This is a genomic window from Pseudomonas sp. GW821-FHT09C10, assembly GCF_059418085.1.
In genome coordinates, this window is record NZ_JBWKPE010000014.1 from 1 (window position 1) to 57671 (window position 57671).

A 57671-nucleotide genomic window follows, 5' to 3' on the forward strand; every position below is an offset into this window, starting at 1 on the left:
TGAGAGTAGGTCATCGTCAAGATTAAATTCCGAAACCCCATTTGCGAGAGCAGATGGGGTTTTGTTTTGGGCGGTCGAAAAGTGGGTACGCCTAGGCGGATGAGCTGTTGAGTATCGTCAAGGGCAGTTGCCGTATCGCCGTACCCATCGAGATGGAACTCACTTCAGAGTGCCGTTGGGGAATTCAATGCAAAGTGTTTCTGCATTTTTGGTATGGTGCAGCACATTTCCCAAGGACTGATCTTTCATCGCAGGATGCGGCGTCGACCTTCTTCAACGAGATGCTGTAGAAATGCCTGAACCGATACCGATTAAAGATCACGAAAAAGAAAACCGCCTGGTCAACAAGCGCCTGCTCGCTTGTGCGTTGTTGGTGATAGGCATTACGTGTGCCCTGGTGGGGCGTATGTATTTCCTTCAAGTCGTACAGTTCGACTACCACTCCACGATTTCTGAAAACAACCGCGTCCATGTGCTGCCCATCACTCCGACGCGCGGCCTTATCTATGACCGTAATGGCGTGGTGCTGGCTGATAATCGACCCAGCTACAACCTCACCATCACCCGCGAGCGCACCACTGACCTCAAGGGCGAGCTCGACGCCATCGTCAACTTGCTGCACCTGCCTGTCGAAGACCGAGCACTGTTCGACAAGGCTCTGAAGCAGGCACGCCACCCATTCGTTCCCGTGACATTGTTTTACGAGTTGACCGAAGAGCAAATTGCATTGCTGGCGGTGAATGAGTTCCGCCTGCCAGGAGTAGATGTGGAGCCGCAATTCGTCCGTCACTATCCGCTGGGTGCGCATTTTGCCCACTCCATCGGTTATGTGGGGCGGATCAATGAGAAAGAATCCAAAGCCCTCGACTCGGTGGAGTACCGTGGCACGCAGTCCATCGGCAAAACCGGTATCGAGCGTTTCTACGAGTCCGAACTGCATGGTCATGTCGGCTACGAAGAGGTCGAGACCAATGCCCAGGGCCGCGTACTCCGTGTGCTCAAGCACACCGACCCGATCCCTGGCAAAAATATCGTCCTGAGCCTCGATGTGAAGCTCCAGGAGGCTGCGGAAGAGGCCCTGGGTGATCGCCGTGGCTCGGTGGTTGCCCTTGATCCGCAAACCGGTGAAGTGCTGGCCATGGTCAGCAAGCCGAGTTTTGACCCGAACCTGTTCGTCACCGGCATCAGTTTCAAGGAATATGCCGCGCTGCACGACTCCATTGACCGGCCGCTCTTCAACCGCGTCCTCCGAGGGCTCTATGCGCCAGGTTCGACCATCAAGCCGGAAGTGGCCATCGCTGGTCTCGACAGCGGTGTTGTCACCCCACAGACCCGTGTATTTGACCCCGGTTACTACCAGCTCCCCGACTTTGACCACAAATACCGCAATTGGAACCACAGTGGTGACGGCTGGGTAGACATGGACGCTGCCATCATGCGTTCCAACGACACTTACTTTTACGACCTGGCTCACAAACTCGGCATTGACCGCCTGCATGACTACTTGGCCGAGTTCGGCCTGGGTCAGAAAGTCTCCCTGGACATGTTCGAAGAGTCCGCTGGCTTGATGCCATCCCAGGCATGGAAGCGCGCCACACGGCGCCAACCCTGGTTCCCAGGTGAAACCGTGATCCTCGGCATTGGCCAGGGTTACATGCAAGTCACTCCGCTGCAATTGGCCCAGGCCACGGCGTTGATCGCCAACAAAGGCGTGTGGAATCGGCCTCACCTGGCCAAGACGATCAATGGTGAGCCGCCGGTAGACCAGAATCCAATGCCCAACGTCGTCCTCAAAGATCCGCGTGATTGGGAGCAGGTCAACCACGGTATGCAACTGGTGATGCATGACCCACGAGGTATCGCCCGGGCCGCCGCACAAGGGGCGCAATATCGCATTGCCGGCAAGAGCGGTACCGCGCAAGTGGTTGCGATCAAGCAAGGCGAGCGTTACAACCGCGAGAAGACCCTGGAACGCCACCGTGACAACGCGTTGTTCGTTGGCTTCGCTCCGGCCGAACACCCGAAGATAGTGATTTCGGTGATGATCGAAAACGGTGAGGCCGGTGGTCGCGTCGCGGGTCCGGTGGTGCGGCAAATCATGGATGCCTGGCTACTCGACCAGGACGGTCACCTGAAGCCACAATATGCGACGCCGGCAAAAGCGCCAGGTGACCCCCACGTTTAAATCATGCCTTCCACTCGTCCCATTGCTCTATGCCTTCATGGGCAAGCCAGGGCACATCATGGGCCGTCCAGATGTGCGAGGTGGGCCTGACGCCCGGATCATCGTCCAGCGTCGCTACCCGCACGATCACATGGGGCTGATGCCCACGCTCTGCTATCAGATGGGAGCCGCAGCGCGAACAGAAATGCCTGAGCTTACCCGGCGAAGATTCAACGGACGCCAACAGTTCCTCTCCCTGCGTCCAGCGAAAATGTTCGCGCATTACGCCAGCGGTGGCGACAAACGGCGCCGCATGTATTTTGCGGCAGCTTGCGCAGTGGCAGTGGCTGATAGGCATGTCCAACTGGTCCACCTGATAGCGGACACCTTTGCAGAAGCAACTTCCATTCAATGGGTCAGTCATAAACGTATTGCCGGTTCAAGGACGGGGTCATCATGATTGCTTACAACCTGAGGTTGCGCATTATTTGGTGTCGCCTACTGTCAATGGAGGAGGTGACTTATGCACGTATTAGATCGCATTGAGCGAAAAGTTCTGCTGAACGCTTCACGTAAACAGGTCTGGGAAGCGCTCACCCATGCCGAGCAATTCGGTAATTGGTTTGGTATCGCTCTCAAGGGCAAAGCCTTTGTGGCAGGGGAAACCATAGAGGCGCCGATTACCTACCCAGGTTACGAACACGTGATCTGGAAAGCCAAAATCGAACGCATCCTGCCGCAAACATTGTTCTCTTTCTGGTGGCACCCCTTCGCAGTGGAAGAGGGCGTCGACTACGACAAGGAAACCCCGACACTGGTGGAATTCACCATTGAGGATCGGGCGCCGGGCATTTTGCTGCGGGTGGTTGAATCCGGTTTCAACGCGGTGCCGGAGGCTCGTCGGCAAAAGGCCTTCAAGATGAACTCCCGTGGCTGGGACGATCAGATGGGTAATATCGAAAACTATTTGAGCAAAGCACGTAGGGCGTGAGCCGCATAACGGGCATCATTAACGGATGCCCGTCTTTGTCGTTCCCAATGTTCACGGGGGAATGGCCTGACGGTTAGAAATCCACCGTCGCGGACAACTTGGCTACGCGAGGATCGCCCTGGCTCAGGAACCCGCCCTGAGCCGACTCCCAGTATTTTTCGTTAGCGACGTTTTCCACAGTAACCCCGAGAGTTACATCACGCTGGTCCAGCGTGAACGTATAGCGCGCGCCTATATCGAAGCGGTTCCAGACCGGCAGGCTCAAGTTGTTGGCTGCATCCGCGTACTGGCCACCGGTGCGCAGCATGCGCCCGTTGAGGGTCACGCCTTGCAGGGTGGGTACATCCCAGTCCACGCCCGCGTTGAGCTGGAAGGAAGGTACACCAATGGCGCGGTTGCCATCGTTGGCACCGTTCTGTGTGTCCTTGAGTTCGGTCTTCATCACGGTCACACCACCCAGCAAACGCAGGCCGCTGACCGGTTCGCCGAAGACATTCAATTCGACGCCTTTATTGATCTGCTGGCCTTCACGAACGTAGCGTGCGGTGGTTGCATCGACGACCTCCGAGTAACCTGCTCCAGGCTGCTCGATACGATAAACCCCTAAGGTAGCGCCATAGTTACCCATGTCCACTTTGACGCCCGCTTCGATCTGCTTGGAGCGAGCGGGCGCATAGGCCTGCCCGCCGCCAATCACAGTGCGGGTGCCTGCCACGAGCGGGGAAACCGGTCCTTGGGCCAAGCCTTCGATGCGGTTGGCGTACACCGACACGTGTTCCCATGGCTTGAACACAATGCCGTAGACCGGCGTGGTGATCGATTCGTCATAGTTGGCGGTGCGTGTACCGCTCATGTAGTTGTAACCCTGAACCACCATCTGCTGGCGACGTGCGCCGACGGTCACCAATAGGCGGTCATCGAAGAAGCCCACGGTGTCGGAGACGGCTACGCTGCGCACGAATGTCTTGGCGGTAATGGTCGGGTCGCTGAAATCGGTACCCGGAGTATTGCGCGGGTTGTTGAGGGTCGGTGGTGCGCCAGTCACAGGCGCGTAGATATTGGTCGCACTCGGTGAGCCGTTGAAGACATAGGCGTTACGTGCCTGAGTCCAAATGCCCGCGAGGCCGAAGTTGAGTCGATGGCTGACGGCGCCGGTCTGGAATTTGCCGTTCAGGCCGCTCATGAGACTGGAGTTCTCTTCTTCGTGCGCGATGGTCGAGCGGCTGGATGTGGCATTGCCGAGGTTATCGGTCAGGGTCACCGATGAATATTGGCCCATTTCACGGCTGTGTTTGGCACCGGCTGCGGCATAAGCCGTCCAGTTTTCGTTCAGGTCATACTCGGCGCGCAGCATCCCCAAGGTGTCTTCAAGGTTGGTACTGCTCCAGCTCGGCGCATAGTTCGTGTCTGCTGAAGGCGCATCCGGTACATGGGTGGCGGTACCCAGGAATACCGAATTGCGCCCGCCGTTGATGCGCTGCTTTTGATAGACAAAATCACTCGATACGCGCAAAGCATCGCCGCGGTAATCCAGGCCGAGGGCAAACAGTTTGGAACGCTGATTTTCATCGTCAATACCGGTATCCCCTTCGCGTTGCGACAGGTTTACCCGTGCACCAAAACGATTGTCTTCGCCGAACCGCTGGCCGATATCCACGTGTTCGCCTACACGGCCATCGCTGCTGATATCCGTGCTGAAGCGACGCAGCGGTACATCATCGGCGCGCTTGGGTTGCAGGTTCACGCCGCCGCCGATCCCCGAGCCGCCCGGTGTCACGCCGTTGATAAACGCGTTGGGCCCCTTGAACACTTCCACACGCTCCAGGGCGTCGGTAGAGATGATCTGACGTGGCAGGATGCCGTACAAACCATTGTAGGAAATGTCATCGCCGTTCAACGGCAGGCCACGGATCATGAAGGTCTGCGCCTGGTTCGCATACCCCGACGCCTGGCGCACCGACGAGTCATTGAGCAGCACATCGCCGACGGTCTCGGCCTGCTGATCACGAATCAATTTTTCGGTATAGGAGGCCATGCTGAAGGGGACGTCCATGATGTCTTGGTTGCCCAGCACTCCCAATTGACCACCGCGTGCCACCTGGCCGCCGCTGTACACGGGGGGAAGGGCACCCGGTGCGGGCCCGTCGGCGTTGATAGTGGTGGCACCCAATTCCAGTGTGCTGCCGTCCTGACGGTTGTTCGCATCCTGCGGGTTGACTGGGGTTGCAGCATGGGCGGCAAGGCTCAGGGAACAGCAAAGGGCGAGCAAGGTCGGGCGAAACGGCACAGCGAATGGGCTACGGGTGGGCATGGTCGATCCTGACGGCGAACCGTCAATGTGAGAAGAGGGGCAACAGGCGTTGCGCTTCCTCACTGCGCGAATACGACTCCGGCGCAGATGATAGTAATTATTATTAACGGCATGCAACAAATTTGTCAGATTGCAGTCTGCGTGCGCGTTTACCTGCTGCGTTTGCGCCGATGCCGCGTAGAATCAACGCCTGAAAGCTATTCCAGAGGTGCGGTACGGTGGATTTACAGCAGGGTTTTGTCCTGACCCGGCATTGGCGCGACACCCCGGCGGGCACGGAGGTCAGTTTCTGGCTGGCCACAGACCAGGGGCCACGGTTTATCCGCCTACCCGTGCAGACCTCGGTGATGTTTATTCCCGAGGCCCATCGCAAGCCGCTGGATTGGTTGCTCAAAGGTGAACGCGATATCGAATTGCGCCCGCTGCAACTCTGCGATTTCCATCACCGCCCGGTCCTGGGCCTTTACACGCGCCAGCACCGCCAGTTGATGGACGTGGAAAAGCGCCTGCGCGCCGCCGGTGTCGATGTCTACGAAGCCGATGTGCGCCCGCCGGAACGCTACATGATGGAGCGTTTCATCACCGCTCCGGTCTGGTTCGGGGGGACAGCGGATGCCGGTGGCACCCTGTGCGACGCGCAGATGAAGCCCGCGCCCGACTACCGCCCACCGCTCAAGCTGGTGTCCCTGGACATCGAGACCACCGCCCAGGGCGACCTCTACTCCATCGCCCTCGAAGGCTGCGGCGAACGCCAGGTGTACATGCTCGGCCCGCCGAACAAGACGGACGCGGTGGACTTCAAGCTCGACTACTGCGACACCCGCGCCCAACTGCTCGAATGCCTCAACCAATGGCTCGCCACCCATGACCCCGATGCAATCATCGGCTGGAATGTGGTGCAGTTCGACCTGCGCGTACTCCACGAACATGCCCAGCGCCTCAACGTGCCGTTGATGCTCGGTCGCGGCGATGAGCCCATGGCCTGGCGCGAGCACGGCAGCCGCAACCATTACTTCGCCGCAGCGGCGGGGCGCCTGATCATCGACGGTATCGAAGCCCTGCGTTCGGCCACCTGGAGCTTCGAATCCTTCAGCCTGGAAAACGTCGCGCAAACCCTGCTCGGCGAGGGCAAGGACATCTCCACACCGTATCAACGCATGGACGAAATCAACCGTATGTTCGCCGAGGACAAGCCCGCCCTGGCGCGTTACAACCTCAAGGACTGCGAGCTGGTCACGCGGATTTTCGAGAAGACCGAGCTGCTCAAGTTCCTGCTCGAGCGCGCCAGCGTCACCGGGTTGCCGGCCGACCGCAACGGCGGCTCGGTGGCGGCATTTACCCACCTGTACATGCCGCTGATGCACCGCCAGGGCTTCGTCGCGCCGAACCTGGGCGACAAACCGCCCCAGGCCAGCCCCGGCGGGTTTGTCATGGATTCGCGCCCCGGCCTCTACGAATCGGTGCTGGTGCTCGATTACAAAAGCCTCTACCCCTCGATCATCCGCAGCTTCCTGATCGACCCGGTGGGCCTGATCGAAGGCCTCAAGCACCCCGACGACAGCGACTCCGTCGAAGGCTTTCGCGGCGCACGCTTTTCTCGCACCCGGCACTGCCTGCCGGCCATCGTTGCGCGTGTCTCCGAAGGTCGCGAAGAGGCCAAGCGTGAGCACAACGCGCCGCTGTCCCAGGCGCTGAAAATCATCATGAATGCGTTCTACGGCGTACTCGGTTCCAGCGGTTGCCGCTTTTTCGATACACGGCTGGCTTCCTCGATCACGATGCGCGGCCACCAGATCATGCGCCAGACCCGCGAACTGGTTGAAGCCCAGGGGTATGAGGTGATCTACGGCGACACCGACTCCACCTTCGTGTGGCTCGGCAGCGCGCATTCCCAGGACGACGCCAGCCGTATCGGCCAGGCGCTGGTCAAGCACGTCAACACCTGGTGGCGTGAGCACCTGCACAGCGCGTTCGGCCTGCAAAGTGCCCTGGAGCTGCAATACGAAACCCACTTCAGCCGCTTCCTGATGCCGACCATTCGCGGCGCGGAGGAGGGCAGCAAGAAGCGCTACGCCGGCCTGGTGGTACATGCCGACGGCAGCGAAGAGATGATCTACAAAGGCCTGGAGACCGTACGCAGCGACTGGTCGCCCCTGGCCCGCCGGTTCCAGCAGGAACTCTACCAGCGCATCTTCCACCGCCAGCCCCATCAGGACTACATACGCGACTACGTGCGCCGCACCTTGAGCGGCGAGTTCGATGAACTGCTGATCTACCGCAAACGTCTGCGCCGTCAACTGGATGACTACGAGCGCAACGTGCCGCCCCATGTACGCGCGGCGCGCCTGGCCGATGAATACAACGACCGCCTGGGGCGCCCGCGCCAGTACCAGCGCGGCGGCTGGATCCGCTACGTGATCAGCGTCAACGGCCCCGAACCGCTGGAAGTACGCCAGGCGCCGATTGATTACGACCACTACGTCACCCGGCAATTGCAACCGGTCGCGGATGCGATACTGCCGTTCGTGAGTGACGATTTCAGCACCCTGGTCGGCGGGCAAATGGGCCTGTTCTAAAATCCTTGATTCATCCAATGGAGGAAAGGCTATGTACACACTCTATGGCATCGACGAATCCGGCTCCTGCATGATCGAAATCGCCCTGCAGCGGTGCGCGGTACCCTGGCGACGGGTGGACGCCGCCTCCTGGGCCGACGGCGAGGGCAGCGACGAGCTTGCCCGTATCAACCCGCTCAAACAGGTGCCCACCCTGGTCACCCCCGATGGGCAGGTGCTGACGGAAAGTGCCGCGATCCTGATCCACCTGGGCCTGGCGTTTCCCGATGCGCATCTGCTGGGCGGCGACCGTGACCAGATCATTCGCGGCCTGGTGTACATCGCGGCCAATTGTTATTCGGCGATCGGCATCATCGACTACCCGCAACGCTGGCTGGGCAACGTCGATGAAGCGGTGCAGACGCAATTGACCACCGGCACGCGCCGCTATCTGCATCAGGCCTGGGTGGTGTTTGCGGAACAGTTTGCCGGCCAGCTGTTCGCGCCCGACGGCGCACCGAATGCGTTGGGCATCATGGCGGCGGCGGTGTCGCGCTGGGATGAGGCGCGTGAGGCCTTGACTGCCTTGGCGCCAGGCTTTGCCCAGACCCTGGCGCAGGTGGATGCCGACCCGATCGTGGCACCTGTCTTTGCCCGCCATTGGCCGGGCTGGAAGGTCTCGTAATGTTTCCGCAATCAAAGGAAACAATGCGGCTTGTCGCCGCCAAGTCCTTGCGGAGCGGGCGTCCTGGCCTACGCTTTCTGAACGCGGTGTAGGAATCATCCTTGAATTTGACTGTCGCAGACATGAAACTCAAGAACCCTGCATGGAATTCAAAGGAGGTGCGCATGCTCATCCGGTCGCTGACCCTGGCTACCTTGATGGCTTTTACGGGGCCGCTGTTGGCTGCTGATGATATCAACCCGCTCAAGCAGGACCTGGGCAAAGCCCGGCCACTGGTGGTGGTGGAGCTTGATTCCGGCAACGACACACTGGCGACCCTCAAGAAACAACTGGACGAGCCTGCCACCAAGCAGTCCTTTGAAGAGCGCAGCATGGTGTTCTACACCGTTAAGTTCGGCAGCATCGGTGCCGAAGGGGAGAAGTTCGCCAAGGACCCCAAGGACAACAAGAAGCTCACGCCGCCCGAGACCAATGCGCTGATCCGCGCCCTCAAACTGGGCGCCGGCAGCGGCACCAAAGTGATCCTGGTGGGCAAGGATGGCGAGAAGAAAGTCGAGAAGACCGTGCCACCGGATACCCTCGACTTGAAAGAGTTTTTCAGCGCCATCGACCAGATGCCGATGGCCGAGAAAGAAACCGCCGCCGCCCCGGAACCCGAGCCCGTTGCACCGGCTCCGGCCAAGGGCGCCAAGCCGGCGAAACACGCCGGCAAGCCCGCCGCGCAACAACTGGATGACTGAACCTGATACTCGGTAGGAGCACGCTCGCTCCTACCGTTATCCGGCAGTCTTGCGCAGCGGAAATGGAAAGTAGAAAAACCGCAGGAACGCCACCCGCTTGATCACTTCCCCGATCAACAACGGCACCACCACCGCCACCACAAAGCCGATACAGGCCGCGACAAACGCGTGCAGCCCCAGACGCTCCATCAAGTCGAATGTCTTGTGCTGGATCTCCCCATGGAAGATCAGCAGGATCAGGGTCGACTGGCCGATGTAGGTCATGACCCGGGTGATCAGGGCCGACGCCATCAGCACCCGCGCCAACGCCCAGCACAGGTACACCCCAATCACCGCCAGCAGGCTGGTCCACAGCCAGTGGTCGTAGCGACGCTGCGCCAGGTCCATGGTGTCGCCCCGGTAGAGGAACACCACCGCGAACAGCGCCACCGACACCAGCAGGGTCAGCAGTGACCCCGCATGGGTACGCAGCCAGTCACGCAGCAGGTAGCCGTAGACGAAACACGCGCTGCTGATCAGGGTGATATCCAGGCTGAAGGGCAGGCCGGGCAGCACCCAGGTTTGCCCGCCGAGAGTCACCGGCAGTTGCCAGAACCACGGCAGCATCCAGATGCCGATCAGCAGCGGCACCAGCATCACTGCGCAACTCACCGCCAGCGGCAGGCGCTGGATCAGCCGCAGTACCGCCCAACTGAACAGGATCGCCACCCAGAAGTGCGGCAAAAACCACAGCGCCTGCCACGGGATGGTGTCCACCGAGGCGTACAGCACGCCGCCGATATCCGGCAGCAGCGGTTGGCCGCGCAGCACATCGCGCACGATCACATACACCAGCATGGTGAAGAAAAACGGCTTGAGCAGGCCGTCGGCCTTACGCACCGCCATCTCGACAAACGGCTGTTCAGGTTTGAAAAACACCCCCGACAGAAAGAAGAACAACGGCAGTACGAACGACGCCAGGATCGGGTACATCAAGTCCAGGGAGGTGGCGACAAACCAACTGTGGGCGTACACGATCACCAGGATGCCGATGCCCTTGGCGATATCCATTTGAATCCAGCGATTTTTCACCTGAGTGCTCCCGATCGATCATTCATGCCTTGCGCCACGGCTTGAGCCACAGCCCCATGCCGAGCAGCACCACGGCGCCCGCCAGGGTGCTCAGCCCCAGTTGCAACCACACGCCTTCAATACCAAACAGCATCAGCGCCGCCAGCCCCATCAGCAGTGCACTGAGCAGCCAGTGCCGGGCCCAGGGCAGGGCGTCGAGCAAGGCCTGGCGCTGCATCAGCAACAGTGCGGTGCAGATCACGCCGGCCAGTGCGGCCAAGGGGATACCGGCCAGGCCAAACACCCAGGGCAGCGCTCCCAGCAACAACACGTTGACCAGGCTGCCCAGCAACTCGCAGCGCAGTGGCTGGCGCGTATCGCCAGCGGCGTAGGCATAGCGCGCGAGCAAGGCGTTCCAGGCGCCGAACACCAACGGCACGGCAAACCAGGCCAGCAGCAGCGGCAACGGCGAATCCGCCGATTGCTTGGGCAGCAGCAATGCCACCAGGCTCGGGGCTGCCGCCACCAGGCCGACACCGGCAGGCAGGGTCAGCACGCTGGCGGTTTCCAGGCCGCGCTTGAGCAGGGCCAGGCGCTCATCGCCCTGACGGCGGCTCATCATGCCCAGCAGTACCTGGTTGAGACTCATCAGCGCAATCAGCGGCAGGTTCATCAGCTTGCGCGCCAGGTTGACCCAGGTCACCGCGCCTTCGCCCAGCAGCGATGCCACCAGCCGCTCGATCAGCGCCAACCCCTGGCTGGCGCCATTGCTCAGCAACAGCGGTCCGATGCGCTGGCCCAGCTCCCGCAAGGGTGCGACGCTCAGTTGCCAGCGCCATGGCCGCCAGCCTTGGCGCCACATCGACGGCAACAGCGCCAGCGGCATCAACAGGCTGCCGGCCAGGCAGGCCAGGGCCAGCGCGTGCGGTTGGCTGGTGGTGCCCGCGAGGGCGAGGTACGTCACTGGCGGCAGGTTGAACAGCAACGAGCCCAGCCCCGCGAGGACAAAACGTTCGCTGGCCTGCAAGGGAATGCTGAACAGCCCATGCAACATCAAGCCCGGCACACACCAGGCGACGATCTGCAGGTTGCTGCTGGCCAAAACTGTGGCGGTGTCGGCCAATCCCGGGCCGAGCACTTGCACCAGCCACGGCGCCAACAGCGTCAGCAGCAGGCTGATGACCAGCGCGATCAGCAGCAACGCCGGGAACAGCACCGCCAGCCACTCCAGGCGTTCGCCATGCTTGCGTTGCAGGTACAACGGCAGCGCAGCGGCGCTCAGCACACCGCCGGCCAACGACATGCGCAGCGCTTCCGGCAAAAACAGCGCGATCAGGAAGGCATCGCTGCGCTCTCCGGCGCCCCAGGCCGCCACCAGCAACCATTCACGGGCAAATCCCAGGCACAGGCCCACCAGGGTCGCCAGGGTCAGCCAGGCGGCGGAGCCGAGCATCAGGGCCGTGCCCCATCAGGCAGGTGTTTGCGGTAGGCCACGGTCTTCACCTGCGGCAGCCGCGCCGGAAACAACCGCCGCGCCTCCAGCACATTGATGCCCACCATCAGCCAGAACAACGCCACCATCACCACCGCAAAACTGAAGTAGTGGTCGAACAGGCCGCTGACCAGTGCCGACAGAATCCCGCCGGTGGTGCCCAGCCACAGGGCATTGTCCTTGGTCAGGCGGATCGGGCCTTTTTGCGGACGCGCCTCACGCCACCAGCGCACGGTCACCGCCACAAAGAACAGCATGCCGACGATGCCGGTCTTGTAGATGAAGTTCAGCCACAGGTTGGAGATCCCCAGCAGGTGGGTGCCCGGTACCGGCGGGTCAACCTTGAAGCCGATCCCGAACGGATAAGACACCACCGCCTGCGGGAACATGCGGTACTCGTCGAACCGCACTTCGGTACTGGCGTTGTCCGAGGAGAAAATCGTCGCCAGGCGTTCCTGCAACGGTGGGTAGGCCATTACCAGTGCCACGGTCAGTGCCGCGCCGATCATCAGCAGGCGCCCGGTGTAGGGCACGCGGCGCGTAGCCATCCACACCAGCACCAACGCCAGGCTGACCATCGCGCCGCGGCTGCTGGCCAACAGCAACGCGGCCGCGCCCAGGCAGGCGACGCCCAGGCCCAGCGCACGTTTCCAGCCCTGTTCGGTCACGCCGAAGCAGAAGGCCAGGGGCAGCAACAATGCCATGATCCCGCCGATGGCATTCGGGTGCATCCACGGCGAACCCATGCGCGAAGACATGGCCTCCAGACCGAATTTCAACATGTCGAAATTGCCGTAGTTGAACAACGCCAGAATCGGCGCAATGCCGGCCCCGGAGCGCGTGCGCACGAACACCGCAATCGACAGCACCAGCATCGCCAGGCTGCCCAGCAACAGGGCGATCACCAAGGATTCACGCTGCTTGCGGTCCACCAGCAATCTGGCGCAGAGGAACACCGCCGACAGGCTCAGTAACCAGCGCAGCCAGTTGGCCACGCCGCTGCTGTCGGCGTGGACGGTGACCTGGCCGACGATAAACGGGAACACGCTGAACAGCATCAGCCACAGCAGCATCTGGTCGGTGGGACGGCGGGTCAGGCTGGGCGTATCGGGCAGGCGGGCCAGGAAGTTGTGCCACAGCACCGCGCCCCAGGTCAGGGCCAGGATCGCTTCGCTGACGGTGCTGCGGATCCCCAGGTTGATAGTCGAGTACGGCATGAACGTGGCGATCATGGCGAACAGCAACAGCCCCCACAACGGAAAGCGCAGGATGGTCACTGCCCCCGCCAGGCCGACTACGGCCAGGAACGCCTTGGCCGGCGACAGCAGCAGGGCGAGGGCGCCAAACAGCAGGCCGAAGAGGATCGCGACGAGGCTTGCCAGGTTCACTCTCACTGAAGTTCCTCGATCAGTTCGGCCAGGCGCTGGCGATAAGCATGATGGTTGAAACGTTGCGCCCACAGGCGCCGTTGCTCGGCGCAGTCTTCATCCGGCCGCGCGCCCAGGCTGAGCATCAATTGCACCAGCGCCGGGCCATCGGTGGGCGAAAACCGCGGGGCCGACGGCGGGGTGATTTCATCCAGCGAAGTGCCGCTGGCCACCGCCACCGGGGTGCCGACGCTCAGGGCCTCGATCACCGGCAGGCCAAAGCCTTCGGCATAGGATGGCTGCCACAGGCGTGACGCCTGGCGGTACAGTCCCTGCAACTCGGCGTCCGACACGCCACTCAGGGCGCGAATCCCCGGCAATGTGCGCTGGGCTTCGGGCAAGTGTTCCAAACTGCCCACCAGCACCAACTCCGGCACCGAAGGGGATTGGCGTCGCGCCTGCTGCCAGGCGTCCACCAAAAACGGCACGTTCTTGCGCAACTCACGGGTGCCCACCAGCAGCCAGTAGCGCTCGGGCAATTGATGCCGGCTCAGGTCCGCCACCAGCCCGGCGAAGCCATCGACCTGATTGGGCAGCACACGAATCTTGCCCACCGCCTTGGGAAACAGCCGCGCGGTTTCATCGGCGCTGTATTGCGACGGCGTCCACACGCGGTCGGCGCTGTGCACCGCGTAGGCAATCGACAGGCGATCGCTGGTCTTGTAGATCAGCGCCTTCAAGCGGTTGGCGTGGTAGTTGTCCAGGGTGATCTGGAACAGGTCATGCAGCAGCACCACCGTGCGCAAACCCTTCGGCTTGGGCGGCAACGGCAGGCCCATGTTGAAGGTGCTGATGTACAGGTCGATACGCTCCTCGCGCAAGGCACGCGGCAGAAAACCGGCCTCAAAGCGCAGACGATTCTGCGGCTGGTGCATGGCGGTCTTGGCACAGCCCCACGCCGGGCAGTGGGCCTGCAGGCGCGTTTCATCGCCCAGTGGCGCCACGGTAAACCGTTCAAGCTCAATGCCCGGCAAGGTGTGCAGGGCGCTTTCCAGTGCATACACCTGGCGGCTGATGCCCGATTGCGGCGAAGTGCCGACGGTGCGGTAATCCAGGCCTATACGCATGCGTGCTCCCTCTGGCTCAGCGGCACGAGGGTGGCGTACACCTGCTCCAGTTGGCTGGCGGCGACGCTCCAGTCATGGGCGCGGCGTACGTAGGCGCGGCCCGCCTCACCCATGGGCGCGGCGGCTTCAGGGCATTGCAGCAGGCGCACCACGGCATCGGCCAGGTCGTCGGCGCTTTGCCCACCGAGGTAGTCCAGGCCTTCCACCAGGTCCAACCCCGACACGCCTTGTTCGGTGCTGGCCAGCGGCAGGCCGGCGGCCAGGGCTTCGAGCACCTTGAGCTTGGAGCCGCCGCCATGGCGCAACGGCGCCAGGAACACCGAACAGCTCGATTGCAGGTCGAGCAGGTCGGGCACGAAGCCTTGCCACTCGATACGCGGGTCTTTCCAGCGCTCGCGCCAGCTGCCGGGCATGCCGAAGCCGCACACGCTCATGCGCGCATCCGCACAGCGCGCCCAGACCTTGGGCAGGATTTCATCCAGGGCCCATTCGATGGCGTCCACGTTCGGCGCGTATTCATAGTTGCCGAGGAACAGCACGCGGCGTGTCGACGGGTCGGGATGGGCGGCGGCGAAGTGATCGCAGTCCACGCCATTGACCACCACCGGTACGGGTTTGCCGGCGATTTTTTCCAGGACGTGCGCATCGTTTTGAGTGACCGCCACCACCTGCGCGGCCTGGCGCATCACCCGGCGTTCCCAGCGGGCATAGCGCCATTGATCGTAGCGAATGAACGGCAGCGACCAACGCGGCAAACGGTCGTAGGTGGCCGCGCCCAGGGCCGATTCCACATTGTGTTCGGTCAGCACAAAGGGCTGTGATTCACGCGCCAGCGCATCTTCGTAAGGCTGGAAACTGTAGCTGTGTTCGATCTGCACCACGTCCCACTGTTCACCCAGCAACCAATTGAAGGTGTCCTGCAACTCGCCCGCCAGCCCATTCACGCTGGCCAGCAGCGGGTAGGGGGCAAACAGCCCCGCCACCAGGGTCTTGAGGCTGCGCAACGGCCGGCGCGGCAGGATGATCAACTGTTCGACAAACGCTTCCAGCACCTGGCGGTCGGCAGGGGACACCGGATGCTTGTCATGCAGCAGCAAGGTGATCCGATGCCCCCGCGCCGCCAGGCTGCGCAGCAGGTGGAACTGGCGGGTCTTGCCGCCGCTGGTGGCGGGCCAGGGCGAGTAGGGCAGGATCCATAAAATGCGCATGGCGGGCCTCACTCCCATAACAGAATTTGCAGGTTCGGCTTGACCATGACGGTCAGTCCATGGGTGCCGCTTACCGGGGTTTGCGTACCGCGCAGCGGGTCATACAGGGTGGCGCTGGTCAGGTTGGGCAGGTGTGCGTTGCCGCCCCCGGCCGCCCAGAAGAACCATAGCTTGCGCCCGTCGGCGCGGGTCCAGCCGATGCTGAACAGGCCGTCGGGCAACTGATCGGCGCTGGGCGGATCGCCGGGGGTGAGCGTCGGACCGCTGACGTCGAGGAAATTTTTCAGCGCGGTGTAGACCGGCTTGGGGTTGGCGTCGATGTCGAGCAAACCGTAAGACTGATCACGCACACTGGCGCGCTGGTCCAGATCACTGAGGGTAAACAGGAAGATCCGGTCGTAATCCAGCGCACTCATCAGCGCCAGGCGGCGCACCACGTAATCGGCCTGGGCCTGTGGGGTGATGATGTCCTGGGCGTCTTTGGGACCGGTGTAGGTCGACCAGCCCCATTCGGTGCTCCACAGGGTCTGCACGCCGCCGCTGCGCAGGGCCTGGTTGAGCGTGGTGGTCCTGGCGATAAAGTCCAGGTTGGCCGGGTCGTTGCCTTCGGGCAATTGGGTATAAGGGTGGTACGAGACGACGGTATTGAGGCTGGCGACGCCCAGGGCGCCGAGGGCATCGAACATGCTCTGGCCGTTGGGCATTTCGCTGAAGAATGCCATGCCGGCGGCCACCACCGGTTTGCTCGGGTTCATTGCGCGCAACGCGGCGGCGGTGGTGGTCAGCAGTGCGGCGTAGCCGGCCGGGTCGGCTGCCGGGCGCCAGAAGCCCAGCAGGTTCGGTTCGTTCCACACCTGCCAGGCGTCGACACTGGGGTAGCGTTGGGCCAACAGCGCCATGCGGTTGGCGAACACGTTGGGATCTTTTGGCGGGTACTGGTCCTGATACGGCGCACCCACCGGCGCAGTGGTGGCGAACGGCGCCGACCCGACCAGGTAGAACACCGACTTGAGCTGGTTGTCCTGCAGTTTGCCCACCAACTGATCCAGCGTCGCAACCTGGTACTGCCCTTCGACCGGCTCCAGCTGGTCCCAGTGCAAATCCAGGCGTACCCACTCCAGGCCCAGCGCCTTGAGACGGTCGATCTGCTTCTGATAGCGCTCAGGGGCGAACCACAGGAACTGCGCGTTCACCCCGAGGAAATCTTTCCACACCACGGTTTTGTTGCCCTTGAGCACATGGCTCTCGGCATCGGCCTGGCGCCCCCACAAAAACGCGGTGAGGCCCAGGGCGGCGACTACGACCAAGGTGGCGACGTAGGTGCGTTTACGCGCCATGGCGGCTGCCCTCGATGGCTTGCTCAAACAGAGCCTTGAACTTTTGCGCGGTCAACGGCCATAAGCGCTCGCGGCCGATTTCGCCGGCGCGTTCGGCCCACTCCCGGGCCAGCAGCGGCGTGCGCGCCAGGCGCAGCAGTTGCGCGCTGAGGGCATCCACATCGCCTTCGGGGTAGATGGCACCGTTGCCGCTGGCGACTTCCTCGGCAAACGCGCGAGCGTCGGAGGTAATCGCCCCACGCCCGCAGGCGGCAGCCCAGGACAGCGCGCCACTGGTCCCGCGTTGGCGCCCGAGCAGGCCGAGTTTTTTCGATTCGCGATAGGGCAGTACCATCACATGGTGGGCCTGGATGGTCTGGGCAATCTCGTCGGCCGGCAGGTTCAGCCGCCAGTCGATGGCATCCGCCAGGCCGAGTTCGGCGATCTGGCGGTTCAACTGCTCCAGGTAATTGCCGCCTGCGCCAAACGCCATTTCGGCGGCGGTGCCACCGGCCAGGGTCAGGCGCACACGCTCACGCAATTCGGGAGCCTGCTTGAATACGCCGGCCAGGGCCTCTAACAGGTCTTCGATGCCTTTACCCCGGTAGATAAACCCGAAGTACAGCAGGCGCAGCGTATCCAGGGGCGGCAACGGCGCCGATGCAATCGCCAGGTTGGCATGGTTGATCACCGCGACTTTCCCCGCCCGCAGTTGCATGCGTTGGCCCAGGCACTCGGCGCCCAGGCGGGTGAGGGTGATCAAGCGGGTCAAGCCGGCGGCGACCTGGCGCTCTTCACGCAAGGTCAGCGGATCGGCCAGCACCACTGCCGCCTGTGGCATCGGGCTGGGCAAGCGCTCCAGCAGGTTCAACGGGAATGGCAAGCGCTCGCGCCGCCAGACGATGCGTTCCGGATCATGCACCGTGGCGGTCAAGGGCAGTGCCGGGTAGGCCTTGCGCAATTCGCGCAGGGCCAGGAACTCCCCCAGCCGTCCGCCGCCCAGCTCGGCGTGGACCAGGTCCACGCTGTGCCAGTCGAAACCACCGATGGCCTGTTTGATCGCCTCGCTGTTGCCCGCCACCCCGGCCAACGGCGTCAGCACCGTCACCTCCAGTTGTTCCAGTGCCGTGCGGAAATGGTTCGCGTAGTCGGCGATGCCATTTTTCTCCGGCGGCAACGGGGCGAGCAGGGCGACGCGCATCAGAATGCCCCTCGGTACTTGGCGATGGTTTTCAGCACCTTGGCCGGCACTTCGAATTTGCGCCGGTTGATGATGATGCCGTCGACTTTGCCGAACGCGGTGTTGAGGATCGACAGCGCGTGCTCCACCACCGGCACCGTGCTCTTCTGCGCTTCCACCACCAGCGCAATCAGGTCGGCCCGACGCAGGTTGATAAACGCATCGCGGTTATCCAGCAGCGCCGAGGCGTCCAGCAGCACCACTTCACCTGGCGCCGCCGGTTCGGCGCCGCCCACACGCACGTTGATACCGTTTTCCTGCAGCAACTGACGCAGTTGTTCCACCACAAAGGTCACCCCTTCGCCGTGACGTGCCGAGGTCAGCCCCAGGGTCAGGCCCTGCTCGGCGATGCGCTCCAACTGCAGCAATCCGTACAGCCGGTAGATACTCGCATTGAACGCGTTGGTGCTTTGGGCGGTGCTGGTGTCCAGCTCGGGCAAGGTGGTCCACAGCGGCAGGCCGAACTTGCGTTCCGCCAGGCCGCCATCGTGGATGCGCTGGTCGAGCAGGTAGCACAGGTAGATCACCAGCAGGCCGACGACGAGGGCGAATGGGACCGCCAGCACCAGCATCACCAGGGTCTTGGGAAAGATACGGCCGGGGTTCAGGGTGGCCTCTTCGATCACCGCGATGTTGCTGATCTGGCTGTTATCCAGTTCACGGTCAATGCGTGATTTTTCCAGGTTGTCCACATACAACGCGTAGTTGCGTTCGGCGGCGCCCAGCTCCCGGGCGAGGCGTGTCAGTTCCGGTTCGATCTCCAGGGCTTGCTTGCGCTGGGCTTCGAGGTTGGCCAGTTGTTTCTGTTGTTGAGTCAGTTGGGTACGCAGCGCGAGGTTGTTGCTCGACTCATCCAGCAGTACTCGCTGCAAGTGGATTTCCAGGGTATTGGGCGCGCGGTTTTCCGAGCTTTGCACGGTGTTACTTTCACTCGCGACATGGGCCTGCATTGCGCGGATCGATGCATCCAGGGCTTTGACCGGCGGCGCGTTGTCCGTGTAGGTGCGCATCATGTCGGCCTTTTCCAGCAGCTTCTGGTTCAGCAGGCGACGCAAGTCCTGCTGCTGGGGGTTCAGTGCGATCTGGCGCACCGTGGTGACTTCCTTGGGCTGGCTCTTGAGCTGGGTGCGGGTGCTCTGGATGGCGCTGTCGGAGGAGGCGATCAGGCGCGTGGTGTTGAACGTTTCGCCCCGCAGTACGTTGATGCGCTCGGACAAGTCTTCCAGGCGATCAGTGATGCTCGCCGCGCCGATCTGGTTCAGATGCGTGAGGATCTGTTGCTTGTAGCTCTGGATCTCGGTGGCGCTGGTGGCTACCTGGCCTTCATAGAAGACGTACAGGCTCTTGCGCCCCAGGGCCTGGGTGCGTTCGTTGACATAGGTCTCGACCCAATCCTTGACCACCGCCTGGGCTATCTCCGGGTCGCCCCAGGTAAAGTTGATGTCCATGACCGTGGAGCCGGCCGCGTGGCTCACCTCGAAGTTCTTTTCCAGGCCCGCCGCCAGGCGTTCCACCGGCGTGGTTTTTTCCACCACGCCGACAGTTTCCAGTACCACGCGGATGCCATCGAACACCGCGCCTATGCCACTCTTGACGTAGTACTTGGTGCGCTTCCAGAAGCCTTCCGGTGGCGGTGCGTTACTGATCACTTCCAGGTAGTGCTCGGCCACCGCCCGCACAATCGGGCGCCCGGTGAGCAGGCGCTCCTCGTCGACAATCGGGTCGCGCTGGGTGCTGGGCATCACCAGCGCCTGGCGGTTACTGATCTCGATGGGCAAGGTCGAATCACGCCCTGGCTTGACCAGCAGGCGCGCCGTGGATTCGTACTTGGCCGGCAGCAGGAAAGCCCCCAGCAGAATGATCACCAGCGCCGCAATGGCGGCCAGTTTGAACTCGTGCCGGAAGATGAAGAACAGGCGTAGCAGATCACGAAAAGAACGGATCTCGATCATGGGATGTCGCTCCTTTAATTACTGCCGCCGCTGGTTCGCGTGTAGTTGTAGCCGACCCCGATGGACTTGGTGAACGGGATCAGTTGGTTCATGTAGGTGTCCACGCCCTGGATGCGCTCGCCGACGTTGGACTTGGGCACGAACACCACGTCGCCGCGTTGCAGGCGCACCGGCTTGCGTCCGTTGGCGCCGGTCTTGAGGAGCTGGCTGAAGTCCAGGAAGTAAGCACGATAGGCGCCCTGGGCATCTTCGCGCAGCAGCGCAACCATGCTCGCGTTGCCCGCCGGGCTGACTCCGCCGGCGCCGACAATCGCCTGTTCCAGGGTGTTGGCCGTGGCGATCTGCACCGCCGTGGGGTTATTCACCGCGCCGCCGACGATCACCGAGTTGCCCGGCGCCTGGTTGATGTTCACCGTCACCCGGGGTTCGCGGTAGGTCGCCGCGAGCTCGTGGGTCAGTTGGGTGGCCAGCTCCGATGGCTGGCGCCCGGCAACCTGGATCGGCCCCAGGAACGGGTAGTTGATCTTGCCGTCGGTCTGCACCGTGTACAGCGTCAGCTCGTAGATGGTGCTGACGTTGAACGCCGACAGCGTCGGCATCTCGCCAGCATCGCGGACGATGCGCAACTGGTCGCCGATACGGATGCGTTCCACGGCAGGAGGCAACTGGGCCAATTGGTCGAGGGCGCGCTTGCCGTCCTCGACGGTCTTGCTGTCCGGTGGTTCGATACGCGCAGGGGTGTTGCAGGCGGCCAGGGCCAGCATGGCCAGGGCGAGCACGCTTTGCTTCATCAAGGGGGACTTCCTGTGGGTCATGATGCTCACCTCCAATAACCGGGAAACATGCTGATGCGCCGCTTGAGGGCGAGCGGCAGGCGGCGTTCAAGATGGCCCAGGCGGTAACCGAGCAGTTTGAACGCACTGCGCACCAGCACCTCGGGCACGCGGTGCAAGGCGCCGGCTTTGCGCAGCGCCGCGAGTTCGGCCAGCACATAGCGTTTGCCCTCGCCACCCGCGTCCCCAAAGGCCTGCTTGATCCACGGCTCGCGGCCGTAGAACACGCCAATGTCGAAGTAGCGGTGAAACTCGTCCATGAGTTTGTAATCGTGGGAGTGATGCACCAGCGCGGTGGCGGCGTAGCGCACCTTGTAGCCGTCGAGCAGCATGCGTGCGGCCACAAAGGCGTCTTCGCTGCCGATCACGTCGGCAGGGAAGCCACCGACGGCCTGCAACACACTGCGCCGGTACACCGAAAACGAGTCGGAGCTGAAGCAGGTCTTGATCCCAAGCTCCGGAGCATCGGCCAGGCTTTTGCTGCGGCTGTGTTCCGGGTAGTTGAAGTGCCGCGATTGCGCGCCCAGTACGCCGGCATCGGGGTGGGGCAATTGCCGTCCGTAGGCGACGCCGTTGAGCGGGTCCTGCTGCAATTCATCGAGCAGGTTGGCAAAGGTCTCGGGCGTCGCGGGGATGGCGTCCTGGGTCATTACGATCAGCGCGTCGCCACCCACCTGTTCGCTGGCCCAGCGGCGGGTGCCGCCGTGGTTGAAGTCACGGGCGTCGATCACCTCGACCCGCGCGCCGAACGTGCGAAAGCGCGCCACGGTGTCATCGCTGGAGGCGCTGTCCACCACCAGCATCTCGTCAGGTTGCAGGGTTTGCATCTTCAGCGCAGGCAGCAGGCGTGCCAGGTGGCTGGAGGCGTTACGGGTGGGGATGATCAATGAAGTGCGCATGTCATTTTTTCACCTCGGCGGGCGCGCGGCCGTAGATGTCGTCGAAGCGCACGATGTCGTCTTCGCCCAGGTACTCGCCGCTCTGCACTTCGATCATCACCAGGTCGATGATGCCGGGGTTGGTCAGCCGGTGTTTGTGCCCGGCGGGAATGTAGGTGGACTCGTTGGCGTTGATCAGGAACTCGCGGTCGCCATTGGTGATCTGTGCCGCGCCGCTGACCACCACCCAGTGTTCGCTGCGGTGGTGGTGCATCTGCAACGACAGCGAGGCCAGGGGCTTGACCACGATGCGCTTGATCTTGAAGCGGCTGCTTTCCTCCAGCACGGTGTAGGTGCCCCACGGCCGGGTCACCGTGCGGTGCAGGCTGTACGCCGGATGGTTCTGGCGCTTGAGCTCGGCGACGATATAGCGCACATCCTGGCTGCGGTGGGCGTCGGCGATCAGCAGTGCGTCGGGGGTATCCACGATGATCAGGTCGCGCACCCCCACGGCGCCCAGCACGCGCTTGGGCGAGTCGATGTAGCAGTTGTGCACGTCATGCAAAATCGCCTCGCCATTGACCTGGTTGCCATGGGCATCGCTGGGGGTGAGCTGGCGCAGCGCTTCCCAGGACCCGATGTCGCTCCAGCCAATGTCACAGGGCACCACGGCCACTTGCCGGGACTTTTCCATCAAGGCCACGTCGATGGAAACATCCGGCGCACTGCCGAACGCATCCGCATCCAGTTCACGTTGGCGCGAGGTTGTGTTCTGCAGGCTCTGGCTGTGCTCCAGCGCGGCGCGTGCGGCCTCCAGCACGTCGGGTGCATGGGTGGCGAGCTCATCCACCAGGGTGCTGGCCTTGAAGCAGAACATGCCGGCGTTCCACAAGTGCTTGCCGCCGTCCAGGTAGGCCTGGGCGGTGGCCAGGTCGGGTTTCTCGACGAAGCGTTTGACCCGGTAGCCGTGGCTCAGCGCCTCGCCTTGCTCGATATAGCCAAAGCCGGTTTCGGGGTGGTCGGGCTGGATGCCGAACGTCACCAGGTAGCCGGCTTCGGCCAGGTCGCGGGCCTGGGTCACGGCCTCGGCGAACGCCACTTCATTGAGGATCAGATGGTCGGCGGGCATTACCAGTAACTGTGCGTCGCCGCCGAAATGCTCCTGCACATGCAGGGCCGCCACGGCGATGGCCGCCGCCGTGTTGCGACCGAACGGTTCCAGCAGCAGGTCCAGGGGCAGGCGGGCGTTGTTCACTCCGCGGTAGTCGTCGAGGGTGCGAAACAACAGGTCGCGGTTGGTCACCGTGAGCACGCTTTCCACACCGGGCAGTTTGGCCGCGCGCAGGAAGGTTTTTTGCAGCAGGCTCTGGCCATCGCGCATGCGCATGAACGGCTTGGGCATGTTCTGCCGCGACACCGGCCACAGTCGAGTGCCCGAACCACCGGAAACGATGCAGGGAATTAATCCGTTGAGGGTCTTCATCAATAGACTTCCTTGGTGGAAAGGACGGCCGGGACCGTCATGAAAACGATGTACAGGTCAAACCACACCGACCACTTGGAGATGTACTCCAGGTCGTACTCGACACGTTTCTGGATCTTGAACAGGGTGTCGGTCTCACCCCGGTAACCGTTGATCTGCGCCCAGCCCGTAATCCCCGGCTTCACGCGGTGGCGCGAGCTGTACTCGCTCACCGCCACTTCGAAGGGAATGCCGGCGGCTTTGGTCGCCGTGGCATGGGGGCGCGGGCCGACCATGGACATGTTGCCCAGCAGCACGTTGAACAACTGCGGCAGCTCGTCGATGCTGGTCTTGCGGATGATGCGTCCCACCCGGGTGATGCGCGGGTCCTGGCGGGTGGTCTGGCGTTCGGCGGTGAAGTCGCTCTGGTCGGTGTACATCGAGCGGAACTTGAACACGCGGATTTCGTTGTCGTTGTAGCCAAAGCGGTTCTGGCGAAACAGGATCGGCCCTTTGGAGTCGAGCTTTATCGCAATTGCCGTCGCGACCATCACAGGGGACAGTGTCACCAGCGCCAGGCTGGCCAGCAGCACATCCTCCAGGCGCTTGATCACCGGCGACCACCCACGCAACGGCAATTGCGAGGTGTTGAACATCAGGATCCCGCCCACATCGGTGATACGGCTATGGCCGTAGCGCAGGGCGGCCATGTCGGGCACCAGCATCACGTTCACCGACATCTGCCGCAGGCGATTGACCAGCCCGTGGATGCGCTGCTCGGCGGCCCAGGGCAGGCAGATCATCACTTGGTTGACCTGCTCGGCGCGGATGAGTTTCTCCAGGTCACGGGTGTTGCCCAGCAGGGGCAGGTTGCTCAATTCCTTGGGGATCCGCTCGGTGCGATCGTCGATAAAGCCGATCAGGCCGGAGCGGATATCACCGTTGCGTTGCAGGTGATCGGCGACGTGCATGGCGGTGTCGGTAAAGCCCAGGATCACCGTACGTTGCAGGTATTTGCCCTTGCGCATCAGGCTGCGGTACAGGCGCAGCATCAGCAGGCGCTCAAGGCAGAACAAGCCCAGGCTGGCGACGTACCAGGCCACCAGGTTACGCGGGGTCAATTGCGGGAAAAACTGCAGGATCTGGTACATGAACAACAGGATGCAAAACGCCGCCGACCAGGCCTTGACCTTGGTTTTCAGGCGCAGTCGGTTGCTGAACAGTTCTTCGGAATAGATGCCCAGGGCCTGGAACAGAATGATCGTCAGGACCGCGAAAAATACCAGCAGGCCGAGGAAGTGCCCGCGCAGTTCGGGGTCCATCGGGTCGATGAACATCACCAGGATCAGCGGGGGCAAAATGGCACTCAGGCCATGTATGAACTTGACGAAAACAACAAAGAACTCAACAAAACCGGCGCGCGTTAAAAACAGGCTGTCGACGGACGACTTCTCTCGCATAAAACATCCCTCATTGCACGCCAGAGCTATTGTTTGGATGTTTGTTCAATAAAGCAGCGAACTGCTTTAGAGGGCACTTCCAACTACGGCTACTCTGGGTAATACGCAACTATCAATTCAAATGCAGCTATCCATTTGAAGGGAATTTGCGGGGGTAGTGACTACAGGAGTGTTCCCTTAATCAATTTGTCAATGAATTGACGATGGTGCGGAGGTGGCAGGGAAGACAGGTTTATCAGTGTTTTGTTCGGCATTTTATTGACATTCCTTGTCCGGGTAAGCGGTGATTGGGTGTGTTTTTGAGTGTAGAAACAAATGCAGGATTTTTCCTGCATAAAGGAAAAACCTTTTTTCAAAGGCGGTAGGAAGGGGGGACAAAGAGGGGGTGGCAGGGCGCACGAAGTGCCCTGCCTGCGGGACTTTCGCCAGATCAGAAGTTGCCTTTCAAACTCACCGTAAAATTTCGCGGCTCGCCATAAAAGTTACCCCAGGAGGCTGTACCCACCGTGTTGTAGTAACTTTTATCGAACAGATTGTTGCCGTTGAGTGCGACGGTCCAAGTGTCGTCGATACGGTACGCCACACGGGCACTCCAGGTTGCGTAACCGGCCTGTTCGAGCTTAATGGTCTGCACGCGGTAATTGCTGCTCTGGGCGTTGACGCCGGTGCCCACGCTCCATTTCGACAGGGCGCCGTCGAGCTGGTAGTCGCCCCACATGCGCAGCATGTGTCGAGGTACGTAGGTGTTGGACGTACCGCCCTCCAGGGCGGTATCGATGTTCTTCAAGGACTTGGTCTGGGTGTAGGTGTAGCCGCCGGATACCTGCAGGCGCTCGAGCACTTCACCGCTGATTTCCGCCTCCACCCCTTGGGCGCGCACCTTGCCGCTGTCGGTGTAGCAATAGCCGTCGGCGGAGGTCGGGCACTGGGCGATGTAATCGGATTCGGCCGCGTTTTTCTCGACGGCGCGGAACAGCGCCAGGGAGCTGTTGAGGCGCCCGTCGAACCATTCGCCCTTGATACCCAGCTCGTAGTTGTCACCGATCTTCGGCTTGAGCGCGGCGCCATCGAGCGTGGCATAGGAACTTTGCGGCTGGAAGATATCCGCGTAGCTGGCGTACACCGACAGGTGCTCATTGAGGTCGTAGATCAGTGCGGCAAACGGCGTCACTTCACCGGTTTCCCGGGTGCGGGCATCCTGCAAGGCCCACTCGCCCCAGGCCAGGTTGTTGGACTGGCGACGGTTCTCGTACCAGCTCACGCGGCTGCCTACGATAAACATCAACGGCTCGGCCAGGCGCAGGCGCAAGGTGGTGTAGGCGCCGTACTGGGTGGCGGTTTCTTTCACCGTGCCGCCGCGATACATGTTCGGCCAGAAGGTGCTGTTGGCCGGCTCCGGGAAATGGTGGTCGGGTTGGTAGATGCTTTGGCGTCTGGGCAGGTTCTGGATCGCGTACACATCGTCCTGGGTACCACGGCTGCCATTGGCACCGAGGATCAGTTCGTGTTCCAGCCCGAAGGCTTCGAACTTGCCGTCCACATAGGCGTCGAGGCCGAAGTCCTTGTGGTCGTAGTCCATCAGCGCCGCATAGGAGTTGGCCGTAGGCGTCGGGTTGCCGTAGGCAATGGTGCCTTCGCTGGCGGCGTATTTGGTGTCTTGCAGGTTGCGGCTGTGCACGGCCGCAACCTTGAGTTTCCAGTCATCGTTGAAGTGATGGGTGAGGTCGGCGAAGAAGGTGGTGCGCCGGCTTTGCCAGTCGTTCCAGGATTGGCCCAGGCAGGTGGAGCGGCTGAGGTGGGCGCTTTTGCCGTCGGCATAGCGCGGCAGGCCGCCCCAGCACGGTGTGGCGTCGACGTCTTCATAGCTGGCGCCGAAGCCCAGGGTGGTGTCGGCGCTGAGATCGACATCCAGGGCGCCATAGAAAGCCTGGTCCTGGCGCTTGGAAATGTCCATGTAGGAACCGCGATTCTGTTGGCTGATCGCCGCGCGGCCGCGCACCGTACCGCTGTCATTCAGCGGGCCGCCGGTGTCGACGTCGGCGCGGTAGTTGTCCCAGGTGCCGGCGGACAGCGACAGGCTGGTGGTGGGCTTGGCCTGGGGCCGCTTGCGCACGAAGTTCACCGCGCCGCTGGCGGTGCCGGCACCCTTGAGCATGCCCGCCGCGCCCTTGAGCACTTCCACGCGGTCGTAGATCGCCATGTTCGCGCTGAAGCTGTCGGCCTGCACGTAGTCCTTGCCCATGTCCAGGGGCACGCCGTCGTACTGGTACTGGCCGAGCATCTTGAAACCACGGGAATAAAAATATTTGCCGCCCATGGGTGATTCGTAAGTGGTGATCCCGGGCGTGCGTTCCATCACGTCATCGATGGTGGTGAGGTTCTGGTCATCCATCAATTGGCGGGTCATCACACTCACCGATTGCGGCGTTTCCCGCAGGCTGTGCTCGCCCTTGCCGATCGTCACCGCACCCGTGGTGTAGGCACCGGTGCCATCGGTGGTGGCGCCCAACCGCTCACCGGTGACCGTGGTGGCGCCCAGGTTCAGCGCGCCGCCGTCGGCCACTTGCGGCAGCAGCAGCCAGGTACTGTTGCCCTGGCGCTGGGCTTGCAGGCCCTGGCCACGCAGCAACTGGCCGAGCGCCTGCTCGCGGTCCAGGCGAGCACTCAGGCCCTGGCTGGTCTTGCCGGCGACGCTGGTGGCGTCGTACGACAGGCTGATGCCGGCTTGGCGGGCGAACTGGTCCAGCGCGGTGGCCAGGGAACCGGCGGCGATGTTCCAGTCGCGGGCCTGGGTGTCGCTGGCCGGCGTTTCGGCCCATGCGAACGGCGGCGCGGTTGCGCAGCTCAGGCAGGCGCCGAGCAAGGCGGCGTGCACCGCGTGCTTGAGGGGTGAACGTGGGAAGGGGAACGCTTGCATGACCGCGGGATGCTCCTGAAGGAAGTGAACAGAACCGGCCTGTTGATCGGCCTTTCCTTACAGGTCGAGCGGCAATGAGAATTCACCTCATTTATTTTCGAATGTTAAACGCGGGCGGTGACGGTCACCCAGTAGCGGCTGCGGTAAGTGACATCGAGCTTGAGTGAGTGGGCTACCAGGCCCAGCACCTCATCGGTGTCGTCCAACTGATAAGTGCCCGACACCCGCAATCCGGCCACCGCTTCGCTGCAGCGCAGCAGGCCGTTGCGGTAGCGGCCCAGTTCGGCGAGGAAAGCATCCAGGCGCATGTCCCGGGCGCTGATCACGCCTTCGCTCCAGGCCCAAGGGTCCAGGCCATTGGCGACGAGAGGACGAATGCCACTGCGGTCGAACAGCACCTGTTCGCCGGAGTTGATCACTTGGCGCGCCCCGGCGGCGTGGTTGTCGGCAAACACCGCCACCGTGCCCTGCTGCACGGCGAGCATGGTGCCTTGGGGCTCTTCGCGCACCAGGAAGCGCATGCCGAGGGCGCGCAGGTAACCGTCACGGGTCTGTACCCAGAAGGGCCGCGTGTCGGCACCGGGATTGACCAGTATTTCACCCCGGCGCAATTGCACCAGGCGCCGTTCCTGAGTAAACGCCGTGTCGAATGCGCTGGCGCTGTTCAGTTGGATGCGGCTGCCGTCGTTCAACGCCACCCAACGCCGTTCGCCGGTGGCAGTGCGATAGTCGGCCATCAAGGCGGGCAGCGGGGTGTAGTCGCGGCCAAACCAGGTCAGGCCGGCCGCACCAGCCACCAGGCCGAGCAGCTTCAACCCTTCGCGACGGCTGATACGTCGACGTGCACCGTGCAGGGCGTGGCGGCCGACCTGCGCGGGCAACTGGCTGAACTCATCATTCATCGCCGCCACCCGCTGCCAGACCTGCTGGTGTTCGGCGCTGGTGTGCAGCCAGCGCTCGAACGCAGCGGTGCTGGCGTCGTCGGCGACGTTGAAGCGCAGCTTGATCATCCACTGGATGGCCTGGTCGAGCAGGCGCGGGTCAGAGGTCGGCATAGCGCAACCGATAGCAGGCATGCAGCGCCTTGGACAGGTCACGCTCCACCGTGGCCTTGGACACCCCGAGGCGCAGGGCGATCTGCGCGCAGGTCAGGCCGTCCAGTTGCGCCAGCAGGAACGCTTCACGCACCCGCGGCTTGAGCTGGTCGAGCAGGCGGTCGATACGTTCCAGGCTGTCGAGAATCAGCAGGCGGGTTTCTTCCGACGGCACGTCGGCCTGGGGAAAATGCGCAAGGCTTTCGAGGTAGGCGCGCTCCAATTCCCGGCGTCGGTACTGGTCGATCATCAAGCTGCGGGCGATGCTGCTCAGGTACGCGCGCGGCTGCAGCACGGCCTGCTGTTTGCGTGCGTTGAGCAGGCGCACAAAGGTTTCCTGCGCCAGGTCGGCGGCACGTTCACGGCAACCGGTGCGTCGGCTCAACCAGCCGCGCAGCCAGGAGTGATGGGTGTGATAAAGCTGGCCGATGGCGGCATGGTCCAGTGGGTGATCGCTCGACATGGGCATCCTGGCGCAGCCGTCTTAATTGATAATGTTTCGCATTCTAGACGCTGGTCGTGGCCATTCGCAATTGCCGATGAACAATGTATCCAGCACAATTTTTTGTTCGCCCCGGGCCCACGCACTAATGTGCAGGTTTTTCCCGGTGGAGGGCTTGAGCATGATCGACCTTGGGACTCTGGCGGTTTTTTCAGGTGCTGTGCTGTTGTTGCTCTTATCCCCGGGGCCGAACATGGCCTTTGTGATCAGCCATGGCGTCACCCACGGCTGGCGTGGGGGAGTGGCCTCGGCCCTGGGCATCGGTGTCGCCGACATACTGCTGAGCGCATTGACCGCCAGCGGTGTGACGGCGTTGGTCGCCAGTTGGCCGCCATCCTTTGACGTGATCCGCTATGCGGGTGTGGTCTACCTGCTGTGGCTGGTGTTCAAGACGCTGCAGAAAAAACCTGGGCCAGATACTGCCCACCTGCACCGTGTGCCCCTTGGCCGGGTTTTTCTGCAGGCCATGCTGAACAGCCTGCTCAACCCCAAAGCGTTGCTGTTTTTTGTGGTGTTTTTGCCGCAGTTCGTACGGCCCCAGGCCGGCTCCATCGCCGTGCAGTTGATGCTGTTGGGCGGCGTGCTCACCTTGATCGCTGGGGTGTTTCACCTGCTGCTGGGCATTTTCGGCGGGGCGCTGAGCCGCTTCTTCGCCAGGCGCCCAAAAGGCGCCTGGCTACAGAAATGGGGCTTGGCGACGGTGCTGAGCGTGCTGGCGGTGCGCCTGGCGGTGATGTCGCGCCCAACCTGACCCCATGGGGTGAAGGGATTGTGCGGCGAGCAAGCGGTCTGTGGCCAAACGAGCTTGTTGTGGTGATCGAGCTTGTTGTGGTGAGCGAGCTTGCTCGCGCTGGGGCGCAAAGCGGCCCCAAGCTTTGGAGGGGCTGCTGCGCAGCCCAGCGCGAGCAAGCTCGCTCACCACTGGTACAGGCTCAGCCCAGCCGTGCTGCTGCGCGCGCGACGATTTCACCGCGCACCCTGCGCGATTCGGCGGTGCGTTTGTTGGCTTCTTCCCGCACATGCGCAGGCGCTGTGTCCGGGCGACCCGAATCGAACGGCGGTGCCGGTGCGTATTCGATCTGCAACTGCACCAGTTGCGCCGCCGCTTCGCTGTACAGTTCCGCCGCCAGCACCAGGGCAAAGTCGATACCTGCGGTAATGCCACCGCCGGTGAACAGGTTGCCGTCACGCACCACGCGCTCCTGTACCGGGATGGCGCCGAGCGGGGCGAGCATGTCGTGGTAGGCCCAGTGCGTCGTCGCCTTGCGCCCGCGCAGCAACCCCGCCGCGCCGAGCACCAGCGAGCCGGTGCACACCGAGGTCACGTAGCGCGCGGTCTGCGCCTGGGCCTTGAGGAAGTCCAGGGTCTGCGGGTCTTCCATCAATGGGCCCACGCCGGAACCACCGGGCACGCAGATCACATCCAGCGTCGGGCAGTCGGCATAGGTCATGGTTGGCGTGAACACCAGGCCCGTGCTGGAGGTGACCGGCGCCAGGTCCTTCCATACCAGGTGCAGCTTTACATCCGGCAGCGAACCCAATACGTCATAGGGGCCGGTCAGGTCCAGTTGCTGAATGCCGGGGAACAACAGAAAGCCGATCTGCAAGGTCATGAATGAAGCTCCGAGAAAGGGGTAGACGACCTCACTCTAGCGGCCTAGGCTTTGGCGAATACGCCATTGAACCCACGAATCACGCCAACCATGCCCAGAATTGTCCACGTACTCGCTTTCGAGAATGCCCAGGTGCTCGACGTTACCGGGCCGCTGCAGGTGTTTGCGTCGGCCAATGACCTGGCGCGCCAGCGTGGCGTGCCGTTGCCTTATGCGGTCACGGTGATCGCCGACCAGGCCGGCCCGGTGATGACCTCCGCCGGCCTGGCGCTGGTGGCCGAGCCGTTGCCTGCGGTCGACCAGCCCTGCGACACCCTGGTGATCGCGGGTGGCTGGGGCGTGTACGGCGCCGCTGAAAAGCCTGCACTGGTGGATTGGGTGCGCGAAAAAGCCCGGTACACCCGGCGCATGGCCTCGGTGTGCACCGGTGCGTTTTTGCTGGCGGCCAGTGGCTTGCTCGATGGTTGCCGCGTCGCCACCCACTGGACCCGTTGCGAAGAACTGGCGCGCAAGTTTCCGGCGCTGACCGTGGAGCCCAACCCGATCTTTATCCAGCAGGGCGCGGTGTGGACCTCCGCCGGTGTGACCGCCGGCATCGACCTGTGCCTGGCCCTGGTCGAAGAAGACCTGGGCCGCGCCGTGGCCCTGGAAGTGGCACGGCACCTGGTGGTGTTCCTGAAGCGCCCCGGCGGCCAGTCGCAATTCAGCGTGACCCTGTCCCTGCAAAAGGGCGGCAGCCGTTTCACCGAGCTGCATGCCTGGATAGCCGAGCATCTGACCCTCGACCTGAGTATCCCGACCCTGGCCGCTCAGGCCGGGATGAGCGAGCGCAGCTTCGTGCGCCACTATCGCGCCGAAACCGGCCAGACGCCCGCGCGCGCGGTGGAGCTGATCCGTGTCGAAAGCGCGCGCCGGCAACTGGCCGACAGCACCACGTCGATCAAGCGCATCGCCGTGCAGTGTGGCTTCGGCTGCGAAGAAACCTTGCGCCGCAGCTTTATGCGGGCCTTGTCGGTGACGCCCCAGGCCTACCGCGAGCGGTTCTCGCCGGTGGCCTAGGCGAGCAATTCAAACAGGGCGTCGAGGGTAGCCTGCGGTGCTTCCTGGGGAATATTGTGGCCCACGCCCGGCAATACCTGGCGTCGGTAAAAAGCGCTGAAATGCTCCACGTCGTCATCCTCTTGCGACGGCGGGCCCACGCCGTCATCGGCGCCGCACAGCGAAATGCTCGGCACCGCAATCGCCGGTTGCCGCGCCAGGGCCTGCTCGATGGCTTCCAGCGCCGGATCGCCAGGCGCATACATGAAACGATGGCGATAGGAGTGAATCACCACCTCGACAAAGTCCGGGTTATCGAATGACGGCGCCGTCTGCCCATACAGCCCCGGCCCTTCGGCCCAGGACGGCGACCACAGCGACCACAGCAACTCACACAGTTCGCGGCGATTGGCCGTCAGCCCGTCCACACCGCGCTGGGTGTGGAAGTAGAACTGGTACCACAACCGATGTTCCGTCACCGGCGCCCGTGGCTGGCGCGACCTGGCAATGTCCTGGATGTTATAGCCATCGCCCGTTACCAGCCCGCGTACCCGTTCGGGCCACAGCGCCGCGACGATACACGCGGCGCGCCCGCCCCAGTCATACCCGGCCAGGGTGGCGCGCGGGATCGACAGCGCATCCATGAAATCCAGCAGATCCTTGCCCAGCGCTGCCTGTTGGCCGGAGCGCATCACCTGCGCGTTGATAAACCGCGTAGGGCCATAACCGCGCAGGTACGGCACCAGCACCCGGTAGCCGCGCTCGGCCAGCACCGGCGCAATCTCGTCATAGCCGCGCGGGTCGTAAGGGAAACCATGCAGCAGGATCACAGGCTCGCCGTCGATGGGACCGTGGGTTTCATACGCCACATCGAGCATGGAGGTGCGCACGTAGAGGAGGGGGGCGGTGATGGTCATGGTGGGCTCCTGTCAGGTGTTGAAACTCTAGTCGAAAGACATGACGGGATGCCCTGCCTGTAAAGGCAGGGCGCCTCAGGGCTGCCAGGTCGTCTTCTCGCCACTGAGCTTGCGGTCCAGGAACGTCGCCGCGCTGATCAACGCCAGATGGCTCAACGCCTGGGGCGTATTGCCCAGGTGGCGGGCCTGGCTGTCGAACTCTTCGGCATACAGGCCCAGCGGGTTGGCGTAGCGCAGCAGTTGTTCGAATTCCAGGTGGGCCTTCTCCAATTGCCCGGCGCGGGCCAGGCATTCGACGTACCAGAACGAGCAGGCGGCAAATGCGCCTTCGGTGCCTTGCAGGCCGTCGATCGCGTTGTCGTCGTTGCGGTAGCGGTAGACCATGCCGTCGCGCACCAGGCTTTTCTGGATCGCCTGCAACGTGCTCAGCCAGCGCGGGTCGGTGGCGGCGACAAAACGCACCAGCGGCATCAGCAGCATCGAGCCGTCCAGTGCGGTGCTGCCGATGTGCTGCACGAAATGCCCGCGTTCTTCGTTCCAGAAGTTGCTCCAGATATCGGCATAGATCGCCTGGCGGGTCTGGTCCCAACGTGCAAACGGCGCCGGCAACGAGCGCTTGGAGGCCAGGCGGATCGCACGGTCCAGGGCCACCCAGCACATCAGCCGCGAATGCAGGAAGTGATGCTGCTCGCCGCGCATTTCCCAGATGCCCACGTCTTTCTGGTTCCAGATTTCGCAAACCTGGTCAGCGACTTCCACCGTGTGTTTCCAGCCCTCGTGGGAGATGGCTTCGCCGTACTTGTTGACCAGGTACACCGCGTCCATCAACTCGCCATAGATATCCAGCTGGACCTGGTCGACCGCGCCATTGCCGATGCGCACCGGCTTGGCGCCGCCGTGGCCGCTGAGGTGCTCCAGCGTGGTTTCGGGCAGCTCCTGGCGGCCGTCGATGCCATAGAGGATATGGATCTTGGTCGGCTGGCCACAGCAGTCGCTGACCCGGCCCTTGAGCCAGCGCATATAGGCGTTGGCCTCGTCGACAAAACCCAGGCGCATAAACGCGTAGACGGTAAACGAGGCGTCGCGGATCCAGGTGTAGCGGTAGTCCCAGTTGCGTTCGCCCGCAGGCGTTTCCGGCAAACCGAAGGTGGCCGCGGCGATGATTGCGCCGTGTTTGCGCGAGGTCAGTAGCTTGAGGGCCAGGGCCGAGCGGTTGACCATTTCGCGCCAGCGCCCGCGGTAGTTCGACTGCGCGATCCAGCCGCGCCAGAACTTCAAGGTATGGGCCAGGGCCAGGTCGGTGCAGACACTGCCCACACGCTCATCGTCCTGGCCGCCGAGTACAAACTCGGCGCCTTCTTCCTGATCCAGGGTGAAGCGGGCCACGGCGGCGTTATCTTCGATCTGCAACGGATGGCTGCCGCACAGGCGCATGCCCGGCTGGCCATCGGCGTTGAAACAGACGCTGGCGTTATCCAGGCTCGCCTCGGTGGCGGCGCGCGCATAGTCATGGCGCACGGCGCAGCGCAGATGGAGGGTGGCCGTGCCGCTGACCACGCGTACGCGGCGAATCAGCAGGGGCAAGTCGTCGATTTCTTCGCTGATGACCAGCAGGTCGGTGATTTCCACCACGGCGTCATCGCTGAGCCAGCGGGTTTGCAGCACATTGGTGTCGGGCAGGTAGATCTGTTCGCGGCGGGCGTTGGGCAGGTCCGGGGTGAGTTGAAACGTGCCGGCATCGGGGGTGTCGAGCAGTGAGCAGAAGATCGACGGGCTGTCGAACTCCGGCCAACAGAAGAAATCGATGCTGCCTTTATCGTTCACCAGCGCCGCGCTGCGCATGTCGCCGATGATGCCGTGGGCATCGATGGCGCTTTGTGGTTCGTTTTTCAAATCAACCATTGTCACGAAACTCCGGGTAAAGGCTCATGCCGCCATCAATGAACAGGGTGCTGCCGACCACGTAATCCGAGGCGTCACTGGCCAGCCATACCACGGCGTTGGCCACGTCCTCCACATCGCCGACCCGGCCATAGGGGATCAACTTGAGCAGCGCCTGTTCCGCCGCACCTTCGGTGGCGGCACGGTTGATCGCCGTACGAATCGCCCCCGGCGCAATGCCATTGATGCGAATGCGCTGTTCACTCACTTCCTGGGCGAGGGTGCGCATCAGCATCTCAACGCCGCCCTTGGACGCCGCGTAATTCACATGCCCGGCCCAAGGGATCAACTGGTGCACCGAGCTCATGTGGATGATTTTGCCGGCGGCGCGGGATACGCCTTCACGGATACCCTGGCGCTTGAAGAGGCGCACGGCCGCACGGGCACAGAGGAACTGGCCGGTGAGGTTGACGCCGATCACGGCGTTCCAGTCGTCGAGGGTCATGTCGACGACGGCGGCGTCCTTCTGCATGCCGGAGTTGGCCACCAGGATGTCCAGATGGCCGAACGCTTCGAGGGTCTTTGCGAACAGGCGTTCCACATCGGCTTCTTTCGACACGTCGGCGCCGATGGCAATCGCCCGGCCGCCCTCGGCGTTGATCTGCTCTGCCAAGGCCTCGGCGGGCGCGGCCTGGCTGTTGTAATTGAGCACCACCGCAGCGCCGGCTTGCGCCAGGGCCCTGGCCGCACCGGCGCCGATACCGGAACTGGCGCCCGTTACCAGCGCCACTTGTTGCTCCAACGAGATATGCATTGCCCACCCGACCTTGAATTCGTGAGTTCAAGTAGCTGACTGGCGGCGCGCAACGGAAGTTCAGCCGTGTGAAATTAGCGACTACAACCATGGTGAAAAATGGAATAACAGAAGAATAAAAAATAACCATAAGATACTAAAAAACCGCTAAAAAGCGTTTGACAGGGTTTTTTGCCCCGTGTCTTATAAGCACACCTCAACCCGTTCCGCTGGTAGTTCGGAAGTCATGCGGAGTCACCTATAAGAGATGCCTATGTATTTATCGGCAGCTATAGGGGAACTACCAGAGCAGGGAGCTACGACGTTGCCTAAGTTAGTTATTTTCGATTGCGACGGTGTACTCGTCCAAAGCGAAGAGATCACCTTGTCTGTATTGATCGGCATGCTTAATGCTCACGTACAGGACGGCAAGACACTGGATAGTGTGTATTTCATTGAGCACTTTCGTGGAAGAAAGATTGCCGATTGCCTGAGCGAAGTAGAAAAGTTATTGGGTATTTGTTTGCCCCCTCGGTTTGAAGAGGACTTCCGAGTTCGAGCGCTGGAAGCATTGACGCTTAATGTGAAAGCGACTGATGGGATACTTGACGTATTGGAAGTGCTGGACATTCCCTATTGCGTAGCCTCGAGTGTGCCGCGCAATAAGATAGAACAGTGTTTACGCCTTGTGGGGTTGTTGCCTTATTTCGAGGGAAGAATATTCAGTTGTTATGAATTGGGGCGTTGGAAGCCTGATCCGCTGGTGTTTTTAACGGCGTGTGAAACTTACAACGTCGAACCCTGTGATGCGCTGGTGATTGAAGACAGTGTCACAGGGATTCAAGCCGCCGTGGCAGCCAGTATAAAAGTCCTGGGTTTTGGTCCGTTGTCTCGACATCGAATATTGGCCGAAGCCGGTGCGTTACCTTTTGCCGATATGCGTGAGTTACCGACCCTCATTGATCACGTTACTCAAGGAGCAAGTGTTGTGGGCACACTGGGTTATATAGAGCGACTTAAACGTAATGATCCCTGTTCGGAAGTGTGGTGGGATTCGTCGCCCGTGGTGTACGCACCGTATAAACAGCATTTGTTGGACAAGTACCCGGCAGCCGCCGCCCATATCGAACAGTTGATGCCGCAGGATCTCTCCCAGCCCTGGGGCTTCAGCAGTGTGACCACCAACCCCCGGCTGGTGACGGCGGCGATCCTCGACAAGAAAGAGTATTGGTCGTCGCGTTTTAATCTGGCCAGCCTGTCTCCCGGGGAATTGCGCAAGCAGTTGTACAACGAAGTGATTGCAGAAGGCGCCTCGATGCTCAAGCCGCTGTGGGTGCAATCGGCTCAGGCCGATGGTTGGCTATGCGCCCAGGTCGACCCGTCGGACGTGCGGTGCAGCGAACGCATGACCACGCGGGGCCTGGAGCTGCATCGCCTGGCCGCGAATGTGATGGTGAAAGTGCCGGGCAGCCTGGAGGGTTTCGCGACGATCGAACACCTGGTGGCCCAAGGCGTTTCGGTCAACATCACGTTCTGCTTCACCGTTTCGCAGTTCCAGGCCGGTATCCAGGCGATAGAGCGAGGCATCGCCTGCGCCCTCTGCAATGGCGTCGACACCGGCCGTTGCAAGTATGTGATCACCTTTATGATCGGGCGCTTTTCCTGCCAGCCCGAGTTCGCCTTGCAGGCCGCCGAGCGTGGCCTGACGCTGGGCCCGGAGGACATGCGCTGGGCCGAGCTGATGATTTACCAGCAGATCCAGGCGCTGGTCGCGGCCTCGAAGGTGCCGGTCAAGACCCTGCTGTCCAGTATCAAGGTCGACGTTGACGAGCGTGGCCACAAGCACTGCTGGCACCTGGAAAAGACCGGGCTGACCACCACGTGCTACACGCTGACGCCGGATGTGGTGGAGTTTCTGATCGAGCGTGAAAGCCACGGTAAACCGGTGGCACCCGCCCGTGAACCCCAGCAGGCGCCGGCTGAGACGTTCGCCCGGCTCATCCGCATTCCGTACTTCTGCGAAGCCTATTTCATCGACAGCATCGAGCCCTACGACTTTGGCAATCATGAGGCGTTTATCAACGCCTGCAACGAAGCCAACAGTGCGCATCGGCGCCTGACCGACTACTGCGTGCGCCTGTGTCCGGTGACGAAGCCTTTCGCACGCTCGCTCAACGCCATCCTGGCCGCTGAGTACGGGGTGCTGGCATGAACAAGATGGTCGGGTTGTGGGCGCACCCGCGTTCCCGTTCCACCGTGTTGGAGCGGGTGTTTATCGAACGGGGGGATTTTGAGGTTTTCCACGAGCCGTTTGCCCATATGGCGTTTTCCGCAGATTCAGTGATTCCTTCGGATGAATGGGACCACAGTTTGCCCACCACCTATCAAGGCATCAAAGAGCAACTTCTCAAGGCCCGGGAAGGTGCCAACGTGTTTCACAAAGACATGTGTTACCACTGCCTGGATGACTTGAAAGTTGACCGGGACTTCCTGGCGCAACAACACAATATTTTTATTATTCGCGAACCTGCCAGCAGCATTATTTCCCATCACCGGGTACACCCCGATATGCCCATGGAGGCCATCGGGCATAAAGCCTTGTACGAGATTTTTTGTGTGGTCACCAAACTCATCGGAAAAGTGCCTTATGTGATTAATGCCGATGACCTTGCCGCCGAGCCGGAGCGTGTCATTCGTAAACTGTGTGACTACTTGCAGATTGAATTTTTGCCCCATGCCATGACATGGAAACGCGAATGTCCGCGACAGTGGAAAACCTGGAGAAGTTGGCATGTGGCGGCGGAGAACAGTGAACGCATTGCTCTGCCGGATAAACCTGCTATCGATATGGACGCTTTCGATCGGTCGCCAAAATTAAAAGCCTTTTACGAATACCACCGACCCTTTTACGCACGCATGAATGAATTTTGCCAATAAGGATTGTTGTATGAAAAAGTTGATTGTCACCGGTGCGGCCAACGGGATTGGCCGGGCTACAGTGGAAAGGGCTATCCAGGCAGGTTATTTCGTTATAGGTGCCGACAAGGATGCCGAAGGACTGCGTGCGTTACAGCGCACTTATACGGCAGATGTATTGGAAACCCATGTCGCGGACTTTTCGGATAATGCGCTGATCAAGGGGTTTATCCCTGAGCTGTACGAGCGCCACACAACTATTCATGCATTAATCAATAACGCCGGTATTTACCACGGCAAAAGTATCTACGCCTATTCCGATGCCGAAGTGGACGAAATCCTGACTGTGAACCTCAAGGCCTTGGTCTATCTCTCCAAAGACTTCGCCGAACGGGAGATGAAACACGAGGCGCCGCGCAGCATCGTCAATATCGCCTCGGTGGCCGGCGAAGTGGGCAGTTGCGATGCCTTGTACGGCGCCACCAAGGCGGCGGTGATCGGCCTGACCAAAGCCAATGCCTGGAATTTTGCGCCGTTCGTGCGGGTTAACGCAGTGTCGCCGGCGCTGATCCATGACACCGCCATCTACGACACCATCCCTGAATACCGCCGCGCCGAGTACGCGCGCCAGGAAATCCTCAAGGAACCGATCCTGCCCGGCGGTGTTGCCGAGGTCATTTTGCTGGTGATCAGCGATGCCATGCGGCATGTCACCGGCAAGGTCATTCCGGTAGACAACGGAGCCTACCCACGATGAGCCCGTCAGCCCCCAAGAAGAAACTGCTGCTGGTGGGCGCAGGCAACCTGTGCCTGCAGATCCTGAAGATTCTCGGGCCGAGAAATGCCTTTGAGTTCGTGGTGCTGGGGCGCAATGAAGACGCGACCGTGCGGCTGTGCAACCTGGTGGCCCTGTCGTGTGCGCAGTTGGGGCAAGACATCACGATCAAGCCGGTGATCGCCGACCTCACCGATATCGACCGGGTCACCCAGGTGCTGCGTGCAGAGGCGCCGGACCTGGTGGTGAACTGCGCGTCGTTGCAGTCGTGGCGGGTGATCACCGGGTTGCCCAGGCTCTCGTTCGAGCAACTCGACCAGGCGCAGTTCGGCCCCTGGCTGCCCATGCACCTGACGCTGATGCATCACTTGATGCAGGCGGTGAAAGCCTCTGGTATCGCGGCCAGGACGGTCAACGCGGCCTTTCCCGATGCGGTCAACCCGATCCTGGCCAGGGTCGGGCTGGCGCCGGATATTGGCGTGGGCAATGTGGCCAACCTGGTCCCGGCGCTGCGATTTTCCATCGCGCGGCTGCTGGAGTGTGCGCCCGCCGATGTGCAGGTGCATCTGTATGCCCAGCACTATTTCAGCCACTACGTGCCGCGCGGCGGCTTGCCCCCGCGTGCCAGTTACCGCTTGTTGTATGAGGTGCGCGACCGCCCGGCTGCGGCCCACCTGCCGGTCGAAGCGATTTTTTCCACGGTTAAATCCGAGTTCCGCCGCCTGGGCGGTATCGATGGGCAGTTCCTCACGGCGTGCTCGGCCGTCACCGTGATCGAAGGGTTGTTTTCGTCCACGCCGGTGTTGGTGCACGCGCCCGGCCCGCTGGGGTTGCCGGGCGGCTATCCGGTGTGGCTGCAGGAGGGGCAGATCAAGGTGCAGTTCAGCGCCGACTGCCCCCAGGACGAAGCGGTGCGCATCAATACCATCTGCCAGAGCCAGGATGGCATCGATGAAATTCATTGCGATGGCTCGGTCACCTATAACCCGCAATGCATGGCCGTGATGCAGGCGATGCTGGGGTACTCGAAGAAAACCATGTCCATCGAACAGTCCGCCGAATTTGCCCGCGAGCTGTCGAGCAAATACCTGTCTTTCAAACATTCAACCTGGTAGGTGTGTGATGAATCGGATGTCGGTGCACAAGCGCGGCGAAGTCGCCAGTTACGCCACGCAATACTCGAAAAAATTCGTCGAGCGCTGGGATGAATTGATCGATTGGGACAAAAGAAAGGCGGGGGAGAACGGGTTCTTTGAAAACCTGCTGAAGCAGCACGGCGTGAAGTCGGTGATCGACGTCTCCACGGGCAGTGGTTTTCATGCGGTCCAGCTTAAGCAGGCGGGGTTCGATGTCGTCGCCACGGACGGCAGCAGCACGATGTTGACCAAGGCCCGGGAGAATTTTCGGCAACGTGGGTTGGCGATCGAATCGCACTACCGGGATTGGCAGGCCCTCGATCCCGCCGAGCTGGGGCGCTTCGATGCCGTAGTGTGCCTGGGCAGTTCGTTGTGCCATGTGTTTGCCGCCCATGAACGGCTGGAGGTGCTGGAGAGATTCAGGGCATTGCTCAATCCGGGCGGCTTGCTGATTGTGGATCAACGTAACTTCTTTGCCATTCGCGCAGGCAAGTTCAAGTCCAGCGGTAATTACTATTACTGCGGCACGCAGGCATCCGTCGGCCTGGGGCAGGTGGATGAGCACGTGTGTGAGTTCATCTACTCCTTTGATGACGCCGAGCAGTACCGGTTGCAGGTCTATCCGCTGTTGCCGGGTGAGTTGAAGGGGGAGGTGCTCAAGTCCGGATTTTGCGCCCATGAGAGTTACGGGGATTTCCAGCGTGACTACGACATGATGAATTGTGATTTTGTCATCCACACCGCACGCGCCGTTTAAGGAGTACCTGATGAGCACACTGGTACACAGTAGCGCGCGCCCGTTGGACAGCGTCGTGCTGGCGGTGGTGTTGACCGGGTTCGTGGCCAGTACCTACGGGTTTGGCGTTTACCTGTTCGCCAACCTGGTGGTGGACATGCGCCGCGACATCGGATTCGACTACACCACGGTGGGCCTGATCACCGGCGGTGCGCAGATCGGCTTCCTGCTGTTTTCATCGGTCACCAGTTACATCAGTCGTTTTTTCGAAGGCTGGAAAATCAGCCTGGTGTCGACGCTGATGACCTCCCTGGCGCTGTTGGGGCTGAGTGTCAGCAACAGTATCTGGCTGTCCGGGGCGTTGTTGATTTTGCTCGGCGGCTGCTCGGCCTCGGTGTACATCCCGTTGGCGGAGATTGTCACCAAGGGCTTCAGCCCGGGGAATCGCTCGCGGGTCATGGGGCTGATTTCCAGCGGCACCAGCTACGGCGTGTTCATCAATGGCTTGCTGGTGTCGTTCCTCACCCTGCAGGGTGGCTGGCGCTCGATCTGGCTCACCGCGGGCCTGATCTCGGTGGCCCTGTGCGTGGTGGCCTGGTTTCTGCTGCGCAACCTGGTGGCGGACAAGGACGCCGGTTTTTCCGGGCAGCGTTCGACGGTCTTCGACAGCCACGCACCTTGGTTGAGTCGCTCGCTGTACCTGACCTGGGCTATTGCCTTTTTGAACGGGATGGCGCTGTTGCCGTTCCAGACTTACCTGGCTCCGTTCCTGCGGGATGAGTTGGGGGTGTCGGTGCAGGACGCCGGGTTTGTCTGGACCACCATCGGTGCGGTGGGCATGGCCTCGGGCTTTCTGGTGGGGTGGATCGCCGACAAGGTGGGCGTCAGGGCGTCGCTGGCCATGTGCTTTTTGAGTGCGGGGCTGGCCGCCACCCTGGTGTTCAGTTTCAACAGCCTCCCGCTGTTCTACCTCGCCGCGTTTTTGTTTGCGCTGGCGTTCTACCCCATCTTCGGGCTTGTCCCCAGCTACATCGGGCAAATCGTGCCGGTCAGCCGACTGACCCAGGCATTCGGCATTGCCAATGTGCTGATCGGCCTGGGCGGTGTGTGCGGCAACTTCCTGGGCGGTTTCTCCAAGGACCTGACCGGCTCGTTCGCGACCGTCTACTGGGTGGTTGCGCTGTTGCTGTTCGTGCAATGCGTGATGGTGTTCCTGTTGGGTAAACCGCCGGTGACAGAGGGTGAGCGGCCATGAGTCAGTTTGCGGAACGTCCAGAGCGGAACCTGCATGCGTTTGCGTTCAGCCATCACGGCGCGGAACGCTCGCGTATGGGGCAGAAGCCCTTGGTCATCTGGATGACGGGCCTCTCGGCGGCCGGCAAGTCGACGATTGCCGATGCGCTGGACAGCGCCTTGCAGGCACAGGGGCGCTTGACCTGCATCATTGACGGCGACTCGGTGCGCGGCGGCCTGTGCCGCGACCTGGGTTTTACCGACAGCGACCGCGACGAGAATATCCGGCGGGTCGCCGAAGTGGCGCGCTTGATGCTGGACGCGGGGCTGGTGGTGATCGTGGCGCTGATCTCGCCGTCGGCGGCCAGCCGGCATTACGCGCGCGCCATTGTCGGCAATGAGCATTTTGTCGAGGTGCATGTGGACGCGCCGCTGGAAACGGCGGAACAACGTGACCCTAAAGGCTTGTATAAAAAAGCCCGCCTGGGGCTGATCCAACATTTCACCGGGATTGATTCGAACTACGACGTGCCGATCTTTCCGGAAGTGCACCTGGACACCCAGGCGCTGTCGGTCGAACAGTCTGTCGCGACTATTCTCGATTGGATGGCCCGCAACGACGGGCGCACATAGCCGCTGGTCTTTGCGCCGCGGTGGCGGTGCCTGCACCTTCAGAAAACAAGGTAATCTGCGCCATCGCAGGCATACCGCGTTTTTTCAGGAGCAGGCATGACGCATTTCACCGGCACTGCAAAATCCATCCGCCTGATCGGCGGGGCCCAGGTGTTGGACTTCATCAATACCACCAACGGCCGCCGCCCTGGTTCCCCACTCAAGGTCATGGAAGAGCGGCTCACCAGTTTTCAGTTTTTCTTTGAATGGGCGCTGCACGCCTCGCTGATCTCTGCCCAGGAGTTCGCTGAATACAAGGCCATGGTGTTTGAGTCGCCTATTTCCTACCAGCCGGATCTGGACGCCGTCATTGCGTTCCGCGAATGCCTGTATGCCGTGTTTTATCCATTGTCCTTGCGCCAGGCTGCGGCCGATGACGCCTTGCAGCAGATCAACCTGAATTTCCAGCAAGGCACCGCCTGGCGGGTGCTGCGCACGGTTGACGGGACGCCGGCCTGGGCGTGGAAAACCTGCACCTCTGCCCAGGAACTGAGTGCAATGTTGATCGGGCGCCTGGCGATCGAGGCCACGCAATTGCTGGTGTCCGGTGATCTTCGCGCGCTGAAGTGCTGCACGGCCACCGACTGCGATTGGCTATTCCTGGATATCTCCAAGAACAAACTGCGCAAATGGTGCCAGATGAGCGTGTGCGGCAGCCGGGAGAAATTGAGCCGCCTTAAACAGGCGCTTTAGTTGCCAGGCAATGTCGCGGTCGACGGGTAGCAATTGCTCCGCTTAATAGGAAGCATTACTATTCACGCCCCGCCTCCCCAGTGCCCCCGCGATGATCCCTCAGCCGCCCCGCAGAACAGGCTTTTTCGAGCACTACGAAGAGTTGATCGGCACCTGGACACGCCGCCTGAGAAACCGTCAGCAGGCCGAGGACCTGGCCCATGACACCTTTGTGAGAGTGCTGGAGACCACCGCCTCCCAGGTAGAGCAACCGCGCGCTTATCTGCATCAAACTGCGCGAAATATCGCCGTGGACGCCTACCGACGCGAAGACCGGCGGGAAGCCATGGCGTTGGAAGCCTTTGATCAGAGCCAGCCCCACGGCGGTGACCCGGAGCATTTCATGCACGCGATCCAACTGGCGGACTCCATCGAGCGGGCATTGGCCGAGTTGCCGCTCAACTGCCGCAGGATCTTTATCTGGCAGAAGATCGAGGGCCTGACCCAGCAGGAGATCGCCGAGCGCCTGGGCTTGTCCAAGAACATGGTGGAAAAGTATATGATCCGCACCCTGCGGCATTTGCGTGACCGCCTGGACGCGATGGCCCCATGACACACGCTCGCTCTGAAACAGGACCTTCCATGATGGATAACCGTGCCCGCGACGAAGCCGCGCAATGGTTTGTACGCCTGCAAGACGCTGGGTTGGACGCCACCGAGCGCGAGCGTTTCGATGCGTGGCGCAGTGAAAAGCCCGAACACCAATATGAATTCGATGTGTTGCAAGGCCTGTGGAGCGCCGCCGACCTGGTGCCCAAGGCCCGCTTGCAGGCGTTGGGCGAGGCGCCGGCCGAGCGTCCAAAACGTCGTGGCGTGTTGCGTTATGCCGTCGCGGCCAGTGTGGTCGCCGTGGCCTTGGGGCTCGGCTTGTTCAGCGGCCTTGATCATCCGAAGCCCTACCGGGCCGATTTCAGCACGCGCCTGGGTGAGCATCGCCAGGTGGCATTGCCCGACGGCTCGACGATGGATTTGAACAGCCGCAGTGTTGTCTCGGTGCACTACGAAAAAGGCCGCCGCAGTGTTGAACTCAAGCAGGGCGAGGCCATGTTCAGTGTCGAGCATGACACCCGCCGTCCCTTCGTGGTCGCCGCCGGTGCAGGGCAGGTGACGGTCACCGGCACGCGCTTTGATGTGCGTCGCGATGACGACCAGACCCGTGTGGTGGTCGAGGCCGGTACGGTGAAGGTGCAAGGGCGCTCACCGAACGAGGGGGTGACGTTGACGGCGGGGCTGGGGACCCATATCAATGACCAAGGCCTGGTGGCAGCGTCCTACGCAGTGAATGCCGAGGAACTGACGGCCTGGCGCAGCGGCAAACTGGTGTTCAACAACGCATCCCTGGGTGAAGTCGCCCGTGAGGTGTCGCGTTATCGCGAGCGCCCGTTGCGCGTCAGCACACCTGCCGTTGGCAACCTGCGACTGACCAGTGTGTTCAAGGCCAATGACACCGATGCCTTGCTCAAGGCCTTGCCCCATATCCTGCCCGTGGCCCTACGCACCTTGCCGGACGGCAGCCAGGAAATTATTTCACGCTGAGATTCAGGTTTTTTCCGAGTTCTTCGTCTTCTCCTGCAACTGCAACTGGTTTGTATTAACAGCCGTGCACTCTTGCGATCACAGGACTAGGTTCGACGTGAAAAAACTTGCCGCCCATCACAATAAAATCTTCCACTGGGTGCCTCTGGCGCTGGTGCTCGCTGTCAGCGTCTCCCTGCCTCTGGCCTACGCTGCCGAGGGTATTCATATCCAGGCCCAACCCTTGGGCGCGGCGCTGAGCCAGTTGGGCCAGCAGACGTCCCTGCAAGTGTTCTTCAGCCCCGAGTTGGTCGCCGGCAAGCAGGCGCCGGCGGTAGACGGCAACCTTTCCCCAGAACAGGCCCTGCGCCAGCTCTTGCAAGGTAGCGGCTTGGACTACCAGATCGATGCGGGCTCCGTGACCCTGCGCCCGCAGGGCAACGGCACCGGCGATGCCGGCGCGCCTCTGGAACTGGGCACCACCGATATCAAGGTGGTCGGTGACTGGCTCGGCGATGCCGACGCCGAAGTGGTGCAGAACCACCCCGGCGCGCGCACGGTGATCCGCCGCGAAGCCATGGTAGAGCAGGGCGCAATGAACGTCGGCGACGTACTGCGCCGCGTGCCCGGCGTGCAGGTGCAGGAAGCCAACGGCACTGGCGGCAGTGATATTTCCCTCAACGTAGGCGTACGCGGCCTGACGTCGCGCCTGTCGCCACGCTCCACTGTGCTGATCGACGGTGTACCGGCGGCGTTCGCCCCGTATGGCCAGCCACAATTGTCGATGGCGCCGATTTCCGCCGGTAACCTGGACAGCATCGACGTGGTACGCGGCGCCGGCTCCGTGCGTTATGGGCCACAGAACGTCGGTGGCGTGATCAACTTTGTGACCCGTGCGATCCCCGAGAAATTCTCCGGCGAAGTCGGCAGCACCCTGCAAACCTCGGCCCACGGCGGCTGGAAGCACATCGACAACGCTTTTCTCGGCGGCACGGCCGATAACGGCATCGGCGCGGCCTTGCTGTACTCCGGGGTCAATGGCAACGGCTATCGCAACAGCAACAACGGCAACGATATCGACGACGTGATCTTCAAGACCCACTGGGCGCCGACCGACCAGGACGACTTCTCGCTGAACTTCCACTATTACGACGCCAGCGCCGACATGCCTGGTGGCCTGACCCAGAAGCAGTTCGACGCCAACCCCTACCAATCGGTGCGTGACTGGGACAATTTCAGCGGCCGCCGCAAGGACGTGTCCTTCAAGTACATCCGGCAGATCGACGACCGTACCCAGGCTGAAGTGCTGACCTACTATTCCGACAGTTTCCGTGGCAGCAACATCGCCAACCGCGACCTGAAAACCCTCGGCTCCTACCCGCGTACCTACTACACCTTCGGCATCGAACCACGGGTGTCCCATGTGTTCGACGTGGGCCCCAGCACCCAGGAAGTCAGCGTCGGTTATCGCTACCTCAAGGAGGGCATGCACGAGCAGGCCACCAGCCTCAACCTGGTTAATAACGTACCGACACCGGGCGGGCAGAGTGATGGTCATGTCTACCAGGACCGCACCGGTGGCACCGAGGCCAACGCCTTTTATATCGATAACAAAGTCGATATCGGCAAGTGGACCATCACCCCGGGTATTCGCTTCGAAGACATCCGCACCGAATGGCACGACCGGCCGGTGGTTGCGTTGAACGGCACTCGCACTCAGGAAAAACGCCGCGAGATCCACAACAATGAACCGTTGCCGGCACTGAGCGTGATGTACCACGTGTCCGATGCCTGGAAACTGTTCGCCAACTACGAGACCTCGTTTGGCAGCCTGCAATACTTCCAGCTCGGGCAGGGCGGCACCGGCGACCAGACCGCCAACGGCCTGAACCCGGAAAAAGCCAAGACCTACGAGGTGGGGACACGCTACAACGACAGCGTGTGGGGCGGCGAGCTGACCTTCTTCTACATCGACTTCTCGGATGAGCTGCAATACGTCAGCAACGATGTGGGCTGGACCAACCTCGGCGCTACCCAACACACGGGTATCGAAGCCTCGGCCCACTACGACCTATCGAACCTGGACCCGCGCCTCGACGGCCTTACGGCGAATGCCGGCTTCACCTACACCAAAGCCACCTCCGAAGGCGATGTACCCTTCAAGGGGCGTGACCTGCCGCTGTACTCCCGTGAGGTGGCCACCCTGGGCCTGCGCTACGACATCAATCACTGGACCCACAACCTGGATGTGTACGCCCAGTCCGGCCAACGCGCACCGGGTACCACCAGCACTTACGTCACCCAAGGCTCGGCGGACGGGCAGTTCGGCGATATTCCAGGTTATGTTTCGGTCAATGTGCGCAGCGGTTATGACTTCGGCGAACAGTTGTCGAACCTGAAGGTGGGCGTCGGCGTGAAAAACATCTTCGACCAGCAGCACTACACCCGTTCCAGTGATAACAATGCCGGCTTGTACCTGGGCGAGCCGCGGACGTTCTTCGTTCAGGCCAGCGTCGGGTTCTGATCCGTCCCGGTTTGAAAATATCGCAGTCCTTGGTCGGGCTGCGATTCTTCTGCCCATTTCCTACACTGTTTCGGCGCATCTTGCTGCTTGATCAGGAACCAATTCCGACAAAAAACCACACATGGGCTAGCTGACAAGCTTCGACGTCATGGTTGGAGCGCCAGGCTGAAGTTTGCGCCCACTGTAATGGAGAAACGTATGTCGGAATCGATTCGCAGTGCATCCACCCCGATGCCATCAAACCCTGATCCTTCGCAGGCCAAAGCCAGCCCTGCGGCAAACAACAGTCGCCCCGTCCTGGCCGCACCCTCCTTCAGCGGTCAAAACGCTGCAAACGTCAGCTTCCAGTCCCGGGAAAGCGTGGCCGGGCCAGTGTTCGGCAGTCAATCGCCGGCGACAGCACGCAATAGTGTTGCAGATCCGGTGGCCCATCAGAAAACCGCTCCTGCGCAGTCGGGCTTACTGGATCAGGTCAGGCATTGGGTGAACCCATGGTTGGGTTGGGGGCGACCACCGCACCATCCAGGTTGGAGCAATCCTCCACCCCGCCCCCTGCCTGTCATCAGCAACCCTCCGCCGCGCCCTTTCCCTACCGTGCCAGGCAGGCCTGATCCGCATTATTCCCTCAAGAACAATGAACAATTGGCCGTGCAGTTGCGTGACAACTTCAATGCCTTCAGGGACCCCAGGAACCCTGGGTATATCAGCACCGACAGCATTCGAGCGATGGCGAATAAAGGGTGGTCTCCGTTTCCCAGCGTCAACGAGAACATTCGCCTGGCCAAAGAACTGCTGCGACGTCCGGAACTGATGAGCGCGCTTGACCGGCACACCTCGACCGGTGCACTCGATGGTCTGATCGACCGGAATAATGTGAACGCGGTTATCTACGGACAAAACTACTTCAAATACAAGACTGACAAGGAATTGGCCGGTGAAATGCTCAAGTATTTCGAGAAGTTGAAAGGCCCCTACTCGAACCGAGAACTGCACGTCAACGACTTGAAAAACCTGGCTGACGAAAACCTGACGGGCGACTCTGACAGGGATTACCTGATCCAGTTGTCCAAGGAAATTGTAAAACGCAGTGATGTACTGAGGCAGATGGATGACCTGCTCAGCAGGCCGGGTGACGATAGGATCAGTTGGGCTGGGCTTTACTTTCTGTTCCGCTGAGCGACACCCAGGCGCCGCGAATCGGATGCGGCGCCTGCATCCATCCTTTCAGGAACTGTTTACGCCAATTCACCACATAGATTTTATCCACCGGAATCAATCAACTCCGGCGGTTTTCAGATTCTGAGTGAGGGCTAACCAATGACTTCAACCTCGTTTCGTTCATCCCAGCCCAGCTGCCAAGAGCTTTTTCGCAACCCCCCTGCAGAGGACACCACGGTGTTGGAGAGGGACGCCGCATCGCGCGATCCCTTTGCCCCTTCGAATGTGCATGCGGCCGAAGCCCAGCGGATGAAGGCTTTTGTCGGCCAGCACAAATTCCAGGCGCCCGTAGCGGGTGACTTTTTCCGCGGCCTGCCGGTGGAGGAAAAGAGCTCCCATGACAATACGACTGCACTGAAAAACGCCGGCCTGCTCAATGGCCTGACCGCTTGGTGGCGAAAGCAGAAACTAGGTTGATGCTGCCGTGCGGTTACAAACACTCAAATTTTACTGGAGTCCATTTAGCCTCTCTCCGGAACCACTGTTTTCCGAGAACCACTTAATCGCTGGCTGTTGCTTTCGAGGCGTTTTCGACGATTGAGCAACCAGGGTCCGGTCCACGGAATCTAACTATACTGGAGATGAATTATGGATTTGACTAACGTGCCAGGGATCATTCCGCATGGGAGCAATATGCCGACGGGGGCGGGCGGGGGCCATCAGCGGCAGGCGGTAGATCCCGGGCCGCTGGGCACACCGCTCCCCACGGCGCAGCCTTTTTTTCACGATAGACAGTTCGCCAACAATGGCGTTAAGCAGTATGACGCCCAAAACGCATTAGGGAACATGCCGGACTCGGACGTAGGGAACCCCTTTATCACTGTCTCCGACCAACTGGTAGCGACCCAACTGATCAACGACTATCCGATGCTGGGTGACTTCAGGAAAGATGGTCGCTTGACCCTGAGTTCATTGAAGGACATAGCCAAAGAGGACGTCAAGAGCAGCAAGCTCGACCCACGTACAATCAAGGCGGCCAAGGAGATACTCAATCGCCCGCGAGTGAGCTACTTGATTGTCATGAACGGTGAAATCACCTTGGACAGCCTCGAAAAGGCCCGTAAGCTGACTGGCAATACCAACCCCAACACCTTTAGCGCCGACCCCTTCCATGCGAAAACCGACGCACAGGTTGTAGAAGCGTTCAGGGACAAATTTGATCAACTGCGGGACAAATCGGAAGACCGCACCTTCTTTTTCGAGAAGCATCGCTATGTGAAGACCGATACGATCATCGAGATGAGCAAGGACCCTTACGAAACAAAAGAGGGTAAGGTCGTTCTGGATATGGCTACCGGGGTTCCCACCAGGAAATACAGCGTGGACGATGTGTACCTGGCCAAGAATCTGGTCGAACGAGGGCTGTTGGCCTCGCTGGATAGTACAAAGGCTAACGGAACCAACATTTTCGGCAGCCACAACGATGATGGTTGGTTAAAGAACTACAGCATTGATCGCTGGTTGAAAAACGACAAGGAAGAGAGGGGGAGATAAATCACCCAGGCGTGAATGAGCTTCTTGAACGATTCAAGAGGCTCATGTTGTTCTTCGTTCATACCCGCAGTATTTTCCCGCTGACCGCCACCGCTACCAGCAGAACTCCGATCAACAGGAAGGCGGTTGCCAGGCTGCTGCCATGGGCAATGAACCCGATTACGGCAGGCCCGGTCAGAATGCCGGCATACCCCAGGGTGGTAATGGCCGGTACGGCAATGTGTTCCGGCATGACGTTTTGCTTGCCGACGGCGGTGTAAAGCACCGGAACAATATTCGAGCAGCCGGCCCCTACGAGGGCGTAACCCAACAGCGCCATTTCCCAGGCGGGTGATAGCGTGGCGAGGAAGATACCGGCCGCAGCCAGCGCGCCACCGGCCACGATGACCCAGGTAGCGCCCAGGCGCCGTACGATGGCATCACCCGTCAATCGCCCTGCCGTCATGGTCAAGGCGAACGCCGCGTAGCCCAGCCCGGCGTAGGCTTCATCCAGGTCGCGCTCGGCGCTGAGGAACACCGCGCTCCAATCGAGCACCGCGCCTTCAGCCAAAAACACAATAAAACACAGGCAGCCGATAAACAGCACCACGCCATGGGGAACCGCAAAGGCTGGCCCTGAGCTTTCACTGCCATAAGGCAACAGGTGGGGGCCGGCCTTGAGCAGCGCCACCACCATGACAGCGATCACCACCAAGGTCGCCTGCAGTGGCGACAGGCCCAGCCCCAGAAGCCCGGCAACACCCGCCGCGCCGACAATCCCCCCCAGGCTGAACAACCCGTGAAATCCCGACATCATGGTTTTTCCGCTGGCTCGTTCGACAATCACCGCCTGCAAGTTGACCGTGGAATCCACTGTGCCCAGGCCGGCACCGAACAGGAACAAACCGGCCATCAGCAGCGGAATCGAACTGACCGTGGCCAACATCGGCAAGGCCAGGCAGATCATGATCGTGCCGGCGGTCAGCACCCGCCGGCAGCCAAAGCGCGACGCCAATGCGCCCGCCGCCGGCATGGCGATGATCGAACCCACCCCCAGGCACAACAGCAACAGGCCCAGCGTGCCCTCACTCAGGTCTGCGCGCGCCTTGGCATAGGGCACCAAGGGCGCCCAGGCGGCGATACCGAAGCCGGCGATGAAGAAAGCGATGCGGGTCGACATTTGCTCCAGGCGCCCGGGAACCACGGGCGCAGAGGTGGGGATGGCAGTCATGAAAAATCCTTGGTTTAGCGTTCAACGAACGATGTCCGGCGCGACATCCTTGCACATCAGGCCTTGAGGGGCGAGCCGGGTTCCCCTCAAGATAAGCGGCGCTGAATTTTTTTTACAAATTCGGGAACGCTATAGGCGTGGGTAACCACACATGGGTTGTCGCGGGAGGCGTTCTGGAAGGTGTGTAACTGCCGTGGGAACTGGTGAACCCCGGGTTTCTCATGGTGGATACCACCTTCCAGACCGCCTCCCACACACCCTGCATGGTGTAATACGCCGCTGGTCCAATCCTGTAGTCAACCGAGCGGACGCACCGATGAAGAGAGCGAGGCAAGTGGCGCCATGACCCAGTTCTATGACGCACGGGGCAACATTTACGGGGTCGCCAGCCCGTTTTTTTGCGGCAGCAGGGTATCGAGGTGCCCAACAGCGCGGCGCAGGCCGCGAGGACTCGCGAGGCGTGGGCTGCATCCGCCATAAGGTCCGAATGCGAGTGGGGCTCGACGCTGCGCCTGGCCAATGCCAAGGCCCACCGCTGTGATGGCTTGCTGGTGGGCCCGTTCCAGGCCGAGCCGCCGTTTGACCTGTTGATCGTGAACACCGACGGCTCCCTGGCCGAGCGCAGTGGCAATGGGTTGACGATTTTTGCCCAGGCGCTTACTGACCAGGGCTTGATGACCGAGGCCTGTGATTTGCGCGTGCATCATGACCAGCCTGACGGGGTGTCGCCGGTGCTGACTCGGGTCGAGCCTGCTGTCTATGGGCACCGCTCCGGATTCTGGCTGGCATTGGGTTTGCCCGGGTTCGGGCCGTCGGCCGTGGGGGCGCAGGGGGTTGAGCAGGTGTTCCAGGACGGCATTGAACTGAGCCATGTGAAGGCGTTGGCGGCAATCAACCCACAGTGGGCGCACAGTCAGTTTGTGCGTGTGGGCAATCCTCATTGTGTGACCCTGGTCGAACACCTGTCAGCCTTGCCGGACAATCTGCAGATGCAACAGCCAGCGCTGTTCGAACCGTTGCAGGCGATTGCCTTCGCCCCCCCGGCAGGAAGCGGCGAGCCATGCTTGGCCGGCGTCAATTTGCAATGGGTCGCCAGGCAATCCGGCAACCGGGTGGTTGCCCGGGTGTTCGAGCGGGGAGAGGGCCCCACGGCATCCTCCGGCACCAGCGCCAGTGCCGTGGCCTGTGCGGCGTGGCGAGCGGGTTGGGTTGAGGGGGGTGAAGTTGCGGTGGTGATGCCGGGTGGCACTGCGCCGGTACGTTTGCATACCCAGGTCGATACGCTGCTGAGCGTCAGTCTGTTCGGGACTGCACGGCCTCAGACATGAAGTCTTTTGAACAGTTGGCGCCCTGAGTGGGTGTCAGCTGTTTCGCTATTAATTAATTGATCAGATAAAAGTTGGTGTAGGGCATTTCTTATGTTTAAGAAGTGGCTCATTGACTCGATTTATTATTTTGTAAAAGACACTTCAATCTCAGTCGTACGAAACTTCTTTTTTATTTTTTTTGGGGTCGATTTTTTCCTGAAATCGCTAAGCTTCAAGGCGTTCAGGCGCTTTTTCTCGGCAACTTATTTGATGTTTGACGGGGGAAGTATCTCAGTCCGGTAATAACTATCGATATTGGCGGGTAACAACGGATGGTTAACGCGTTTGTTTCGTCACGTTTCAAATTAATCCTTCCAGGCATAAAGACTGACTTTCAAGTATTGGCGTTCAACGGTCAGGAGGTGCTTGATCAGCCGTTTTTCATCCAGGTGCAGGTGGTCAGCGAAAACCCTTCACTGGACCTCGAGTCACTGCTCCACCAGCCCGCCTACCTGGCGTTTGGCGACGCCGACGAAGGCCTGCACGGGCAGGTTTACGCGATTGGTCGCGATGATCCCGGGCGGCGGCTCACCCGTTATCACCTGACGTTGGCGCCGCATCTCGCCTACCTTGCCCATCGACGCGACCAGCGGATTTTCCAGCAGCGCAGCGTTCCGCAGATCATCGCGGCAGTCCTCGAACACCACGGCATCCTGGCCGACCGCTATGCCTTTGAATTGGGGCCGGTGGTCTACCCGCCGCGTACGTTCTGCGTGCAATACGCGGAAACCGACCTGCATTTCATCCAGCGGCTGTGTGAAGAGGAGGGCATTCACTACCACTTCCGTCACAGCGAGCACCAGCATGTGCTGGTGTTTGGCGACGACCAGACCGTGTTTCAGCGCCTGCCTGCGCAGCGTTATTCAGCTGCCGGCGGCCCGCTGGCCGAGACACGGGTTATCCAGCGTTTCGACGTACGCCTGGCGACCCGCAGCCAGCGAACGGTGCGTCGTGATCATGACTTCGAGCATCCGTCCTTATGCCTGCAAGACACTGCGGGTTCTGCCTCAGCGCAACTTGAGGACTACCGCTACCCGGCTGGGTTTACCGGCCATGCACGGGGGGCTCGCCTGGCGCGCAGGGGGTTGGAGCGCCTTCAGATCGGCGGATATCGGGCATTGGGCAAGAGCGACCAAGCGGTGCTGCGCAGTGGGCATTTTCTTGAGCTGCACGACCATCCGGATCCGGCCTGCAATGATTTATGGTTGATCACTTCGGTCCGTCACGAGGGTTATCAACCGCAGGTGCTGGAGGATGCGACTGGTGAGGAGGTGGATGCATTCCAGGGGTATCGCAACCGTTTCACCGCCACACCCTGGAGTGCACCGTATCGCCCCCCTCTCAAGCACCCCAAGCCGACCCTCCAAGGCACCCAGACCGCCACGGTGACCGGGCCTGTCGGTGAGGAGGTGCATTGCGATGCATACGGCCGGGTGAAAGTACGGTTTCACTGGGACCGACTGGACAAGAGCGATGACAAAAGCAGTTGTTGGGTGCGGGTGGCATCTGGCTGGGCCGGAGACGGGTTTGGCGCAACGATGATCCCGCGGGTGGGCATGGAAGTGCTGGTGACGTTCCTGGAGGGCGATCCGGACCAGCCGCTGATCAACGGTTGCCTGCCCAATGCGTTTCACATGCCGACCTATTCCTTGCCGCAACACAAGACCCGCAGCGTCTTGCGCAGTCGCAGCACCCCGGGCGGAGGTGGCGGCAACGAATTGCACCTGGAAGACCGCTGTGGCAAGGAACTCATCTACCTTCGTGCCCAGCGGGATCTGGAGCAGCAGGTGGGGCATGACAGTCGCCTGGAAGTGGCCGGTGAGCGGCGTGAGATCATTCGAGGGATAAGTACGGTGCACCTGGAAAGCGAGGAGCATCGTCACGTCACCGGTGACCGCAAGGTTGTGCTCAAGGCCAGCGACCATCTGGACGTGCAGGGCGACAGCCGGACCTATGTCGGGCAAACCCTGGTGATTGAAGCCGGGCAACAGGTGCATCTCAAGGCCGGCGCCAGCCTGGTGATCGACGCGGGCGTACAACTGAGTTTCAAGGCCGGTGGAGAGCACCTGGTGATCCAGGCAGGCGGTATTTTCAGCAGTCGGCCCATCACCCTCGGTGGAACCCCGTCCGCGACCGGGTCGGCGAACGCCCTGTTGGTTGCGCAGAGCCCGAAAATCTCGGCCACACAGGGCGCCATCATGCACTTGGCCAGGCAACTGGATGCGGACTTCTGCCCGCTATGCGAGGGCTGCCGCGAAGGCCTCTGCACCGTCGGCGGGAGGGCTGCCTGATGGAAAACCTTCCAAGCCGATGGATGAGCCAACAGCAACAGGCGGGGCACAGGCTGTGCCTGATACTTGAGGGGAATAACGCAGCCTGCCAGCCAATGTTGGCGGTACGCGGTTTTCCAGCGTATTGCCACCTCTACGCACAAACCCCACTGGCGGAAATGGCCACGGCCGGCCCCGTGATCCTGTTACTGGATCAGGTAGGGGAGCCCGCGCTGCTCGATCTTCTGCAAGAGCCTGAGATGAATTGGGGCTGGTTGGGCAGCTTGCCAGGCGCGGACCTGACGGACATGTCCCGGCATTGGCGCGACCGGCTGCTGGTCGGACCGGAGAATAACCGGACGCTGTACCGCCTTCACGACAATCGTACGTTGGCGCGCGCACTGAACCATCTGGGCCTTGAACACTGGCCAGCATTCCTCGGCCCACTGATCAGTGTGTGCTACTGGCATGAAGGCAGTTGGCAGTGTGGCGACAACCCTGCCCCCGGTGACTATCCGGTGCCCGAGCCGGCCCCGTGGCTGAACACGCCCAACCCGAATGCCAGCGCCATCCTGCACGCCAATATCCTGCGTTACCTGCTGGCTGAACGCAGTGAAGACCTGGCGGCATTGGTTGAATTCCAAGACCCCAGGGTTTGGCTGACTCAGGTCCTTGAACAGGCTCGCGCCTGGCAATGGAGCGGCCCGGAACAACTGGAGTTCCTGGTCGTGCGACGGCTGGAAGAGGCCACCCGTAGCAGTGTGATTCGTTGGCAGCCGATGGTTGGAGAAACACCGCAGGATCACTTTGAGCGAGTTAAGCAGCAGTGGCACATGTTGGAGAACAAGGATGAGTAAGCGTGTATGGGGCGTGCTGCTTGCACTGGCGATGGCGGGACTTTCGGGGTGTGCGATGAAACCGGTAGATCACTTTACGTTGGAGGTGGATTTACCTGCGGAATTTAAACTTAAAACGGCCGCCAACTATGGGCCCGCAACGGGTGAGACCTGCACCTTGCCAAGGCGCCGAGGCAAGAGGCCGGAGCGGAAGGTCTTTTTTACTGAGTACGTGCCGGTGGCGAGTCGTGCGAGTTATGAGTTGCCTCTGAGTGAAACGGTACAGGGGTGTCCGTTGGTGCTGCGAAGTGTGGATTTTGATCTTTATGCGAAGTGGGGCAAGCGGGATTCGGACGTTGGGGGGGATATAGGGGGGATTTCCATTAGGGATCATCTGGAGGGGGATAGGCCTGGAATGCCGGAGTCGGGAGTTCAGGAGCTGTCTTGGCAATGTCAGTGGTTGTTTCGGACTGCAGGGCGGAAGCACGTAATCATAAAGGTCCTTAAATGTGGATATTTGAGTGACAGTGGGGCGCTATCTAACGTTGGTACGAGAGGTGGTTTGCTGCGAGATGAACTGGGAGGACAAAAGGTACTGATAAAAGTAGGACTCAATCCTGAAGAGCGACCTTACATGGGCGATAACTGGATTCGTTTTCCTGGTGGGTGGAAGCGTTGTCTAGGGACGGATTTTGATGATCTTTATGCGTTCTGTAACGGGAATACTACCGACTTCAAGCCCATCACAATGCCCGATGGGCGTATATGCGACATCTATCCAACTTGTACTGAATAAGGATATCCAGGCATGACGATGGAAGAATGGAAGCACCCTTTTTTTGATGAAAGTATGCCTGCTTGCGCATTGCATGGAGGTTGGCTGAGTTTTTGTCTGGTGGATGAATCAGGTGATGGGAAAGCCTATGGAGGGCTTAGATATGAGGTTGTTGACAGCGCAGGGCAGCGGTACAAAGGCCATTTGAATGGAGAAGGGTTTGCACGGTTGGAGGGGCAGTGTCGCGGTCCTGTCGTGCTGGTTTTAGATGCTCCATATGAGGCAGGGAGGGGCTACTATTCAACATTGCAGCAGCGAGACAACTATCCATTACCGATCACCGATCTTCAAGTCCGAGCTGAACAAACCCGTTTTTCAAGCGTCGATGGTCGGCGAACTGAAAGCAATCCAGGACGACAGAGCTCAGATCGGTTTTACCAGGTTGAAGTAAGCGATCTGGTTCGCCATATCGCCCATCTTCCCCCCGTGGAAAAAACACCCCACCGCCCCCAGCGCCACGCATTAAAAATGATGGCCGACCTGGGCTTTGGCCCGCCCCAGCCAACCTTGTCGGGTATCGTGCTGTTCCCCAGCCAGCATACCGTTCTCGAAGTTCGACCGCTGCGAGCCCTGCGCCCGATGCTCTCCACTGAAGATGAGTTCTGTGCTTTGAACC

47 protein-coding genes and 2 pseudogenes (1 of these 49 running past the window's edge) are annotated in these 57671 nt (G+C 61.2%); 27 read left to right on the forward strand and 22 right to left on the reverse strand.

Annotation, left to right across the window (positions count from 1 at the left end; translation table 11 throughout):
- The first annotated feature begins 292 nt into the window (after positions 1-292).
- Positions 293-2185 carry a penicillin-binding protein 2 gene (gene mrdA / locus AC07OT_RS23535; RefSeq protein ID WP_092489799.1) on the forward strand — a complete coding sequence of 631 codons (1893 nt, stop codon included), beginning with the start codon at positions 293-295 and terminating at the stop codon, positions 2183-2185.
- Between the two features lies 1 nt (position 2186).
- Here the strand turns inward: mrdA and AC07OT_RS23540 are convergent, their stop codons facing one another.
- Entirely contained in the window at positions 2187-2588 is a 402-nt protein-coding gene (locus AC07OT_RS23540; RefSeq protein ID WP_253493912.1) for a GFA family protein, read from the reverse strand.
- Between the two features lie 99 nt (positions 2589-2687).
- On the opposite strand from AC07OT_RS23540, the gene AC07OT_RS23545 reads away from it, so the two are divergent.
- Positions 2688-3155 (forward strand): SRPBCC family protein, encoded by a 468-nt coding sequence (locus tag AC07OT_RS23545; protein ID WP_065939425.1) that lies wholly within the window; start codon positions 2688-2690, stop codon positions 3153-3155.
- 73 nt (positions 3156-3228) lie between these two features.
- Here the strand turns inward: AC07OT_RS23545 and AC07OT_RS23550 are convergent, their stop codons facing one another.
- Positions 3229-5466, reverse strand: coding sequence for a TonB-dependent receptor (locus AC07OT_RS23550; protein ID WP_495109166.1), 2238 nt, complete (start codon positions 5464-5466; stop codon positions 3229-3231).
- 218 nt (positions 5467-5684) lie between these two features.
- Between AC07OT_RS23550 and AC07OT_RS23555 the strand changes: the two genes are divergently transcribed.
- The 3 genes from AC07OT_RS23555 to AC07OT_RS23565 all read left to right on the forward strand — a co-directional run bounded on the left by AC07OT_RS23555 (position 5685) and on the right by AC07OT_RS23565 (position 9446).
- Positions 5685-8042, forward strand: a complete 2358-nt coding sequence (locus AC07OT_RS23555) for a DNA polymerase II (protein WP_495109167.1) — start codon at positions 5685-5687, stop codon at positions 8040-8042.
- A gap of 31 nt (positions 8043-8073) precedes the next feature.
- Entirely contained in the window at positions 8074-8706 is a 633-nt protein-coding gene (locus AC07OT_RS23560) for a glutathione S-transferase N-terminal domain-containing protein (RefSeq protein WP_495109168.1), read from the forward strand.
- Positions 8707-8870: 164 nt separating this feature from the next.
- Complete coding sequence (locus AC07OT_RS23565) at positions 8871-9446, forward strand: DUF4174 domain-containing protein (protein WP_065926894.1); 576 nt, start codon at positions 8871-8873, stop codon at positions 9444-9446.
- Between the two features lie 36 nt (positions 9447-9482).
- Here the strand turns inward: AC07OT_RS23565 and AC07OT_RS23570 are convergent, their stop codons facing one another.
- From AC07OT_RS23570 to AC07OT_RS23640, 15 genes are all read right to left on the reverse strand, one after another.
- Positions 9483-10517, reverse strand: coding sequence for an acyltransferase family protein (locus tag AC07OT_RS23570; protein ID WP_495109169.1), 1035 nt, complete (start codon positions 10515-10517; stop codon positions 9483-9485).
- A gap of 22 nt (positions 10518-10539) precedes the next feature.
- Positions 10540-11949: a lipid II flippase MurJ gene (locus tag AC07OT_RS23575; RefSeq protein ID WP_495109170.1), complete on the reverse strand. Its 1410-nt coding sequence runs from the start codon at positions 11947-11949 to the stop codon at positions 10540-10542.
- Entirely contained in the window at positions 11949-13376 is a 1428-nt protein-coding gene (locus AC07OT_RS23580; RefSeq protein ID WP_027603097.1) for an O-antigen ligase family protein, read from the reverse strand. Before AC07OT_RS23580 ends, AC07OT_RS23575 begins: the two co-directional genes overlap by 1 nt.
- 2 nt (positions 13377-13378) lie before the next feature.
- Positions 13379-14482 (reverse strand): glycosyltransferase family 4 protein, encoded by a 1104-nt coding sequence (locus tag AC07OT_RS23585; protein WP_065939417.1) that lies wholly within the window; start codon positions 14480-14482, stop codon positions 13379-13381.
- A complete protein-coding gene (locus AC07OT_RS23590; protein ID WP_495109171.1) occupies positions 14473-15690 on the reverse strand; it encodes a glycosyltransferase family 4 protein in 1218 nt (405 codons plus the stop codon). Before AC07OT_RS23590 ends, AC07OT_RS23585 begins: the two co-directional genes overlap by 10 nt.
- 8 nt (positions 15691-15698) lie before the next feature.
- A complete protein-coding gene (locus AC07OT_RS23595) occupies positions 15699-17027 on the reverse strand; it encodes a GH39 family glycosyl hydrolase (RefSeq protein ID WP_495109172.1) in 1329 nt (442 codons plus the stop codon).
- Positions 17017-18207 (reverse strand): glycosyltransferase, encoded by a 1191-nt coding sequence (locus AC07OT_RS23600; protein ID WP_495109173.1) that lies wholly within the window; start codon positions 18205-18207, stop codon positions 17017-17019. Before AC07OT_RS23600 ends, AC07OT_RS23595 begins: the two co-directional genes overlap by 11 nt.
- Positions 18207-20198 carry a GumC family protein gene (locus tag AC07OT_RS23605; protein ID WP_141157210.1) on the reverse strand — a complete coding sequence of 664 codons (1992 nt, stop codon included), beginning with the start codon at positions 20196-20198 and terminating at the stop codon, positions 18207-18209. The genes AC07OT_RS23600 and AC07OT_RS23605 overlap by 1 nt, the downstream gene beginning before the upstream one ends.
- A 14-nt stretch (positions 20199-20212) precedes the next feature.
- Positions 20213-20989 (reverse strand): polysaccharide biosynthesis/export family protein, encoded by a 777-nt coding sequence (locus AC07OT_RS23610; protein WP_495109251.1) that lies wholly within the window; start codon positions 20987-20989, stop codon positions 20213-20215.
- A 29-nt stretch (positions 20990-21018) separates the two neighbouring features.
- Positions 21019-21930, reverse strand: a complete 912-nt coding sequence (locus AC07OT_RS23615) for a glycosyltransferase family 2 protein (protein ID WP_495102313.1) — start codon at positions 21928-21930, stop codon at positions 21019-21021.
- A gap of 1 nt (position 21931) precedes the next feature.
- On the reverse strand, positions 21932-23392 hold the full coding sequence (locus tag AC07OT_RS23620; RefSeq protein ID WP_495102312.1) for a mannose-1-phosphate guanylyltransferase/mannose-6-phosphate isomerase: 1461 nt from the start codon (positions 23390-23392) through the stop codon (positions 21932-21934).
- Positions 23392-24831: an undecaprenyl-phosphate glucose phosphotransferase gene (locus AC07OT_RS23625; RefSeq protein WP_115488783.1), complete on the reverse strand. Its 1440-nt coding sequence runs from the start codon at positions 24829-24831 to the stop codon at positions 23392-23394. Before AC07OT_RS23625 ends, AC07OT_RS23620 begins: the two co-directional genes overlap by 1 nt.
- A gap of 430 nt (positions 24832-25261) precedes the next feature.
- Positions 25262-27748 (reverse strand): TonB-dependent siderophore receptor, encoded by a 2487-nt coding sequence (locus AC07OT_RS23630; protein ID WP_495102311.1) that lies wholly within the window; start codon positions 27746-27748, stop codon positions 25262-25264.
- Positions 27749-27852: 104 nt separating this feature from the next.
- Positions 27853-28803 carry a FecR domain-containing protein gene (locus AC07OT_RS23635; RefSeq protein ID WP_495109174.1) on the reverse strand — a complete coding sequence of 317 codons (951 nt, stop codon included), beginning with the start codon at positions 28801-28803 and terminating at the stop codon, positions 27853-27855.
- Positions 28790-29305: a sigma-70 family RNA polymerase sigma factor gene (locus AC07OT_RS23640; protein WP_053132260.1), complete on the reverse strand. Its 516-nt coding sequence runs from the start codon at positions 29303-29305 to the stop codon at positions 28790-28792. Before AC07OT_RS23640 ends, AC07OT_RS23635 begins: the two co-directional genes overlap by 14 nt.
- A 160-nt stretch (positions 29306-29465) precedes the next feature.
- Here AC07OT_RS23640 and AC07OT_RS23645 point away from each other — a divergent pair, with 160 nt between their 5' ends.
- Positions 29466-30095 carry a LysE family translocator gene (locus tag AC07OT_RS23645; RefSeq protein ID WP_495109175.1) on the forward strand — a complete coding sequence of 210 codons (630 nt, stop codon included), beginning with the start codon at positions 29466-29468 and terminating at the stop codon, positions 30093-30095.
- Between the two features lie 181 nt (positions 30096-30276).
- Here the strand turns inward: AC07OT_RS23645 and inhA are convergent, their stop codons facing one another.
- Complete coding sequence (inhA, locus tag AC07OT_RS23650; RefSeq protein ID WP_092489778.1) at positions 30277-30957, reverse strand: isonitrile hydratase; 681 nt, start codon at positions 30955-30957, stop codon at positions 30277-30279.
- Between the two features lie 90 nt (positions 30958-31047).
- Between inhA and AC07OT_RS23655 the strand changes: the two genes are divergently transcribed.
- Positions 31048-32016, forward strand: a complete 969-nt coding sequence (locus AC07OT_RS23655; protein ID WP_419480713.1) for a GlxA family transcriptional regulator — start codon at positions 31048-31050, stop codon at positions 32014-32016.
- Here AC07OT_RS23655 and AC07OT_RS23660 read toward each other — a convergent pair.
- The 3 genes from AC07OT_RS23660 to AC07OT_RS23670 all read right to left on the reverse strand — a co-directional run bounded on the left by AC07OT_RS23660 (position 32013) and on the right by AC07OT_RS23670 (position 35607).
- The gene (locus tag AC07OT_RS23660) at positions 32013-32912 is read right to left on the reverse strand and encodes an alpha/beta fold hydrolase (RefSeq protein ID WP_495102307.1); all 900 of its coding nucleotides are present in this window, start codon (positions 32910-32912) and stop codon (positions 32013-32015) included. The two genes, AC07OT_RS23655 and AC07OT_RS23660, sit on opposite strands and share 4 nt — an antisense overlap.
- Before the next feature lie 75 nt (positions 32913-32987).
- Entirely contained in the window at positions 32988-34814 is a 1827-nt protein-coding gene (locus AC07OT_RS23665; RefSeq protein ID WP_495109176.1) for a glycoside hydrolase family 15 protein, read from the reverse strand.
- Positions 34807-35607, reverse strand: a complete 801-nt coding sequence (locus AC07OT_RS23670) for a glucose 1-dehydrogenase (protein ID WP_098479958.1) — start codon at positions 35605-35607, stop codon at positions 34807-34809. The genes AC07OT_RS23665 and AC07OT_RS23670 overlap by 8 nt, the downstream gene beginning before the upstream one ends.
- A gap of 253 nt (positions 35608-35860) precedes the next feature.
- Between AC07OT_RS23670 and AC07OT_RS23675 the strand changes: the two are divergent.
- The 15 genes and pseudogenes from AC07OT_RS23675 to AC07OT_RS23745 form a co-directional block, all read left to right on the forward strand.
- Positions 35861-36451 (forward strand): annotated as a pseudogene (locus AC07OT_RS23675) (HAD family hydrolase); the annotation flags it as partial.
- 123 nt (positions 36452-36574) lie between these two features.
- Positions 36575-37798, forward strand: a complete 1224-nt coding sequence (locus AC07OT_RS23680) for a transaldolase family protein (protein WP_495109252.1) — start codon at positions 36575-36577, stop codon at positions 37796-37798.
- On the forward strand, positions 37795-38523 hold the full coding sequence (locus AC07OT_RS23685; RefSeq protein WP_495109177.1) for a sulfotransferase-like domain-containing protein: 729 nt from the start codon (positions 37795-37797) through the stop codon (positions 38521-38523). Before AC07OT_RS23680 ends, AC07OT_RS23685 begins: the two co-directional genes overlap by 4 nt.
- A 10-nt stretch (positions 38524-38533) precedes the next feature.
- Entirely contained in the window at positions 38534-39259 is a 726-nt protein-coding gene (locus tag AC07OT_RS23690; RefSeq protein ID WP_495109178.1) for an SDR family NAD(P)-dependent oxidoreductase, read from the forward strand.
- A complete protein-coding gene (locus tag AC07OT_RS23695; RefSeq protein WP_495109179.1) occupies positions 39256-40392 on the forward strand; it encodes a Rossmann-fold NAD(P)-binding domain-containing protein in 1137 nt (378 codons plus the stop codon). The genes AC07OT_RS23690 and AC07OT_RS23695 overlap by 4 nt, the downstream gene beginning before the upstream one ends.
- A 7-nt stretch (positions 40393-40399) precedes the next feature.
- On the forward strand, positions 40400-41170 hold the full coding sequence (locus AC07OT_RS23700; protein ID WP_495109180.1) for a class I SAM-dependent methyltransferase: 771 nt from the start codon (positions 40400-40402) through the stop codon (positions 41168-41170).
- Between the two features lie 10 nt (positions 41171-41180).
- Positions 41181-42404, forward strand: coding sequence for an MFS transporter (locus tag AC07OT_RS23705; RefSeq protein ID WP_495109181.1), 1224 nt, complete (start codon positions 41181-41183; stop codon positions 42402-42404).
- Positions 42401-43015, forward strand: a complete 615-nt coding sequence (cysC, locus tag AC07OT_RS23710; protein WP_495109182.1) for an adenylyl-sulfate kinase — start codon at positions 42401-42403, stop codon at positions 43013-43015. Before AC07OT_RS23705 ends, cysC begins: the two co-directional genes overlap by 4 nt.
- 96 nt (positions 43016-43111) lie before the next feature.
- Positions 43112-43747 (forward strand): CGNR zinc finger domain-containing protein, encoded by a 636-nt coding sequence (locus AC07OT_RS23715; protein WP_115488769.1) that lies wholly within the window; start codon positions 43112-43114, stop codon positions 43745-43747.
- 91 nt (positions 43748-43838) lie between these two features.
- Positions 43839-44339, forward strand: coding sequence for a sigma-70 family RNA polymerase sigma factor (locus tag AC07OT_RS23720; RefSeq protein ID WP_065926921.1), 501 nt, complete (start codon positions 43839-43841; stop codon positions 44337-44339).
- A 29-nt stretch (positions 44340-44368) separates the two neighbouring features.
- On the forward strand, positions 44369-45322 hold the full coding sequence (locus AC07OT_RS23725) for a FecR family protein (protein ID WP_495109183.1): 954 nt from the start codon (positions 44369-44371) through the stop codon (positions 45320-45322).
- 97 nt (positions 45323-45419) lie between these two features.
- A complete protein-coding gene (locus AC07OT_RS23730; protein WP_495109184.1) occupies positions 45420-47825 on the forward strand; it encodes a TonB-dependent siderophore receptor in 2406 nt (801 codons plus the stop codon).
- A gap of 198 nt (positions 47826-48023) precedes the next feature.
- Complete coding sequence (locus tag AC07OT_RS23735) at positions 48024-49001, forward strand: type III secretion effector protein (RefSeq protein ID WP_495109185.1); 978 nt, start codon at positions 48024-48026, stop codon at positions 48999-49001.
- Positions 49002-49142: 141 nt separating this feature from the next.
- Complete coding sequence (locus AC07OT_RS23740; protein WP_495109186.1) at positions 49143-49460, forward strand: type III secretion protein; 318 nt, start codon at positions 49143-49145, stop codon at positions 49458-49460.
- 171 nt (positions 49461-49631) lie between these two features.
- On the forward strand, positions 49632-50537 hold the full coding sequence (locus AC07OT_RS23745) for a hypothetical protein (RefSeq protein ID WP_495109187.1): 906 nt from the start codon (positions 49632-49634) through the stop codon (positions 50535-50537).
- Between the two features lie 58 nt (positions 50538-50595).
- On the opposite strand, the gene AC07OT_RS23750 is transcribed toward AC07OT_RS23745, so the two are convergent.
- Complete coding sequence (locus AC07OT_RS23750; protein WP_065939386.1) at positions 50596-51747, reverse strand: MFS transporter; 1152 nt, start codon at positions 51745-51747, stop codon at positions 50596-50598.
- A gap of 342 nt (positions 51748-52089) precedes the next feature.
- Between AC07OT_RS23750 and AC07OT_RS23755 the strand changes: the two are divergent.
- The 5 genes and pseudogenes from AC07OT_RS23755 to AC07OT_RS23775 all read left to right on the forward strand — a co-directional run.
- A pseudogene (locus AC07OT_RS23755) lies at positions 52090-53075 on the forward strand (diaminopimelate epimerase).
- Positions 53076-53386: 311 nt separating this feature from the next.
- Entirely contained in the window at positions 53387-55405 is a 2019-nt protein-coding gene (locus AC07OT_RS23760) for a type VI secretion system Vgr family protein (RefSeq protein WP_495109188.1), read from the forward strand.
- The gene (locus tag AC07OT_RS23765) at positions 55405-56241 is read left to right on the forward strand and encodes a DUF4123 domain-containing protein (RefSeq protein ID WP_495109189.1); all 837 of its coding nucleotides are present in this window, start codon (positions 55405-55407) and stop codon (positions 56239-56241) included. The genes AC07OT_RS23760 and AC07OT_RS23765 overlap by 1 nt, the downstream gene beginning before the upstream one ends.
- Positions 56234-57016 carry a hypothetical protein gene (locus AC07OT_RS23770; protein ID WP_495109190.1) on the forward strand — a complete coding sequence of 261 codons (783 nt, stop codon included), beginning with the start codon at positions 56234-56236 and terminating at the stop codon, positions 57014-57016. Before AC07OT_RS23765 ends, AC07OT_RS23770 begins: the two co-directional genes overlap by 8 nt.
- Positions 57017-57028: 12 nt before the next feature.
- Positions 57029-57671, forward strand: the beginning of a protein-coding gene (locus AC07OT_RS23775) for a lipase family protein (protein WP_495109191.1). It continues 1508 nt past the right edge of the window; only the first 643 of its 2151 coding nucleotides appear in the window; the start codon lies at positions 57029-57031; its stop codon lies off the right edge, out of view.

Coding starts and splice junctions, on each gene's coding strand:
- mrdA (WP_092489799.1), top strand. CDS start 293: ATGCCTGAACCGATACCGATTAAAGATCACGAAAAAGAAAACCGCCTG.
- AC07OT_RS23540 (WP_253493912.1), bottom strand. CDS start 2,588: ATGACTGACCCATTGAATGGAAGTTGCTTCTGCAAAGGTGTCCGCTAT.
- AC07OT_RS23545 (WP_065939425.1), top strand. CDS start 2,688: ATGCACGTATTAGATCGCATTGAGCGAAAAGTTCTGCTGAACGCTTCA.
- AC07OT_RS23550 (WP_495109166.1), bottom strand. CDS start 5,466: ATGCCCACCCGTAGCCCATTCGCTGTGCCGTTTCGCCCGACCTTGCTC.
- AC07OT_RS23560 (WP_495109168.1), top strand. CDS start 8,074: ATGTACACACTCTATGGCATCGACGAATCCGGCTCCTGCATGATCGAA.
- AC07OT_RS23565 (WP_065926894.1), top strand. CDS start 8,871: ATGCTCATCCGGTCGCTGACCCTGGCTACCTTGATGGCTTTTACGGGG.
- AC07OT_RS23575 (WP_495109170.1), bottom strand. CDS start 11,949: ATGCTCGGCTCCGCCGCCTGGCTGACCCTGGCGACCCTGGTGGGCCTG.
- AC07OT_RS23585 (WP_065939417.1), bottom strand. CDS start 14,482: ATGCGTATAGGCCTGGATTACCGCACCGTCGGCACTTCGCCGCAATCG.
- AC07OT_RS23590 (WP_495109171.1), bottom strand. CDS start 15,690: ATGCGCATTTTATGGATCCTGCCCTACTCGCCCTGGCCCGCCACCAGC.
- AC07OT_RS23595 (WP_495109172.1), bottom strand. CDS start 17,027: ATGGCGCGTAAACGCACCTACGTCGCCACCTTGGTCGTAGTCGCCGCC.
- AC07OT_RS23600 (WP_495109173.1), bottom strand. CDS start 18,207: ATGCGCGTCGCCCTGCTCGCCCCGTTGCCGCCGGAGAAAAATGGCATC.
- AC07OT_RS23605 (WP_141157210.1), bottom strand. CDS start 20,198: ATGATCGAGATCCGTTCTTTTCGTGATCTGCTACGCCTGTTCTTCATC.
- AC07OT_RS23610 (WP_495109251.1), bottom strand. CDS start 20,989: ATGAAGCAAAGCGTGCTCGCCCTGGCCATGCTGGCCCTGGCCGCCTGC.
- AC07OT_RS23615 (WP_495102313.1), bottom strand. CDS start 21,930: ATGCGCACTTCATTGATCATCCCCACCCGTAACGCCTCCAGCCACCTG.
- AC07OT_RS23620 (WP_495102312.1), bottom strand. CDS start 23,392: ATGAAGACCCTCAACGGATTAATTCCCTGCATCGTTTCCGGTGGTTCG.
- AC07OT_RS23625 (WP_115488783.1), bottom strand. CDS start 24,831: ATGCGAGAGAAGTCGTCCGTCGACAGCCTGTTTTTAACGCGCGCCGGT.
- AC07OT_RS23630 (WP_495102311.1), bottom strand. CDS start 27,748: ATGCAAGCGTTCCCCTTCCCACGTTCACCCCTCAAGCACGCGGTGCAC.
- AC07OT_RS23635 (WP_495109174.1), bottom strand. CDS start 28,803: ATGCCGACCTCTGACCCGCGCCTGCTCGACCAGGCCATCCAGTGGATG.
- AC07OT_RS23640 (WP_053132260.1), bottom strand. CDS start 29,305: ATGTCGAGCGATCACCCACTGGACCATGCCGCCATCGGCCAGCTTTAT.
- AC07OT_RS23645 (WP_495109175.1), top strand. CDS start 29,466: ATGATCGACCTTGGGACTCTGGCGGTTTTTTCAGGTGCTGTGCTGTTG.
- inhA (WP_092489778.1), bottom strand. CDS start 30,957: ATGACCTTGCAGATCGGCTTTCTGTTGTTCCCCGGCATTCAGCAACTG.
- AC07OT_RS23655 (WP_419480713.1), top strand. CDS start 31,048: ATGCCCAGAATTGTCCACGTACTCGCTTTCGAGAATGCCCAGGTGCTC.
- AC07OT_RS23660 (WP_495102307.1), bottom strand. CDS start 32,912: ATGACCATCACCGCCCCCCTCCTCTACGTGCGCACCTCCATGCTCGAT.
- AC07OT_RS23665 (WP_495109176.1), bottom strand. CDS start 34,814: ATGGTTGATTTGAAAAACGAACCACAAAGCGCCATCGATGCCCACGGC.
- AC07OT_RS23670 (WP_098479958.1), bottom strand. CDS start 35,607: ATGCATATCTCGTTGGAGCAACAAGTGGCGCTGGTAACGGGCGCCAGT.
- AC07OT_RS23685 (WP_495109177.1), top strand. CDS start 37,795: ATGAACAAGATGGTCGGGTTGTGGGCGCACCCGCGTTCCCGTTCCACC.
- AC07OT_RS23690 (WP_495109178.1), top strand. CDS start 38,534: ATGAAAAAGTTGATTGTCACCGGTGCGGCCAACGGGATTGGCCGGGCT.
- AC07OT_RS23695 (WP_495109179.1), top strand. CDS start 39,256: ATGAGCCCGTCAGCCCCCAAGAAGAAACTGCTGCTGGTGGGCGCAGGC.
- AC07OT_RS23700 (WP_495109180.1), top strand. CDS start 40,400: ATGAATCGGATGTCGGTGCACAAGCGCGGCGAAGTCGCCAGTTACGCC.
- AC07OT_RS23705 (WP_495109181.1), top strand. CDS start 41,181: ATGAGCACACTGGTACACAGTAGCGCGCGCCCGTTGGACAGCGTCGTG.
- cysC (WP_495109182.1), top strand. CDS start 42,401: ATGAGTCAGTTTGCGGAACGTCCAGAGCGGAACCTGCATGCGTTTGCG.
- AC07OT_RS23715 (WP_115488769.1), top strand. CDS start 43,112: ATGACGCATTTCACCGGCACTGCAAAATCCATCCGCCTGATCGGCGGG.
- AC07OT_RS23720 (WP_065926921.1), top strand. CDS start 43,839: ATGATCCCTCAGCCGCCCCGCAGAACAGGCTTTTTCGAGCACTACGAA.
- AC07OT_RS23725 (WP_495109183.1), top strand. CDS start 44,369: ATGATGGATAACCGTGCCCGCGACGAAGCCGCGCAATGGTTTGTACGC.
- AC07OT_RS23735 (WP_495109185.1), top strand. CDS start 48,024: ATGTCGGAATCGATTCGCAGTGCATCCACCCCGATGCCATCAAACCCT.
- AC07OT_RS23740 (WP_495109186.1), top strand. CDS start 49,143: ATGACTTCAACCTCGTTTCGTTCATCCCAGCCCAGCTGCCAAGAGCTT.
- AC07OT_RS23745 (WP_495109187.1), top strand. CDS start 49,632: ATGGATTTGACTAACGTGCCAGGGATCATTCCGCATGGGAGCAATATG.
- AC07OT_RS23750 (WP_065939386.1), bottom strand. CDS start 51,747: ATGACTGCCATCCCCACCTCTGCGCCCGTGGTTCCCGGGCGCCTGGAG.
- AC07OT_RS23760 (WP_495109188.1), top strand. CDS start 53,387: ATGGTTAACGCGTTTGTTTCGTCACGTTTCAAATTAATCCTTCCAGGC.
- AC07OT_RS23765 (WP_495109189.1), top strand. CDS start 55,405: ATGGAAAACCTTCCAAGCCGATGGATGAGCCAACAGCAACAGGCGGGG.
- AC07OT_RS23770 (WP_495109190.1), top strand. CDS start 56,234: ATGAGTAAGCGTGTATGGGGCGTGCTGCTTGCACTGGCGATGGCGGGA.